This window comes from Bradyrhizobium sp. CER78, from assembly GCF_029846235.1.
In the GTDB taxonomy this organism is placed as follows: domain Bacteria; phylum Pseudomonadota; class Alphaproteobacteria; order Rhizobiales; family Xanthobacteraceae; genus Bradyrhizobium.
Window position 1 is genome coordinate 1 of the sequence record NZ_JARVWP010000016.1, and the last position, 55,188, is coordinate 55,188.

55 protein-coding genes (1 of these 55 only partly in view) are annotated in these 55,188 nt (G+C 64.9%); 29 read left to right on the plus strand and 26 right to left on the minus strand.

Going from position 1 to position 55,188, the window contains the following annotated elements; genetic code table 11:
- Window positions 1-19: 19 nt before the first annotated feature.
- The 9 genes from QDT69_RS28040 to QDT69_RS28080 form a co-directional block, all read right to left on the minus strand.
- Window positions 20-580 (minus strand): GNAT family N-acetyltransferase, encoded by a 561-nt coding sequence (locus QDT69_RS28040; RefSeq protein ID WP_279709699.1) that lies wholly within the window; start codon window positions 578-580, stop codon window positions 20-22.
- Window positions 581-598: 18 nt separating this feature from the next.
- Entirely contained in the window at window positions 599-2,956 is a 2,358-nt protein-coding gene (locus tag QDT69_RS28045) for an Orn/Lys/Arg decarboxylase N-terminal domain-containing protein (RefSeq protein WP_279709700.1), read from the minus strand.
- 104 nt (window positions 2,957-3,060) lie between these two features.
- Window positions 3,061-4,212, minus strand: a complete 1,152-nt coding sequence (locus QDT69_RS28050; protein WP_279709701.1) for a DJ-1/PfpI family protein — start codon at window positions 4,210-4,212, stop codon at window positions 3,061-3,063.
- A gap of 192 nt (window positions 4,213-4,404) precedes the next feature.
- Entirely contained in the window at window positions 4,405-5,061 is a 657-nt protein-coding gene (locus QDT69_RS28055; protein WP_279709702.1) for a tetratricopeptide repeat protein, read from the minus strand.
- Window positions 5,062-5,307: 246 nt separating this feature from the next.
- Entirely contained in the window at window positions 5,308-6,864 is a 1,557-nt protein-coding gene (locus QDT69_RS28060) for a sodium:solute symporter (RefSeq protein ID WP_279709703.1), read from the minus strand.
- 206 nt (window positions 6,865-7,070) lie between these two features.
- On the minus strand, window positions 7,071-7,274 hold the full coding sequence (locus tag QDT69_RS28065) for a DUF3311 domain-containing protein (RefSeq protein ID WP_279709704.1): 204 nt from the start codon (window positions 7,272-7,274) through the stop codon (window positions 7,071-7,073).
- Window positions 7,275-7,807: 533 nt separating this feature from the next.
- A complete protein-coding gene (locus QDT69_RS28070) occupies window positions 7,808-8,230 on the minus strand; it encodes a cupin domain-containing protein (protein ID WP_279709705.1) in 423 nt (140 codons plus the stop codon).
- A 63-nt stretch (window positions 8,231-8,293) separates the two neighbouring features.
- The gene (locus tag QDT69_RS28075; protein ID WP_279709706.1) at window positions 8,294-10,027 is read right to left on the minus strand and encodes an adenylate/guanylate cyclase domain-containing protein; all 1,734 of its coding nucleotides are present in this window, start codon (window positions 10,025-10,027) and stop codon (window positions 8,294-8,296) included.
- A gap of 129 nt (window positions 10,028-10,156) precedes the next feature.
- Window positions 10,157-10,711 (minus strand): PAS domain-containing protein, encoded by a 555-nt coding sequence (locus QDT69_RS28080; protein WP_279709707.1) that lies wholly within the window; start codon window positions 10,709-10,711, stop codon window positions 10,157-10,159.
- A 492-nt stretch (window positions 10,712-11,203) separates the two neighbouring features.
- On the opposite strand from QDT69_RS28080, the gene QDT69_RS28085 reads away from it, so the two are divergent.
- Window positions 11,204-12,004 carry a rhomboid family intramembrane serine protease gene (locus QDT69_RS28085; protein ID WP_279709708.1) on the plus strand — a complete coding sequence of 267 codons (801 nt, stop codon included), beginning with the start codon at window positions 11,204-11,206 and terminating at the stop codon, window positions 12,002-12,004.
- Window positions 12,005-12,195: 191 nt separating this feature from the next.
- On the plus strand, window positions 12,196-12,624 hold the full coding sequence (locus tag QDT69_RS28090) for a CBS domain-containing protein (protein ID WP_279709710.1): 429 nt from the start codon (window positions 12,196-12,198) through the stop codon (window positions 12,622-12,624).
- Between the two features lie 3 nt (window positions 12,625-12,627).
- On the opposite strand, the gene QDT69_RS28095 is transcribed toward QDT69_RS28090, so the two are convergent.
- On the minus strand, window positions 12,628-13,662 hold the full coding sequence (locus QDT69_RS28095; protein ID WP_279709874.1) for a patatin-like phospholipase family protein: 1,035 nt from the start codon (window positions 13,660-13,662) through the stop codon (window positions 12,628-12,630).
- 271 nt (window positions 13,663-13,933) lie between these two features.
- Here QDT69_RS28095 and QDT69_RS28100 point away from each other — a divergent pair, with 271 nt between their 5' ends.
- Window positions 13,934-15,004: a hypothetical protein gene (locus tag QDT69_RS28100; protein WP_279709711.1), complete on the plus strand. Its 1,071-nt coding sequence runs from the start codon at window positions 13,934-13,936 to the stop codon at window positions 15,002-15,004.
- 237 nt (window positions 15,005-15,241) lie between these two features.
- Window positions 15,242-17,725, plus strand: coding sequence for an EAL domain-containing protein (locus tag QDT69_RS28105; protein ID WP_279709712.1), 2,484 nt, complete (start codon window positions 15,242-15,244; stop codon window positions 17,723-17,725).
- 8 nt (window positions 17,726-17,733) lie between these two features.
- Here QDT69_RS28105 and QDT69_RS28110 read toward each other — a convergent pair whose 3' ends face one another.
- Window positions 17,734-19,389, minus strand: coding sequence for an EF-hand domain-containing protein (locus QDT69_RS28110; protein WP_279709713.1), 1,656 nt, complete (start codon window positions 19,387-19,389; stop codon window positions 17,734-17,736).
- Between the two features lie 218 nt (window positions 19,390-19,607).
- Between QDT69_RS28110 and QDT69_RS28115 the strand changes: the two genes are divergently transcribed.
- The gene (locus QDT69_RS28115) at window positions 19,608-20,438 is read left to right on the plus strand and encodes a hypothetical protein (protein WP_279709715.1); all 831 of its coding nucleotides are present in this window, start codon (window positions 19,608-19,610) and stop codon (window positions 20,436-20,438) included.
- Window positions 20,439-20,463: 25 nt separating this feature from the next.
- On the opposite strand, the gene QDT69_RS28120 is transcribed toward QDT69_RS28115, so the two are convergent.
- Together QDT69_RS28120 and thrS are read right to left on the minus strand one after the other, a co-directional pair.
- Window positions 20,464-21,027: a nitroreductase gene (locus QDT69_RS28120; protein ID WP_050425664.1), complete on the minus strand. Its 564-nt coding sequence runs from the start codon at window positions 21,025-21,027 to the stop codon at window positions 20,464-20,466.
- 84 nt (window positions 21,028-21,111) lie between these two features.
- The gene (gene thrS / locus QDT69_RS28125; RefSeq protein ID WP_279709718.1) at window positions 21,112-23,160 is read right to left on the minus strand and encodes a threonine--tRNA ligase; all 2,049 of its coding nucleotides are present in this window, start codon (window positions 23,158-23,160) and stop codon (window positions 21,112-21,114) included.
- Window positions 23,161-23,387: 227 nt separating this feature from the next.
- Here thrS and QDT69_RS28130 point away from each other — a divergent pair, with 227 nt between their 5' ends.
- Both QDT69_RS28130 and QDT69_RS28135 read left to right on the plus strand, forming a co-directional pair.
- Window positions 23,388-24,668, plus strand: coding sequence for an ATP-dependent Clp protease proteolytic subunit (locus QDT69_RS28130; RefSeq protein WP_279709719.1), 1,281 nt, complete (start codon window positions 23,388-23,390; stop codon window positions 24,666-24,668).
- 106 nt (window positions 24,669-24,774) lie between these two features.
- Window positions 24,775-25,911 (plus strand): MFS transporter, encoded by a 1,137-nt coding sequence (locus QDT69_RS28135; RefSeq protein ID WP_279709876.1) that lies wholly within the window; start codon window positions 24,775-24,777, stop codon window positions 25,909-25,911.
- Between the two features lie 9 nt (window positions 25,912-25,920).
- Here QDT69_RS28135 and QDT69_RS28140 read toward each other — a convergent pair whose 3' ends face one another.
- Both QDT69_RS28140 and yidD read right to left on the minus strand, forming a co-directional pair.
- Complete coding sequence (locus tag QDT69_RS28140) at window positions 25,921-26,088, minus strand: hypothetical protein (RefSeq protein ID WP_279709720.1); 168 nt, start codon at window positions 26,086-26,088, stop codon at window positions 25,921-25,923.
- A gap of 113 nt (window positions 26,089-26,201) precedes the next feature.
- Complete coding sequence (gene yidD, locus QDT69_RS28145) at window positions 26,202-26,513, minus strand: membrane protein insertion efficiency factor YidD (RefSeq protein WP_279709721.1); 312 nt, start codon at window positions 26,511-26,513, stop codon at window positions 26,202-26,204.
- Between the two features lie 282 nt (window positions 26,514-26,795).
- Between yidD and QDT69_RS28150 the strand changes: the two genes are divergently transcribed.
- A complete protein-coding gene (locus tag QDT69_RS28150) occupies window positions 26,796-27,713 on the plus strand; it encodes a hypothetical protein (RefSeq protein ID WP_279709722.1) in 918 nt (305 codons plus the stop codon).
- 26 nt (window positions 27,714-27,739) lie between these two features.
- Here QDT69_RS28150 and QDT69_RS28155 read toward each other — a convergent pair whose 3' ends face one another.
- Entirely contained in the window at window positions 27,740-28,186 is a 447-nt protein-coding gene (locus QDT69_RS28155; RefSeq protein ID WP_279709723.1) for an iron-sulfur cluster assembly scaffold protein, read from the minus strand.
- Between the two features lie 238 nt (window positions 28,187-28,424).
- On the opposite strand from QDT69_RS28155, the gene folE reads away from it, so the two are divergent.
- The 4 genes from folE (at window position 28,425) to QDT69_RS28175 (ending at window position 32,016) form a co-directional block, all read left to right on the plus strand.
- Window positions 28,425-29,105: a GTP cyclohydrolase I FolE gene (folE, locus tag QDT69_RS28160; protein ID WP_050425647.1), complete on the plus strand. Its 681-nt coding sequence runs from the start codon at window positions 28,425-28,427 to the stop codon at window positions 29,103-29,105.
- A gap of 28 nt (window positions 29,106-29,133) precedes the next feature.
- Entirely contained in the window at window positions 29,134-29,562 is a 429-nt protein-coding gene (gene hisI / locus QDT69_RS28165; RefSeq protein ID WP_279709724.1) for a phosphoribosyl-AMP cyclohydrolase, read from the plus strand.
- A gap of 103 nt (window positions 29,563-29,665) precedes the next feature.
- Window positions 29,666-30,670 (plus strand): transglycosylase SLT domain-containing protein, encoded by a 1,005-nt coding sequence (locus QDT69_RS28170; protein WP_279709725.1) that lies wholly within the window; start codon window positions 29,666-29,668, stop codon window positions 30,668-30,670.
- Between the two features lie 164 nt (window positions 30,671-30,834).
- On the plus strand, window positions 30,835-32,016 hold the full coding sequence (locus tag QDT69_RS28175; RefSeq protein ID WP_279709726.1) for a DUF2336 domain-containing protein: 1,182 nt from the start codon (window positions 30,835-30,837) through the stop codon (window positions 32,014-32,016).
- Between the two features lie 57 nt (window positions 32,017-32,073).
- On the opposite strand, the gene QDT69_RS28180 is transcribed toward QDT69_RS28175, so the two are convergent.
- The 3 genes from QDT69_RS28180 to QDT69_RS28190 all read right to left on the minus strand — a co-directional run bounded on the left by QDT69_RS28180 (window position 32,074) and on the right by QDT69_RS28190 (window position 34,093).
- Window positions 32,074-32,652: an Hpt domain-containing protein gene (locus QDT69_RS28180; RefSeq protein WP_279709727.1), complete on the minus strand. Its 579-nt coding sequence runs from the start codon at window positions 32,650-32,652 to the stop codon at window positions 32,074-32,076.
- A gap of 9 nt (window positions 32,653-32,661) precedes the next feature.
- Window positions 32,662-33,207, minus strand: a complete 546-nt coding sequence (locus QDT69_RS28185; RefSeq protein ID WP_279709728.1) for a response regulator — start codon at window positions 33,205-33,207, stop codon at window positions 32,662-32,664.
- A gap of 106 nt (window positions 33,208-33,313) precedes the next feature.
- A complete protein-coding gene (locus QDT69_RS28190; protein ID WP_050425637.1) occupies window positions 33,314-34,093 on the minus strand; it encodes an NAD kinase in 780 nt (259 codons plus the stop codon).
- Between the two features lie 254 nt (window positions 34,094-34,347).
- Here QDT69_RS28190 and QDT69_RS28195 point away from each other — a divergent pair, with 254 nt between their 5' ends.
- Complete coding sequence (locus tag QDT69_RS28195) at window positions 34,348-35,952, plus strand: peptidase S10 (RefSeq protein ID WP_279709729.1); 1,605 nt, start codon at window positions 34,348-34,350, stop codon at window positions 35,950-35,952.
- Window positions 35,953-36,277: 325 nt separating this feature from the next.
- Here QDT69_RS28195 and QDT69_RS28200 read toward each other — a convergent pair whose 3' ends face one another.
- Complete coding sequence (locus QDT69_RS28200; protein WP_279709730.1) at window positions 36,278-37,141, minus strand: LysR substrate-binding domain-containing protein; 864 nt, start codon at window positions 37,139-37,141, stop codon at window positions 36,278-36,280.
- Between the two features lie 198 nt (window positions 37,142-37,339).
- Between QDT69_RS28200 and QDT69_RS28205 the strand changes: the two genes are divergently transcribed.
- From QDT69_RS28205 to QDT69_RS28240, 8 genes are all read left to right on the plus strand, one after another.
- The gene (locus QDT69_RS28205; RefSeq protein ID WP_279709731.1) at window positions 37,340-37,801 is read left to right on the plus strand and encodes a 2Fe-2S iron-sulfur cluster-binding protein; all 462 of its coding nucleotides are present in this window, start codon (window positions 37,340-37,342) and stop codon (window positions 37,799-37,801) included.
- Between the two features lie 3 nt (window positions 37,802-37,804).
- On the plus strand, window positions 37,805-39,982 hold the full coding sequence (locus QDT69_RS28210; RefSeq protein ID WP_279709732.1) for a xanthine dehydrogenase family protein molybdopterin-binding subunit: 2,178 nt from the start codon (window positions 37,805-37,807) through the stop codon (window positions 39,980-39,982).
- Window positions 39,983-40,059: 77 nt separating this feature from the next.
- Window positions 40,060-40,518 (plus strand): hypothetical protein, encoded by a 459-nt coding sequence (locus tag QDT69_RS28215; RefSeq protein ID WP_279709733.1) that lies wholly within the window; start codon window positions 40,060-40,062, stop codon window positions 40,516-40,518.
- 102 nt (window positions 40,519-40,620) lie between these two features.
- Complete coding sequence (locus QDT69_RS28220; protein ID WP_279709734.1) at window positions 40,621-41,022, plus strand: FixH family protein; 402 nt, start codon at window positions 40,621-40,623, stop codon at window positions 41,020-41,022.
- Window positions 41,019-42,482, plus strand: coding sequence for an efflux RND transporter periplasmic adaptor subunit (locus tag QDT69_RS28225; RefSeq protein WP_279709735.1), 1,464 nt, complete (start codon window positions 41,019-41,021; stop codon window positions 42,480-42,482). Before QDT69_RS28220 ends, QDT69_RS28225 begins: the two co-directional genes overlap by 4 nt.
- The gene (locus QDT69_RS28230) at window positions 42,479-45,646 is read left to right on the plus strand and encodes a CusA/CzcA family heavy metal efflux RND transporter (RefSeq protein WP_279709736.1); all 3,168 of its coding nucleotides are present in this window, start codon (window positions 42,479-42,481) and stop codon (window positions 45,644-45,646) included. Before QDT69_RS28225 ends, QDT69_RS28230 begins: the two co-directional genes overlap by 4 nt.
- Window positions 45,647-45,680: 34 nt before the next feature.
- The gene (locus QDT69_RS28235; RefSeq protein WP_279709737.1) at window positions 45,681-46,142 is read left to right on the plus strand and encodes a cupredoxin family protein; all 462 of its coding nucleotides are present in this window, start codon (window positions 45,681-45,683) and stop codon (window positions 46,140-46,142) included.
- A gap of 29 nt (window positions 46,143-46,171) precedes the next feature.
- Entirely contained in the window at window positions 46,172-46,474 is a 303-nt protein-coding gene (locus QDT69_RS28240) for a copper-binding protein (protein ID WP_279709738.1), read from the plus strand.
- 60 nt (window positions 46,475-46,534) lie between these two features.
- Here QDT69_RS28240 and QDT69_RS28245 read toward each other — a convergent pair whose 3' ends face one another.
- Window positions 46,535-46,759 (minus strand): GDCCVxC domain-containing (seleno)protein, encoded by a 225-nt coding sequence (locus QDT69_RS28245; RefSeq protein ID WP_279709739.1) that lies wholly within the window; start codon window positions 46,757-46,759, stop codon window positions 46,535-46,537.
- A gap of 170 nt (window positions 46,760-46,929) precedes the next feature.
- Between QDT69_RS28245 and QDT69_RS28250 the strand changes: the two genes are divergently transcribed.
- Window positions 46,930-47,208: a hypothetical protein gene (locus QDT69_RS28250; protein WP_279709741.1), complete on the plus strand. Its 279-nt coding sequence runs from the start codon at window positions 46,930-46,932 to the stop codon at window positions 47,206-47,208.
- A 223-nt stretch (window positions 47,209-47,431) separates the two neighbouring features.
- Here QDT69_RS28250 and QDT69_RS28255 read toward each other — a convergent pair whose 3' ends face one another.
- Window positions 47,432-47,977, minus strand: a complete 546-nt coding sequence (locus QDT69_RS28255; protein WP_279709742.1) for a tetratricopeptide repeat protein — start codon at window positions 47,975-47,977, stop codon at window positions 47,432-47,434.
- 297 nt (window positions 47,978-48,274) lie between these two features.
- Here QDT69_RS28255 and QDT69_RS28260 point away from each other — a divergent pair, with 297 nt between their 5' ends.
- The 4 genes from QDT69_RS28260 (at window position 48,275) to QDT69_RS28275 (ending at window position 50,717) form a co-directional block, all read left to right on the plus strand.
- On the plus strand, window positions 48,275-48,610 hold the full coding sequence (locus QDT69_RS28260; RefSeq protein ID WP_279709744.1) for a hypothetical protein: 336 nt from the start codon (window positions 48,275-48,277) through the stop codon (window positions 48,608-48,610).
- Between the two features lie 244 nt (window positions 48,611-48,854).
- Complete coding sequence (locus QDT69_RS28265) at window positions 48,855-49,295, plus strand: hypothetical protein (RefSeq protein ID WP_279709745.1); 441 nt, start codon at window positions 48,855-48,857, stop codon at window positions 49,293-49,295.
- Between the two features lie 278 nt (window positions 49,296-49,573).
- Window positions 49,574-50,293 (plus strand): porin family protein, encoded by a 720-nt coding sequence (locus QDT69_RS28270; RefSeq protein WP_279709746.1) that lies wholly within the window; start codon window positions 49,574-49,576, stop codon window positions 50,291-50,293.
- A 184-nt stretch (window positions 50,294-50,477) separates the two neighbouring features.
- On the plus strand, window positions 50,478-50,717 hold the full coding sequence (locus tag QDT69_RS28275; RefSeq protein ID WP_279709747.1) for a hypothetical protein: 240 nt from the start codon (window positions 50,478-50,480) through the stop codon (window positions 50,715-50,717).
- A 64-nt stretch (window positions 50,718-50,781) separates the two neighbouring features.
- On the opposite strand, the gene QDT69_RS28280 is transcribed toward QDT69_RS28275, so the two are convergent.
- The gene (locus QDT69_RS28280; RefSeq protein WP_279709748.1) at window positions 50,782-51,033 is read right to left on the minus strand and encodes a hypothetical protein; all 252 of its coding nucleotides are present in this window, start codon (window positions 51,031-51,033) and stop codon (window positions 50,782-50,784) included.
- Window positions 51,034-51,542: 509 nt separating this feature from the next.
- Here QDT69_RS28280 and QDT69_RS28285 point away from each other — a divergent pair.
- Together QDT69_RS28285 and QDT69_RS28290 are read left to right on the plus strand one after the other, a co-directional pair.
- The gene (locus tag QDT69_RS28285; RefSeq protein ID WP_279709749.1) at window positions 51,543-51,911 is read left to right on the plus strand and encodes a hypothetical protein; all 369 of its coding nucleotides are present in this window, start codon (window positions 51,543-51,545) and stop codon (window positions 51,909-51,911) included.
- Entirely contained in the window at window positions 51,908-52,756 is an 849-nt protein-coding gene (locus QDT69_RS28290; RefSeq protein WP_279709750.1) for an alpha/beta hydrolase, read from the plus strand. Before QDT69_RS28285 ends, QDT69_RS28290 begins: the two co-directional genes overlap by 4 nt.
- Window positions 52,757-52,774: 18 nt before the next feature.
- Here QDT69_RS28290 and QDT69_RS28295 read toward each other — a convergent pair whose 3' ends face one another.
- Complete coding sequence (locus QDT69_RS28295) at window positions 52,775-53,176, minus strand: hypothetical protein (RefSeq protein WP_279709751.1); 402 nt, start codon at window positions 53,174-53,176, stop codon at window positions 52,775-52,777.
- A 76-nt stretch (window positions 53,177-53,252) separates the two neighbouring features.
- On the opposite strand from QDT69_RS28295, the gene QDT69_RS28300 reads away from it, so the two are divergent.
- Window positions 53,253-54,413 carry a DUF2652 domain-containing protein gene (locus tag QDT69_RS28300; RefSeq protein WP_279709752.1) on the plus strand — a complete coding sequence of 387 codons (1,161 nt, stop codon included), beginning with the start codon at window positions 53,253-53,255 and terminating at the stop codon, window positions 54,411-54,413.
- 33 nt (window positions 54,414-54,446) lie between these two features.
- Here QDT69_RS28300 and QDT69_RS28305 read toward each other — a convergent pair whose 3' ends face one another.
- Window positions 54,447-54,998 carry a hypothetical protein gene (locus tag QDT69_RS28305; RefSeq protein ID WP_279709754.1) on the minus strand — a complete coding sequence of 184 codons (552 nt, stop codon included), beginning with the start codon at window positions 54,996-54,998 and terminating at the stop codon, window positions 54,447-54,449.
- 134 nt (window positions 54,999-55,132) lie between these two features.
- Window positions 55,133-55,188 carry the 3' end of a hypothetical protein gene (locus QDT69_RS28310; protein ID WP_279709755.1) on the minus strand. It continues 163 nt past the right edge of the window, so 56 of the gene's 219 nt are visible here — the last part of the coding sequence; its start codon lies off the right edge, out of view; the stop codon is at window positions 55,133-55,135.

Consider the following 55,188-nt stretch of genomic DNA (forward strand, 5'->3'; position numbering starts at 1 on the left):
AATGGAAGGCGCCGGGCCATCACCGCCGCGACAGCGGCGCGGGCGGGGGCGGGGCGGTGGCGCCGGCGGCGAGCGAGCGCTGCACCATCACGGTGTCGGACCAACGGCCGTAGCGGTAGGCGACGCCGGGCAAATGGCCGACGCGAACGAAGCCGAAGCGGTCGTGCAGCGCGAGCGATGCGGCGTTGTCGCTGTCGATGTAGCCGATCATTTGGCGGAAGCCGGCCGCGGCGCAGGTGTCGACCAGCTCCTGCAGCAGCTTGCCGCCGACGCCCTTGCCGGTGAAGCGGTGGTGAATATAGATCGAGTGCTTCACCGTGTAGCGGTACGCCGGGCGCTTGCGGAACTGGACCACATAGGCGTAGCCGACCACCTCGCCGTCGCACACCGCGACCAGATGCGGCAGGCGGGTGCTGCGCAGGTTCTTGCGGCGGTCGCGCAGATCGTCGGGCTCCGGCGTGCCGCTATCGTCGACGCTCTCCTCGATGCCGTGGCGGATGTGGTGGCGGTAGATCGACAGCATCGCATCGACATCGCTGTCACGGGACGGACGGACGGTGATCTTCTGATCATTCTCCATTGCGTGTAGACCGTTGCCTTATTCGGAGACCACGTAGGTGTAGAAGCGGACGCGGCCGGATTCGTCAATCTCCTTGTAGATGCCCTGCACCTCGACCTCGAAGCCCGGGAACGCGTTGAAGCTCGCCTCGAACATCTTGAGGTAGTCGATCATCGGCTTGCTGCGTTCCGACAGCCGCTCGCCGGGCACGATGGTTGCGATGCCGGGCGGATAGACCACGAACGGCGTCGCAGCGACACGGCCGAAGATCTGGTCGATCGGCAGATAATCGACGTCGTTGCGGATCAGGTATTGCGCGGCCTGGCGCGGCGACATCGCGATCTCGGGCAGATGTTCGGGGAGGAATTGCCTGGCCTGCAGCGTGCTGACGCCGCCGTCGCGGAAGAAGCGATGCATGTCGCCGCAGAGGTCGCGCAGCCGCACCCCGCTGTAGCGTTGCGGGCGGCGGCGGAAGAATTCGGGGATGACGTCCTCGATCAGCGCGTTGTCGTCGTGCAGCTTCTTGAAGGCGACGAGCCCGGAGACCAGCGTGCCGGCCTTGCTGGCCTCGACGCCGGGCGTCAGCAGGAAGAGCAGGGAGTTGAGGTCGTTCTTCTCGGCGACGATCTGGTTCTCGCGCAGATATTGCGCCACGACCGGCGCGGGGATGCCGTGATCGGCATAGGCGCCGGTGGCGTGATCGAAGCCCGGCGTCAGCAAGGTGAGCTTGTTCGGGTCGGTCATGGCGAAGCCTTCCGTCAGCTCGGGGAAGCCATGCCAGGTTTGGCCCGGGCTGAGCTGCCAGTAGGACGGATTGGTCGCCAGTTGATCGGTCGAGATCGTCTCCCAGGCGACGTTGTGCACGCCGTTCTCGCGCGCGACGTCCGGGATCATGACGCGGTCCGGTACGAACGGCTCGAAGAACCAGCGCCGCTCGGGACGCGTTTCCTTCTCCTCGAACTCGCGCCTCACCGCGCGGATCTTCTTGCGCAGCTCGATGCCGAGCCGGATCGTGTCGTCCCACAGCACTTCGCCGGAGCGGCCCTTCATCATCTGCGCGCCGACGTCGAGCGAGGCGAAGATCGGATAGAACGGCGAGGTCGAGGCGTGCTGCATGAAGCTTTCGTTGAAGCGGCGGTGCTCGACCCGGCGCTTCTGGCCCTTGATGTGGCGGTCGCGGATATGGATCTGCGAGGCCTGCGAGAAACTCGCCAGCTGCTTGTGGGTCGATTGGGTGGCGATGATGCCGGGCGCCTCGGGGCCGAGATTGGCTAGCCCCATCGCGAAGCGGCCGGCATAGATCGGGTGGAATTTCATGAAGCCGGCCCAGGCCTCGTCGAACAGGATGTAGTCGCAGAGATGGCCGATCCGCTTCAGGATCATCTCGGCCGAGTGGATGGTGCCGTCATAGGTGCACTGCTCGACCACGGCGACGCGGAACGGGCGCTCCTTCTTCCAGGCGTTCTCGTCCTTGACTAGCGGATGCTTGCGGATGTGGTCGCGCAGCGTGCCCTCGTCGAGCAGGTCCCAGCGCATCGGGCCGATCAGGCCCCAGGCGTTGCGCACCGTCGGCACATAGACCGGGATGCCGCCGCCGATCAAAAGCGCGCCGTGATGCGCGGCCTTGTGGTTGTTGCGGTCGAACAGCACGAGGTCGCCGTCGGTCACCAGCGAGCCGAGCGCGACCTTGTTCGAGGTCGAGGTGCCGTTGAGCACGAAATAGGTCTTCTCGGCGCCGAAGATCCGAGCGGCCTCCTTCTGCGCCTTCAGCGCCGGCCCCTCATGGGTGAGGAGGTCGCCGAGGTCGAGCACGGAATTGTCGAGGTCGTCGCGGAACACGGCTTCGCCGAGATGTTCGACGAACACCCGGCCGATCGGGCTGCGGCTGTAGAACACGCCGCCATTGTGGCCCGGGCAGGTCCAGAGCTGGTTGCCTTCCTCGGCATAGTCGACCAGCGCCCCGAAGAACGGGGTCTTCAGGTTCTCGGCGTACTGCTTGAGCCTGGAGATCAGGTTCTTGGCGATGAAGGGCGGGGTTTCCTCGGACAAGAAGACGTAGCCGTCGATGAAGTCGAGCACCTCGACCGGGAGGTCCTCGAAGCGCTTGCGGCGGATCAGGAGGATGATCGGGAAGTCGAGACCGCGCCGGCGCATCAAATTGATCAGCGCCGCGGTCTTGCCTTCGAGTCCCTTCTTGCCCCAGTCGACCACCATGCAGCCGATCGCCGCATCGGTCTGCACCGCGATCTCGGCATCTTCCAGCTTGCGGGCGCGGACCACCTCGAAGCCGGAGCGCTCGATTTCGGTGATGATCTGGTTGAACCGGATGCCTTCGAGGTCGTCGGCCTCGAAAACCGGCGCGGCGAACAGGAAGTTGAAGCGTTTGAAATAGTCCATGCGTGTCCCCGAACTGTGCTGGCGCTGACGTGTCGGCACTATTCATGACAAACAGATGACAATGGGGATGGCAGACTATCAAATGCGAATGGAGGGGTCGCCTTTCAGCGCTCGGCGTAGCCTCTCGCATATTCCAGCTGCACGGCGACGAAGTCCGCTGTGCCCGAGCCATAGCGTGCCTCGATCCCGGCAAGCGCCTGGTCGAGCGCCTGTGCGGGCGGTGTCGTGCCGACCGCCGGCAGCAGGCGGTCGGCGGGCCAGCTGGCCGCCACGATTTGCGGATAGATGCGCAGGCCATTGCGGGTCGTCACGGGATCGGCGGTCGCGGCGAATGTCGCGGCATGCGAACGATAGGTGCGCGACCAGCTGTCCGCCACCAGCGCCAGCGAGACCTCATCGGCACCGGGGACGAGTGCAAGGCCGAACTGCTCCCGGTTCCAGAATGCCAGCGTGTTCCGGATCGCGGTCAGTGCGAAGGGGCGGGTGAACTTGAAGGCGCTGCTGTCATGCCGCGCATCCCAATCGGGCAGGCCGATCTCGCGGGCGACGGCCTCCGCCCTGGCGCGGCCGGCGATCGCCTCGATCAAGGTAAGCGACATCGGCATCGACGCCGAGATGCCGGTCGTCGTCGCGACGCCGCGGTCGACCACGATGCGGCGGTCGGCGACGTAGCGGATCGCGGGATGATTGTCGCGCCAGTCCTTCAGGTAGAACCAATGCGTCGTCGCGCGCCGTCCGTCGAGCAGGCCGGTCGCGGCGACGACCTTGCCGCCAGCGCAGATGCCGACGATCACGGCGCCTTGCTCCGCCTGCCGCCGGATCCATTGCATGACGGCCGGATCGTCGTCGCGGCTCATCGCCGGCACGATGACGTAGTCGGCGCCATCGGGGTGCGCAGCATCGAATGCGGCAATCGTGGCATCAGGCTCGACCTTCAGCACCGGGAACAGCGTGACCGGACCTGGCCCGGTCGCAAGCGTGACGACATCGGCGATATCGGCACGCTTGAGGATGCCGTAGGGCATCAGATAGTCGGTGGTCTCGGTCATGTCGTTGATGCCGATGATCGCGATCAACGGGCGGGCGCGCTTCGGCGGCTTCAGCGCAGCGAGCGTTGCATCATGCTCTTGCTGTGCGATCGGTGGCGGAACCCGGAACGCCGATGCCGCGGGCAGGATGAGGAGCCAGATGCCGCCGATGATTGGAGTCAGCGCGGCGACGGCGATGCCGCTCCACGCGAGAAGCCGCCAGGTCATGATGATCGATCTCGTATCCGCTTGCGTCGCACGGCGCGGAAGCTAGTCGGCGCGCATGCCGATCGGAATGGCGAAATTCCCGCAAAAACGGACACGCGGACAGCGCGCCTCAGGCGCGCTGTCCGGATGAGCGCCAGCGACATTCGGGGCCGATGTGTCCCCGCATGTTGCTCATGCGCGCTACGAGCTCGCTCAATAGACGAGACTTGTCCCCGGCGGTTTCTCGAGCGCGGCGGCCAGCGAGCGATATTCGTCGCAATCGGTGCCGCAGATCTCGGCGATCCGGCTCAGATGATACTCCGCAGCCTCGCGGTTGCCCTGTTCGATCTGCCACAAGCCGTAATAGTTCCACGTCAGCACGTGGTTCGGGTCGGCCTTCAGCGCGCGCTCGTACCAGACCTGCGACTGCTTGTAGTCGCCGAGCTTGCGATAGGAGTAGCCGATCAGATTGGCGACGTTCGGATGATCGTCGTTGCCGAGCGCGTGCAGCTGATCGATCGCGGCCGCGTAATCGTTACGCTCGTAGATCGTCGCATAAGCCGCGCGATAACCTTCGCGGAATGCCGGATCCTCGAAGCTCGACTGCTTGGCGGGCTTCTTCTTCTGTGTGGCCCTCCTGTCTTTCAGCTGAGGATAGGACGGTGCGGGGGTGCTGTAGTGCGACCCGTAGAAGTCTCCGTCATTTACGTCACCACCACCACCGCCGCCACCGCCACCACCACCACCACCACCGCCACCACCGCCACCACCGCCACCTCCCGCCGCAATGACGCTCTGTGGCGGGAACAGGATGAGCGGCGCTGCCAGGAGTGCCACATACGTTGCGAGCTTCATCGGTGACCGGATCATGCAAACCTCCCGATTCGAACAGGCCAGTCGTTGGCCTGAATCAACAACTCCGCGTGACGCGTGGCATTCCCCATTCTCCAAGAAAAATATTGCGGGAAAGAATCTGGCAATCGCGCTGCCCTTCTGGCGCGAGCGGCGCCGCGTGTCGCACACACGGTGGTGCGGTCCTGGCGTGGGCAGTCAGAATCTAACATCCGTGTTAGTTGCGGGGCGTGATGGTTTGCTCTTGCCCGGTGAGGCCGCGGATTACGCCGTCGGCGACGGCGCATGATATTCGGTTGCGACGGTTTCGTCGGTCGAACCGGCGCCCAGCGAGGTGAGCAGCAGGGTGAGGACAACTGTCAGACCGAGGTTGACGATCACCGCGTAAAGCGCCGCATAGCCTGGGAAGGTGAAGGTGCCGATCGCAAGCGCATAGGTCGGGGCAAGATTCGCGGCGATGAACATCGCGGTGCCGGTGGCGATTCCGGCGGCCCAACCGATCAGCAATGCCCAATCATTGAACCAGCGCGTATACACGCCCAGCAGCACCGAGGGCAGTGTCTGGATGATCCAGATGCCACCGAGGAGCTGCAGGTAAATCGCAAACTTGGACGGCAGGAAGAGGATAAAGACCAGCGCGCCAAACTTGACAATCAGCGATACCAACTTTGCGATCTGCGCTTCTTGCCTGTCGGTCGGCTGTCGATTGATGAACTCGCGATGAATGTTGCGGGTGTAGAGGTTGGCCGCGGCAATCGACATGATGGCCGCCGGGACGAGTGCTCCGATCCCGACGGCCGCGAATGCGATCCCCACGAACCAAGAGGGGAAGCTATGGAGGAACAGTGCCGGCACTGCAAAGTTGTTGCCGAACTGCCTGAAGCCGGCCGCATATTCGGGAAGTTCGCTGACGCCTGCGGCGATCGCGAAGAAGCCGATGAGCGCGAGCAGACCGAGCATGAACGAATAGCCCGGCAGCAGTGCGGCGTTGCGACGGATGGCTTGACCGCTGCTTGCGGCGAAGATCCCGGTGATGGAGTGCGGATAGAGGAAGAGCGCAAACGCCGATCCCAGCGCCAGTGTCGCGTAAGCCCCATATGCGCCGGTCGTGTTGGCGCCGGGAGGAGCCAGCAGCAGTTTCGAGGCCGGTACGGCCGCAAAGATCTTCTCAAAGCCGCCCAGCTGTATCGGCACGACGACGACCGCGGCGAATGCGGTCACATAGATGAGGATGTCCTTGACAATGGCGATCGAGGCGGGGGCTCGTAGCCCGCTCGAATAGGTGAAGGCCGCGAGGATGATGAAAGCGATGACGAGCGGCAGGTCGCCGGCGTAACCCTCTCCGGAAATGCCCAAGCCTCCGATCACGACCTGCAGCCCGACAAGTTGCAACGCGATGTATGGCATCGTCGCCACGATGCCAGTCACTGCGACTGCCAGCGCGAGCCAGCGGTTGCCGAAGCGCCCGCGCACGAAGTCGGCGGCGGTGATGTAGTTGTGCTTGTGACAGACGTACCACAGCCGCGGAAAAGCCAGGAAGAGAATGGGGTAGGCGACAATCGTGTAGGGGACGGCGAAAAACGCGATTGCGCCGGCCCCGAAGGCGAGTGCCGGAACGGCAACGAACGTGTAAGCCGTGTAGAGGTCGCCGCCGATCAGGAACCAGGTGACGACGGTGCCGAAACGACGTCCTCCGAGCCCCCATTCATGCAAGAGATCGAGGTCTCCCTGGCGCCAGCGGGCCGCGGCAAAGCCCAACCAGGTGATGAAGGCAAACAGCACCACGAAAATGATGAAGGCGGTCCAGTTCACGTCCTGCACGGCACCCTCCCGGTTAGCCCTCCTCGTTACCTCGTCGCTTTCTCCTCATCTCGGCAGTCCGGCCCGACGTTGTTTCGGTGCGCAGCACGATGAGATTGCGTTGAATCGTCCTAGCGCTGTAGCTCCTTGTTTGAGCGTGATCTCCGCGCAAATGCGTTCCGCGTTCGTCGCGAGGGAAAACGCTTCATGTTTTTCCGGATCATGCTCTAGTCCTCGGTTGCAACGTAGACAATCGCAGTCAGGACGGCTCCGATGATGATCCAAAGAAGTTGGTACCAGTAGAAGAATGGCATGCCGATCCAGGATGGCTCGATCCTGTTGTAGAATGGCGGCCAGAGCACTGCGATGAATTGAATGAGAAGGAGCAGATACCACCAGCTCCATTCTGTACGTCTGATATGTTGATTCACGTTTCCTCCTCGGAGGAAGCCAGGCTCCTGCTGATGTTGCGCTCGCCAGCGCGATCGCTGCGTGGTTCGAAAACTCGCTCGCGGCTCGGCGATCCATCACCAATGTCGTGCCTGATCCCGCGAGCGACGGGGCTCGTCCAAATTTGATGGCGAGCCGATCAACTCTCTTGCAGCATCAACGAGCTGAAAAGCGATCCACGGCAACGCGCCGCGGCCATCCAGTATATGACTTTCGCGGAACTTTGGTTCCCAATCCCTGTCATTCCGCTAGTCAGAACCGGGCTATAGGTTTGTTCGCAAGTGCAGCATCGTCCCGGCATTGTCGTGGACGGCGCGTCGCCGCACTCTTATGGGGTACCGGTTGACGGCACCCTCGGAGGAGAACGGAAACGCGGGCACGTCCATCAAACCCTCAATGTCGATCCGGATGCGCGGCGACGAGGACGATCGATGATGAAAACGGGTCTCTCCGATATCGACCGAACCGGCTGAGCCTGCCTGCACAATTCATGACATTGATGGCCTTGACGGCCTCAAGGCGCCACAGGCACCAGACCGTAGCGCAGCATGGTCTCCTTCATCTTCGCGGGATCGGGCGCGCCGCCGCTCAGCAGCGCTGCCATCTCCTTGAAGTATTGCGGGCCGAGTGCACCGGGGCTCAAGATGCAGAGACAGCTCGCGGGACCGTTCGAGCGGTTGGTGAAGCCGTGCACGATGCCGCGCTTGATGAACACCGTGTCGCCGGCGCCGAGGTCGATGTCCCTGCCGTCGACCCGCCAGGCCGAAACGCCCGACAGCCCGTAGATCGTCTCGTCCCAGCTCTCGTGATAATGCGGGATCGGCATCCGCGCGTTCGGCTGCAACGTCATCTCGAACAGGTCGATGCTACCGCCGGTGATCTCCTTGCTCTGCAGGAATTTCAATTGCAGGGCGCCAAGATTGATCAGTTCAGGCATGATGGTCTCGTGCATGGCTGTGTGCAGGATATGCGGCGCGCGACGTGACGCCGGTGGGTAACTCTACTTGGACTCAAGGTGCCACGCACCGTCCCAATCGGCTGCCGGCGGATTCTGCCGGAAACTCACGACCCGCGCCTTCAGCGCGGTCGATGGTCCATCGTTCGGCACAGCCGCGAGCGCAGCGGCAAAGGCCAGTTCGGCGTCGTCCCAGCGGCGCTCGCGATAGGCGGCGAGGCCGTCCGCGTAGTGCTGCCGCAGTTCGGTCTGCGCCGGCGACAACTCGTCCTTCTTGCCGATGATCTCGAACACGGCGACCGGCTGGGTCTGGCCGACCACGACCAGACAATCGATCTCGCGCAGCTCGATGGTGGTGGCGCAGGCCGCGGCGGTCGCCTCCGAGATCAGGCTGCGGCTGCCGTAGAACTTGTTGGCGCCTTCCAGCCGCGAGGCGAGGTTCACGGTGTCGCCGAGCACGGTGTAGCTCATCATGAATTCGGAGCCGATGCTGCCGACCAGCGCCTCGCCTGTGGCGATGCCGATCCTGATGTCGCAGTCGGCCGGGATCGCGCGCACGCCGAGCAGCTCGGGCAGATCCTTGCGCAGCTGATTGACCTGGCCGACCATGTCGATGGCGGCAAGTGCGGCGAGGTGGGTCTGCTCGGCTTCCTCGACGAAGGGCGCGCCCCAATAGGCCATGATGGCGTCGCCGATATATTTGTCGATGATGCCGCGATGCGCGTGGACCGGCGCCGACATCGTCGACAGATAGAGGTTCATGATCTTGACGAGGCCGCGCGGCGTCACGCCTTCGCTCAGGCTGGTGAAGCCCTTCATGTCGCAGAACATCACCGTCATGATGCGGCGCTGGCCTTCGGTGGCGGCGATCGCCGGCTGCTCGAGCAGGCCCTCGGCGATCCGCGGATTGATGTAGCGGCCGAATGTTTCACGGATGCGCTGGTTGTGGCGCAGCGTCTCGATCATGCGGTTGAAGGCCGCCGACAGCTGGCCGATCTCGTCCTGGGTCGTGATGGCGATGGTACCGTCGAGACGGCCGGCCTCGACCTCGCGGGTGCCCTCGAGCAGGCGCATCACCGGGCGGGTGATGCCGCTGCCGACCAGCATCGCGAACACGAAGCCGAGGATCGCGGCAATCGCAGTCACCACGCCCGAGATGATGATCGCGCGCTGTTGCGCGCCCATCACCTTCGCAGCGGCCGAGGCGACCTGCGCCAGCATGTCGGCTCGGATACCTTCGATTCGGTTGTTGAAGTCGTCGCGCAACGCGTCGGCGCGGAGTGTGGTCTGCCGGGCGGCCGCAAAGTCCTTCGCGTCGAGCTGCTCGAGCAGGGTCTTGTTCTCTGCGTTCAGGCGCATCAGGAGATCGTTGACGGCATTGTCGATGCGGTCGTCGAGACGTCCGAGCGCGGCATTGTCGGAGGGGGTCGAGCGATCGGCGATGATCGCGTCGATCAGCACGCGCGCGGCATCGGCCTCGCGCTTGAGCAGGGGCTCGATTTCGTCGAAGCTCTTGCGCGCCGTCGCATAGCCGCTGTCTTCGCCCGGCCCCTGCATCTTCGCCATCATCATCCGCCGCATCGCCAGCGAACGCTCGAGCGCGCGGATGTTGACGCGGGCGAGATGGCCGTAGGCGGGGATGTAGCGGTTGGTGAGCTCGTCCAGGAGATGGCCGACCTGGCCCGCCATCACCATGGACAGCAGCGAGGTGATCACCGCGAGGACGATCAGTCCCGCGGCAATGCCGACGATCTTCTGCCTGATCGAATTTCGAAACATGCCGAGCCCCGCCGCAGCTGCAACAAGCGGGTCACCCCCGCCGTGGCGGCGCACCAGCTAATAGAGTTCCACGGCCCGCGGTGCAAGCGACCGGTTCCTGCCATCCCGTGGTCAGGCGAGCAGGGGCGGCTAGCGGATGCCTTCGTAGACCATCAGGCCGCGCGCGATCGCGAGCTTGCGCAAGGTGCGCGGCACGAACCGCTCCTGGGGATGCAGGTAACGCCACGAGGTCAGGGCCAGGCCGTGCAGCCGGGTGACGTCGTCCTCGAACGGGGCGAGCAGGCCGGTCAGGCTCGCAGGCATATGGACGCGGGCGGTGAAGGGCAGCAGCAGCAATTCGAGATGCGCCTTGGACCCGGTTTCGGTCGTCGCGGTGATGCCGGCGATGGCCGGCAGGGTCTCTTCGACGACGCAGGTGATGATGTCTTCGATCTCGCCGCGGCTCTCGCCGGTGAACAGGGCGGAAAAGCTGCGGTTCTTGAGGTCGCAGCCGAGCAGGGCGGAGGTCCGGGTGCCGGCGACGCGGAAGGGAAAGCGGGTCTCGCCGTCATAGGACAGTACGAAGATGTCGGAGAGCAGCTCGCGCACCGCGGACGGCTCGAACTCACTCCGGTCGGGTGCACGCGCGGTGCCGCGCTTCGCATTCCAATAGGCGAAGAATTCGCGGCTGGAGCTGTGTTTCATCTAAAGAACCTTGCCCGGCGCCCTGGCTCGGCGGGACACATCTGTCCCGGTTTTGCTCAAGGCGCCTTCCCTTCTCTGTTGTGCAGGGAAGGCTGTGCAGCGTCCATGCCGCGGCCGCGGTTTGGGCGGCTTATCGGCAGCTTTGTGTTGTTAACGTAAATTTAACTATGTCCTTGGCGTCCCAGGAACTCCAACGTAGGGTCCGCGCGTTCTCGTTCGCCGGCTGCCCCAAGCGCCGGCGCGGTTGGTACACAGGTGGCGTCAAACAGTTTGGTCATCGTGCGGGGAGGGGTGGGGATGTTCTCCCTGATCCTCCAGGGGCGCGAGAAGACCAGCCGATAAGGGAGGGTGTTCTCAGCGCCCTCCCTTTTCTTTTGTCTCGATTCCGGCACCCTGCTGCACCCTGTGTCCGATTTCGGGATTGTGCACTTGCACAGGGGTGTGAAAGCCGCCTATCTCTGATTCACAGCCGCTTTCGAGGTCGCCGACCCCTTGGACTCCCATCCCGAATCCCCGCTCGAGCCGCCGCCGGAGGCGCCGCCGCGCGAGCCGATCCTGACCTTGCCGGCGGCGCTCATCGCCTACATCCTCCTGATCGCGGCGATCCATCTGCGGGTGCTGCTGCCGCCGGAGATGGAGAACTGGACCATCGATGTCTTCGGCTTCATCCCGAAGCGCTACGATACGACGCTGCTCGACATCACCTTCCCGGGCGGCGAGGGCGCCAAGGTCTGGACCTTCGTCACCTATTCGCTGCTCCATGCCAACCTCACCCATATCGGCTTCAACGTGCTGTGGCTGTTGCCGTTCGGCAGCGCGTTGGCGCGGCGCTTCGGCGCAGTGCGCTTCTTCGTCTTCATGGCGGTGACGGCGGCCGCCGGCGCGCTCGCGCATCTGCTGACCCATGAGCATGCGATCGCGCCGATGATCGGCGCCTCGGCGTCGGTTTCGGGGACGATGGCGGCGGCGATCCGCTTCGCCTTCGTGAAGGGCAGCTTCCTGTCGTTCAGCCGCGGCGATGCCGAGGCGGCCGCCAAGGTGTCCGCGCTGTCGCTGTGGCGGGCGCTGCGCGACGGACGGGTGCTCGCGTTCCTGGCGATCTGGTTCGGTGTCAATATCCTGTTCGGCGCCACCTCGCTGTCGCTTGGCGGCGAGGAGGCGAGCGTCGCCTGGCAGGCACATATCGGCGGCTTCCTCGCCGGGCTGTTGCTGTTCTCGCTGTTCGATCCGATCCCGCGCGCGCGAGACGATGCTGCAGATGCGTCATCGGCGGATCAGTCGAGGCGCGTCTGATCCCCGCTTGCGGCTCGGTTCGAATTCCTCCATCATCTTTGCGACGCAGAAACAAAGCGGGCCGACAAATCGAGCCCAGCTACCGACCGCGCCCCGGAACCGAAATCGGCGCGGAACTGTTGATTGAAGACTCTGGCGAACAGGCGCGGCCCCGCTCAAGCGAGGCGCGGACGGATTCAGGGAGGCCGACAATGACGGTACGTTCCATTCTCGATGCAAAGGGCCATCAGGTGATGAGCGTCGCACCCGGCGCGAAGCTCTCGGCCGCGATTAAGCTGCTTGGCGAGCGCAAGATCGGTGCGGTGCTGGTGATGGAGCAGGGCCGCATCGAGGGCATCCTGTCGGAGCGCGACATCGTGCGCGTGCTCTCGGAGCGCGGCGCGGGCGTGCTGGACGAGCCGGTGAGTACGGTCATGACCAGGAAGGTCGTGAGCTGCCGGGAGTCCGATACTGTCAGCGGCCTGATGGAGATGATGACGACAGGCAAATTCCGCCATCTCCCTGTTGTCGAGGACGGCAAGGTGGTCGGGCTGATCTCGATCGGCGACGTCGTCAAGCGTCGCGTGCAGGAATACGAGCACGAGCAGGAAGCGCTGCGCGACTACATCAAGACCGCCTGAGCGCTATTTTCCGGTCGTGCTCGCGCCGCTCGACGGCGGCACCAGGATATCGATCGCTTCCTCGATCGCGCCGATGGCGCGTTCGGCCGCGCGGATGCCGTGTGCGATCAGGTCGTCGGCGCGGTGGAAGTCGAACCAGCCGATCTGGCCGACCCGCGGCGAGATCAGCATGTCCGGCGGATCGCCGGCGAGGCGCGCACGGGTGATGCGGTCCTGCATGATGTTGAAGGCGTCGACCATGACGCTGGAGATCCCCGGCCGGCTGGCGCTTCCGAAAAATTCCCGCTTCACGGTGCGTTCGGCGGAGAAGAAGCGGCCGAACCGGCGCTTCGGCGGTTCCGGCTCGATCTCCGCCTCGGCGGTCACCGCGACCGTCACCTGGGGTGCAGGTGCCGTGGCGCCGTGGTTATAGATCGTGGTCGAGTGCGCGAACACGTCGCTGGACAGATTCGCCGCAATGACGATCTCGGCGCCGAGGGCGCGGGCGGCCGAAACCGGCACCGGATTGACCAGCGCGCCGTCGACCAGCCAGCGGTCGCCGATCAGCACCGGCGCGAAGATGCCGGGCAGGGCGTAAGAGGCGCGCATGGCGTCGACCACGCGGCCTTGGGTTATCCAGATCTCGTGCCCGGTGCGAACTTCGGTCGCGACGCTGGCGAACTTGACCGCGAGGTCCTCGATGTTGGACTGCCCCAGCGCTGCCTCGATCTCGGCGGCGAGCTTGGTGCCGCCGATCAGGCCCGAGCCGTTGAGGCGGATGTCGAGGTAGCCGAGCACGCTGCGCGGCTGCAGGCTGCGGGCCCATTGCTCCAGCGTGTCGATATGGCCGGCCGCATAGGCGCCGCCGACCACCGAGCCGATCGAGGTGCCGACCACGACGTTGGGGACGATGCCATGGGCGAGCAGGGTCTTGATGATGCCGATATGGGCAAAGCCGCGCGCTGCGCCGCCACCGAGCGCAAGCCCGATCACGGGCCGGCGAACCGTTCCCAGTCCCACCTTGTCGGGGCCGTCGGAGCTCTTGTGGCCGCGGCCCATCCAGCTATCCAACACGACAAATCTCCTGCCAGCGCGAGACTAGGCTGCGCGACACAACTGCGCCAGCGTCGTCCGTCTTCATGGTTATTCCTGCAGGCACGATTCATGCCCCGGGTGGACCGCGGTAGGCAGGGAATGTGACTGGACCGCGACGATAGGGCTAACATCGGCTTGATCGAGCGGTTCCAAATGGGGGGACAGCCCTGCCAGGACTGTGACGAAGCTTCGACGAAGGCTTGAATTTGCCGCGTTTTCGTTGAAAAGCATTGACATGACTACGAGGGGCAACGGCATCGGCGGATGCGGGCGGGGCATGCGGCTCCTTCCGCTATTGACGCTTGCGGCATTTTTGCTCGCCCTGATCCCCGGTTCCGGCTCGGCGCAGTTCTTCAGCGACCGGCCGCCGCCGATCCCGCCGGCCTCGGTGCCGGACGTGCCGTCCAGCCCGGCGCTCAATCTGGCGCCACCGTCCGGATCCGGTTCAGGCCCCGTGCTGCCCGGCCCGCTGAACCAGCCGACCATCGTCCAGCCGTCGATTGCGACCGTGCCTCCGGTCGCGCCGCCGGCCGGCTCGCCGACCGCGGGACAGGCGGTGCTGTCGCTGACGGCGCGGTACGGCAAGGACCTGCCGGTCATCAATGCCGGGCTGGTGTGGCGGGTGTTCGCCGACAAGCCTGACGACAATGGCACCTACAAGCTGATCCGCGAGGAACGCGGGGCGACGCCCAACGTGGTGCTGCCGCCCGGCAACTATGTCGTCCATGTCGCGCTCGGCCTCGTCAGCGCGGTGCGCGCCGTCAGCCTGAAGTCGGAGACCGACCGCGAGTCGTTCGTGCTGCCGGCCGGGGGCCTGCGGATCGAGGGCCGGGTCGGCTCGAGCAAGATCCCGGCCAACCAGATCTCGTTCGCGATCTACAAGGGCAGTCAGTTCGACGGCTCGGACCGCGGACCGCTGGTGCCCAACGTGTCGGCCGGAGACGTCGCGCTGCTGCCGGAGGGCACCTACTACATCGTCTCCAACTATGGTGACGCCAACTCGGTGGTGCGTTCCGACATTCGCGTCGCGGCGGGCAAGCTGACCGACGTCACCGTTACGCATCGCGCAGCCGTCATCACCCTCAAGCTGGTCAGCGAGAAGGGCGGCGAGGCGCTCGCCAACACCGCATGGTCGGTGATCACGCCGGGCGGCGACGTGATCAAGGAATCGATCGGCGCGTTCCCGCGCGTCGTGCTCTCCGAAGGCGAATATCGTGCGATCGCCAAGAACGAGGGCAAGGTGTTCGAGCGTCCCTTCAACGTCGTCAACGGCGTCGACGGCGAAGTCGAGGTCGTGGCGCGCTAACGCCCGACCGACCTGCATTTCATGCAACTGTCATAGTCTCTAATGCGAACTAACCATCGCGCCAATTTGTGCTGTCATAATCGCTGGTGGTGACGCACGGCACTGCCATTTTTACATGACGTTAAGCCGCGGCGTGACTTGGATGCCACGGGGATTTTGGTTTGAGCATGATCTTTCCCGAAAACCGCTTCGCACTTTTCCGGATCATGCTCGTCGTTCGCGTCAACGGGGCGTGCCATGGTCATGGCCAACAAGAAATCTGCAAAGACATCGGCCAAGTTCAGTTCCGAGATGTTCGCCGACGTTCCGGTGCTGCAGCGCAAGTGGCAGGCGGCGGTCCGTCCCGGTGAAAGGCTGCCGCACTATGAAGACGTGATGCTCGGCAGCCTCGGCCGGCTTGCGGACCATATCGTGTTGTTGCGCGACGTCGATGGCGTGCTGTGCGCTTCGCATACCGGCCGCTATGTGCAGACCTGGCTGAACGACGAGCGTTGGGACATTCCGCTCAGCGCGCTGCCTCCGGACTGCGCGACGGCGTTGACAGAAGCCGCCGCGAACGCGCGCGAGAACTGCCGGCCTTATCTGGCGTCGGCGCATTGCGTGCGCGATGGACTGGTGCGGACCTTCGACGTGCTGGCGCTGCCGACGCGGTCGCGCTGGGGCGGCATCCTGGTCGGCGTCTACGTCAACGAGCGCAACGACCAGTACAATCTGCTCGATACGATTTTCTCGGCCACCGACGAGGGCGTGCTGTCGCTCGCCGCGATTCGCGATGCCCGGGGTGAGGCAGCCGATTTCCAGATCGTTCATCTCAACCAGGGCGCAGCCAGGCTCCTGATGCAGCCCGCAACCGAATTGCTGTGGCGCCGGCTCAGCGCCGGCGGCAATCCGCTTGCGGCGCCACCCGTGATGAACCGCCTGCGCGGGTTCGTCGGAAGCGGCCCCGGCGGCCAGTTCGAGATCGACAGCGGCGATCGCTGCCTGCGGCTCGGCGTCACGGCGTTCGGCGACATGCTGTCGCTGACGGTTTCCGACGTCACCGCGTTGAAGCAGCGCGAGGTGTCGTTCCGCCTGCTGTTCGAGAACAACCCGATGCCGATGTGGGTGTTCGACGCCGGCACGATGGAATTCCTCAGCGTCAACGACGCCGCCGTTCAGCACTACGGGTACAGCCGCGAGCGGTTTCTCGGCATGACGCTGCGCGAGATCTGGCCGGAGGACGAGTGGGGCGCGCACAGCGCCGCCCTGCGCGAGATCGGCGACGTCTATCAATCGAGCCGCGACTGGCGCCACATCAGGGCCGACGGCACAGAAATCCATGTGCTGACCTTCGGACGCCGGGTGGCGTTCGAGGGCCGCGACGGCTATCTGGTCGCGGTGGTCGACATTACCGAGCGCCGCGCCGCCGAGGCACGGATCGCGCACATGGCGCACCATGACGGTCTCACTAACCTGCCGAACCGGGACTTCTACCAGGAGCGCCTGGGCGAGGCGCTGGAGCGCAGCCGCTCCGGCAACCGGCGCGTAGCGGTGATGTGCGTCGATCTCGACCTGTTCAAGAATGTCAACGACTCCTTCGGGCATCCGATGGGCGATCGCCTGCTCAAGCTGGTGGCGGAGCGGCTGCGCGAGGTGGTTCGCGACGACAACGTTGCGGCCCGCCTCGGCGGCGACGAGTTCGCGATCGTGCTTGCCGCCGATGTCTCGCCGAACGAGGCGAGCGCGTTCGCCGAGCGGCTGATCGAAGCCCTGAGCGCGCCCTACGAGATCGACGGGCTCGAAGTCGTGGTCGGCGCTAGCGTCGGGATTGCACTGTCGCCAGGCGACGGCACGACGTCGGAAGAATTGATGCGCAATGCCGACATGGCGCTGTATCGCGCCAAGTCCGAAGGCGGCGGCGTGCATCATTTCTTCGAACCGGAGATGGATCAGCAGGCGCAGAAGCGCCGCGACATGGAGCGCGATCTGCGCGCGGCCTTCAGCAACGGCGAGTTCGAGCTGCACTATCAGCCGCTGGTCGATATCGCAGCCGACCGCATCTCGGGTTTCGAGTCGCTGCTGCGCTGGCGGCACCCGCAGAAGGGCATGGTCTCGCCGGCGGAGTTCATCCCGGTTGCGGAAGACATCGGCCTGATCGTCGCGCTCGGCGAATGGGTGCTGCGTGAAGCCTGCGCCGAGGCGATGAAGTGGCCCGCCGACGTCAAGGTTGCGGTTAATCTGTCGCCGGTCCAGTTCCGCAGCCGCAATCTGGTGCAGGCCGTGATCTCGGCACTGGCGCATTCCGGCCTGCCGGCACGGCGACTCGAGCTCGAGATCACCGAGTCGGTGTTCCTGGCGGAGACCGAGGCCAACCTTGCGATCCTGCATCAGCTGCGCGAGCTCGGCGTCAGCATCTCGATGGACGATTTCGGCACCGGCTATTCCTCGCTGAGCTATCTGCGCAGCTTCCCGTTCGACAAGATCAAGATCGATCGCTCGTTCGTGAAGGACCTGGCGCGGCGCGCCGATTGCCTCGCGATCGTGCGCGCGATCTCCGGCCTCGGCCGCAGCCTCAAGATCACCACGACCGCGGAGGGGGTCGAGACGACAGATCAGCTCGACTGGCTGCGCGCCGAAGGCTGCAACGAGGTGCAGGGTTTCCTGTTTAGCGCGGCCAAACCCGGAAGTGAGATCGCGGGGTTGCTGAGCAAGTTTGCGGAACGCGCGTCGAAGGCGGCGTAGCCGACATTCTAGCGACGCTTCTCGATAGCCTCGCCGGTCTCTTCCGAGACGACCAGAGAGCCTCCGGCATCGCCTTCGGGCATCGGCACGCCGCGCAGCAACAGGAACCTTGCTGCGTGGCGTCCCACCAGCGCGGTCGGAAACCGCATCTGCTTGTGAATCAGGAACTCGCCGCGCTGATTTCGCGTCAGCGCGCCGCTCTGCATCAATTGAACCAAGCCTGCTTCCTGGGGTCTGACCTCGTAAGGCACAGCGGTCGTGCTTGTCACCACGGACACGGCGTCGATCTCGATCAGGCCGCCGGGGGTAAGTTGCCGGAAGTTGCGCTCGACATCGCCGGTCGCGGCCTTCTGGTCCGGATTTGGCGTATCGGGTCCCATCGTCGGAGCACCGACGGCTGGTTTCGCCAGCAAGGCGATGCGATAGCTCTCGGATGTATCCGCCTTGCCCGAGGGAATCTGGAATCCGGTGACCCTCTGAAGGCCCGCGGTGACGTCGACGTCTTTCTTGATCTGTTGCTTGATGGTCGCGGCCGCCTTGGCTGAATCGAGCGACGGCGCATCGGTGAAGTAGCCGAAGCATCCCGATTGGTGTGGAAAGGAGACGCGGTCTGCCGCGAGCCCCGTTACTCCGGCCCATGGCGGATCCTTGGCGGCGTATTTGTTGATACCGGTCTGCGTGGTGGTGATCACGACACGCTCAATCCGCTCGACCGCGCCTTCGAACCGCCAGATGATCGGCTGGTAGGACGCGATGAGGAGATAGAGCGGTTGATCGCCGGGTTCGACGACGATCGTGCCGGCGCCGGTCAGGCTGTCCTGCGAGCCGAGCGCGACGCTCGACAGTGCATTGGTCTCGTAGGTTCCGAGCAGGACCACCTTCGACCGCTCGGACGCCGCCGGCAGGCCGCAATCGATCACGGTCTTTTCCTCGCGGAGCGTGCGTTCAGCACGCGATCGCGCCTCGCTGAGCTCGTCCTGCGAGATCGTGCCGTTGTCGTCGCTATCGACTGCGGCGAAGACCGCGGCCGCGGCCGCTTCGATCTCGACCAGCGAGACCGATGTGCCGCCATTCGGAGCCAGTGGCAGCAATTGCCGGATCGACGTCGCCGCGGCGGACGTGGAATTCCGCGTGTAATTGTTCTGCCGCTTAGCGTAGTCGATGATCTCATTCCAGGTGACGCGTCCGTCGCCGTCGGTATCAGCCGCCATCAGCCGGCGAACCTCCTGGGAGATCTGCTCGTCGATGTCAGCCGGCGACCTCGGCGGGAAAGACAGGTTTGCCGGTCCACGCAGCCGCAGCTCATATCCGAGCTTCTGCCGCAACTCGCTCTCCGTCACCACGCCGTCGCCGTCGAGGTCGGCGTTGATGAACGGCGACGCGGCATTGCTGCGAAAGTTTGCGCCGGCAATGGCGTTCAGAAGATCGGCGTCGGCCGTATCGATTGCACCGTTGCCGTTGGCATCGAGCCGCAACAGCTCGGTGCGCAACGACTGCAGATACCGCGCGAGCGTCGCGCCGGCCTGAACGCGCGCGACAAGATATTGGTTGGGCGCGACAGATTGGTTTGGCGCGATCCGGCGATCGGCCGGCTGAGCATGGGCCTGTCCAATGAACAGCACTGAGCAAACGGTGGCGAGAGCGAAGCCGTGTTTTCTTGACATGAGTCCCCTGTGCGGATGGCGACAATGTAACGGCGCGCGTGTGTCGCAAGCGTTACTCCGTCGCGGCGTGCGAGAGTAGGCCTAACGCAACCGTAACGAGATCGATAAATTTAGCGCGGCGACGGTAGCCAAATGTGGGTGGCGTGAACCCTCGCTTGCAACTTTACCGAAAACTCACGGATGCCATTGCACGGTCGGGCCAAACAGGGATCGAGCCAATGCGACGAACGCTTGTCATCGTAGCTGCTGTCCTCATTGCCGTCGTCGTGCTGGGATCATCGTTGCTGTATGCGCTGGTCAAGGACGGATTTGCCCCTCACTCGAAGCTGACAGCATATTTCACCATCGGCCGGTGGAGCTTGTTCGACATGTCGCACCTCGATGAGTGGAACCGTGCCGCCAAGGAAAAGTACGGGCCGCGATCATCGACGGCGATTCGCGGCAAGAACTGGGAGGCCTATGTCGAGGGCAAGGTGGTCGAGACCAAGGCGTTCACGTCAAGGCCCGCGACCGCCTACGGGGTCTTCATGGTGCCGCACAGGAACAGCTTCCCGTTCGAGGTCTCGATCGATCCGAAGCATACCCTGGACCATGTTCTGGACCATGACAGCACGACCGAGAACATCAAGGAGAAGCTCGCCGGGACCGTCCCAGCAGAGGCGCTCGCGTTCGATGCCGGGGATTGGCGGGTCGCGCATTGTCATTCTCCCGCCGCGCCGGATTTCGGCATTCTCGATCCGGCGCTTCGGCTCGGTCCAACCGATGTCTGCCTGACCCGCTTGAGCGCCGCGGAATCCGGAACGTTCGTGATGGGTTATGCGGTGGTCTATGGCGAACTGTGGACACGTCCGATGTCGAAGCGGATTTGCCGCATTCTGTCGACGTCCTGGATCAAATCGATGATGTCGCGCCCCGGTGTCAAGCGGCCGGATTTCGTCGGCTGTCTGCTCGCCAACAGAGCGAGCGAGACGGCGGATCCGACCCTGGAAGTTCCATCGCCCCATTTCTTCGAGATTCGCGACGACCAGACCGTCGCCGCCATCGATTGAACGGACGACGACGGCGACGACAGGCTCAGAACCGCGTCACGATATCCGTCAGCGCCGGGCGCGGGCGGTCCTCGCTCGGCCTGGTCGGCGTGCCGATGTGGATCAGGCCGGCGAGCTTCTCGTCCGGCTTGAGGCCGAGGCCGTCGAGCACGTCGCGGTCGAAGGCGAACCAGCCGGTCAGCCAGCAGGCGCCGTAGCCGAGTGCGGTCGCCGCGGTGACGATGTTCATCGCGCTCGCGCCGGCCGACAATTCCTGCTCCCACGGCGGCACCTTCGGGTGCGGCTTGGTGAAGGAGACCACGCCGATCACCAGCGGCGCGTCGGTCAGGCGCTTTTTCTCGACCTCGATATCGGCGGCCGGCGCGCCGGGATTCTTGCGGGCAAACACCTTCGCGATCACGTCGCCGGCGCGCACCCTTGCATCACCCTCGAACACGATGAAGCGCCAGGGCGCCAGCTTGCCGTGGTCGGGCACCCGCGCGCCGATGGTCAGGATGGTCTCGAGCTCGGCCGCGGACGGGCCCGGGCCGGTCATCTCGCGCGGTTTCATCGAGCGGCGTGTCTTCAGGAGTTCAATGGCATCGGGCACGGAAATGTCCTTCAAGTGGAGTCGTGCCCCCAAGATGGGGGCACGACCAAGCCGACGAAAGCCAGTTTAGACCGATTGTGAAGATCAGGCGACGGATCGCGCCTGCTTCACGTCCGGCGGCGTCGCCTCATCGACCAGTGCGGCGATCGCCTCGTCGGTCGGCATCACGGTCTGGCGCTCACTGCCGAGGCGGCGGACCGAGACCGAATGGGTCTCGGCTTCCTTCTTGCCGACGACGAGCAGGGCCGGGATCTTGGCCAGCGAGTGCTCGCGGACCTTGTAGTTGATCTTCTCGTTGCGCAGATCGATCTCGACGCGCAGGCCAGCGCGGCGCGCCGCGGCCGCCACCACCTTGGCATACTCGTCGCCTTCGGAGGTGATGGTCGTGACCACGAGCTGCGTCGGCGCCAGCCAGAGCGGGAAGTTGCCGGCATAGTGCTCGATCAGGATGCCGATGAAGCGCTCCATCGAACCGCAGATCGCGCGATGCACCATGACCGGCGCCTTCTTCGAGCCGTCGTGATCGATGTAGAAGGCGCCGAACCGTTCCGGCAGGTTGAAGTCGACCTGGGTCGTGCCGCACTGCCAGTCGCGGCCGATGGCGTCGCGCAGCACGTATTCGAACTTCGGCCCGTAGAACGCGCCTTCGCCCGGATTGATCTCGGTGCGGATCCGGTTGCTGCCCTTGGCCTTGATCTCGGACAGCACGGTCGCCATCACGCGCTCGGCGTGATCCCACATCTCGTCGGTGCCGACCCGTTTCTCCGGCCGCGTCGAGAGTTTCACCGTGAGCTCGCCGTCGAAGCCGAAATCGGCATAGGTTGACAGGATCAGGTCGTTGATCTTGAGACACTCCTCGGCGAGCTGCTGTTCGGTGCAGAACACATGGGCGTCGTCCTGGGTGAAGCCGCGCACGCGCATCAGGCCGTGCATCGCGCCTGACGGCTCGTAGCGATGCACGACGCCGAACTCGGCGAGCCGCAAGGGCAGGTCGCGGTAGCTCTTCAGCCCGTGCTTGAAGATCTGCACATGGCCCGGGCAGTTCATCGGCTTCAGCGCGAACCAGCGCTTGTCCTCGGCCTCGTCGCCGGCGGATTGCGCCGCGAACATGTTCTCGCGGTACCAGTCCCAGTGACCCGAGGTCTCCCACAGCACCTTGTCGAGGATCTGCGGAGCATTGACCTCGTTGTAGTCGCCGAGCAGCCGGCGCCGCATATAGGCGATCAACTGCTGGAAGATGGTCCAGCCCTTGGGGTGCCAGAACACCACGCCGGGGCCTTCCTCCTGGAAATGGAACAGGTCGAGCTCGCGGCCGAGCTTGCGGTGGTCGCGCTTCTCGGCTTCCTCGATCTGCTTGAGGTAAGCGTCGAGGTCGTCCTGCTTGGCGAACGCCGTGCCGTAGATGCGGGTCAGCATCGGATTGTTGGAATCGCCGCGCCAGTAGGCGCCGGCCACCTTCATCAGCTTGAAGGCGTTGCCGACCTTGCCGGTCGAGGTCATGTGCGGGCCGCGGCAGAGATCGAACCAGTCGCCCTGGAAATAGATCTTGATCGGCTCGTTGCCGGGAATGGCGTCGACCAGCTCGACCTTGAAGGCCTCGCCCTTGTCGCGGAACACCTGTTTGGTCTTTTCGCGATCCCAAACCTCTTTCGTGAAGGGCTTGTCGCGCGCGATGATCTCGCGCATCCGCTTCTCGATCGCGGCAAAATCTTCCGGGGTGAACGGCTCGTTGCGGAAGAAGTCGTAGTAGAAGCCGTTCTCGATCACCGGGCCGATCGTGACCTGGGTGCCCGGCCACAGCGATTGCACAGCTTCGGCGAGCACATGCGCGGCATCGTGCCGGATCAGTTCCAGCGCGCGTGGGTCTTCGCGGCCGATCAACTCGATCTTGGCGTCGGCTTCGATGGGATCGTTGAGGTCGGCGAGCGTGCCGTCGAGTGCCATCGCGACGGTGCGCTTGGCGAGCGAGGGCGAAATGCCGCGGGCGATGTCGAGGCCGGTGGTCCCTTTCGGGAAATCGCGCCTCGCTCCATCAGGGAAGGTGAGGGCGATCTTGTTCACGGGTTCTGCGGGTTTGAGGTTCGAGAGGCTGTACTGGAATCCGGATTCGGATTTGGGCGGCGTGTCGGCCATGATGTCTCCTGTAGCTCACTCCTGCGAACGAGCGCAGGTAAGCGGAAAGCAGCGGTATAGCAGGGGATTTGACGCCTGCAATCCGGCAATATCAAGAAATTGGGCCTCCGGCCGCACCAAATCGAGGGAAGCTCGCCAGCGCCTGACGGCTGTGATCGTTGCGACGCTGGCGATCATCGTCTAACGTCAAATGCCCATTCCCCGACATCGCGCGCCCCGCAAGGTTCATGTTTTCCCGTCTCCTGCTTTTCGTGGCGTTGCTTCTGATCCCCGGCGTGTTGCGGGCGGAAGAAGCACCGGTCGAGAAGGTCGGATTCGCAAAAAAGCTGACCATCTATCTCGCCAAGGGACCGGCGAATGCCTGCGGCGCCGGTTGCGATCGCTGGATCGCGATCGAAGGCGAGATCGATCGGGATGCGGCGGCGCGGGTTCGCAGTTTCCTGCTTGCCGTCAAGGACCCGCAGCTTCCGATCTATCTTCATTCGCCGGGCGGCAATGTCGAGCAGTCCTATGCGATCGCGCGGTTCCTGCGCGCACGCAAGGCGACCGCGCGGGTCGGCCGTACCAGCGTGCCGGCCTGTTCCACGGGGCCGCAGATCGACGCCGCCTGCCTGAAGATCAAGGCTGCGAAGGGGGAGGTCGAGGCCGAACTCGCCACGCGCAACGCGATGTGCGTCTCGGCCTGCGCCTATCTGTTCCTGGGCGCAACCGACCGTGAAGTCGCGCCGGACTCGGTGCTCGCGGTGCATAACTCCAGGCTGATGTTCGTGGTCCACGGCCATCCGCCGCCGCAGGTCGTCGCGGACTTCAGGCGGCGCGAGATGGTGAGCGCCGATCGCGACCGCAACGTGTTCCTCGCCGCGATGGGAATCAGCCGTGAGCTCAGCGACCTGATCCGGACCGTGAAGTTCGAGAACCTGCACGTGTTGACGCGTCCGGAGCTCTATCGATTCGGAATCGACACGCGGCCGTTGCCGGACACGCTGTGGGCGGTAGAGAAGGAAACGCGGCCCTATGTCCGCAAGATCGTGCAGCAGAAGAAAGGCGACGGCAGCTCGTTCCGCATGATGGAGTGGCGGCTGTTCTGCGAGAGCAAGGATCGCGGGCGCCTGATGTTCGTGCGCGAGTTCGACGAGGGCGCCGCCGGCAAGAGCACGGTGGTGATGATGGCGGGCGTCACCAAGGCGATCGCATTCGGCAGGTTGCCGGCGCGGTTCGGCAAATACGAGGTCTGGAGCGATCCGGTGACCGCAGACATCGTCAAGGCGATGACCGCGGTCCCGCATCTGCAGATCGGCGAAAGCGCGCTGTCGTCCGACGGCAAGCCGGATCCCACGAGGCCCGGCGTCGCGACATTCGATATCGACACGACCGGGCTGGAGCAGGGATGGACGCAGCTTCTGGCGTCATGTCCCGCTGCGACCGCAGGTCCGAAGCCCGCAAGCCCGTGGCCGGCGGCCGCCACACCGAGCGTCAGCGCGGCGCCGGTGGCATCGCCGTCGCCATGAGCACAAGTGGCGCAAATCGATCACGTGCCATGCATTTAGATGCAGTTGCATTGAAATCGGGGTCTGCTATCAACGCGGCGTGAAACGCTTCGCTCCCACCGCATTGATGCTCGGCAACATCGTCACCGGTTGTTCGGTGCTGGCGCCTGCCGGCATGCTGGCGGAGCTGTCGAGCGGGCTCGGCGTCACGATCCACACCGCTGGCCTCCTGATCACCTTCGGCGCGATCGTGCTCTGCGTGGGCTCGCCGGTGACGGCGTGGCTGACCAGCCGGTTCGAACGGCGAGCCTTGCTGACGGCGACGCTGCTGGTGCTGACGCTGACCAACGCGGCATCGGCCTTTGCGCCGGACTACGACAGTCTCTTGATCATCCGCCTCGTGATGCTCGCGGTCGGCGTGCTCTACACGCCGCAGGCTGCCGGCACCGCGGCGCTGATCGTGCCGGTGGAAAAGCGCGGCAGCACGATCGCCTATATCTTCCTCGGCTGGTCGCTCGCCGCTGCGATCGGGCTGCCGCTGATCACCTTCATCGCAAGCCGTTACGGTTTTCGCGTGACCTATGGTGCGATCGCGCTGACCGGGCTCGTGAGCTGCGTTCTGCTGTGGTGGCGGCTGCCCGGCGGATTGCATGGCGCGCCGGTTGATCTGCGGACCTGGGCCGATCTCGGCCGCAACCCGACCGTCATCCTGCTGCTGTCGATCACGACGCTGCAGATGTCCGGGCAGTTCGTGGTGTTCACCTTCATGGGGCCGCTGCTCGCCAAGTTGACCGGCGCGAACGCGGACGCGGTCGGCATCGTGTTCGCGCTCTACGGCATCTTCGGGTTCGTCGGCATCGCGATCGCAACCCGCATCGTGGATTCCTGGGGCGCCTGGAAGACGTCGGTGCTGTTCACCGCGATGTTGCTCGCCGGCGTCGCCGGCTGGGCGCTGAGCGCCGGCGCCTATGCCTTGATGGCGGCTTCGGTGGCGGTGTGGGGCCTCGGCTTTGCATCGACCAATTCGATGCAGCAGGTGCGTCTGGTCGGCGCGGCGCCGGCGCTTGCATCGGCATCGGTCTCGCTCAACACCTCGGTGCTGTATATCGGCCAGGCCATCGGCTCGGCGATCGGCGGATTGCTGTTCGCGCGCGAATGGCTGCTTAGCGCGGGCTATGTGGCCACCGCTTTCGTTGCGGCGGCGCTCGTAGTGGTGGTCATCACGCGGCCGCGGCAGGCCGCGAGCACAGCCGCGGCCGAGTGAGCTTGCGCGTCACCAATTCACGCTCTGGCTCGGCACGATGAACGCCGTCGTGCTCGGCTGGGTCGCGTTGTGAGTGAAGTAGCCGTAGGCGGCGACGATCACGACGAGCAAGGCAAGGACGGCCAGCAAATCGATCTGCCGGGGATCGTGACCGTTGTGGCTGAGTTTCCAGCGCATTGTTGTTTCCTCCCCAAGGAACAATAAGGGGGCACTGAAACAATGCGCCAACTATCGCCACAGTTCCGCCCGGTAGCAATGCGCGCCGGGCTTGGGAGCGCTGCGGAAATCGATCAGTTGTCGTTGACGCCGCGCCAGCGGCCGTAGCGCCACGGCACGTACCAATGCGCGCCCGGCGGTTTGACCGGCGGCACATTGTCGATCCCGGAGGTGCCCCACGGCTGGCAGCGCAGCAGCCGCGCCAGCGTCATCCACCCGCCGGCCCACAACCCGAAGCGCTCGATCGCTTCATCGCCATAGACCGAGCAGGTCGGCAGATGGCGGCAGTTGTAGCCGACCAGCGGCGACAGCGTGTGCCGGTAGATCCAGATCAAGGCGCGGCCGAAGTTCCGCGGCAAGCGGCGTGCGGTGGTGGCACACTCCATGCATCGTGAATGGTGTGGCGTTGAATGATCGGTCGACGGCATACGCAAGTATGTACGTAGTCTTGCGGGGGTTCCAAGCCAAGGAACTGTTCTGTTGCAGATATTTACGCCACAGTTCGCTATTATCGCACGGCGCTGGTCGCGGTGCAGCAAGGGTCCTATGGACGGTCCAGGTCAGCAAGGCTACCGTTCCCATAACGCGCCGATGACAGAATCGTGGCGCATTGCCATGGGGCCATTGCCACCGCTCGCGTCACCAAGGGCTTTGGGGAAGGAACCAAATTGAGGCTCGTCAGGTCGCTCTCGTTGCGCAGTTGGGTGCTCACCGGCGCCGTTGCCGTTTGCTTTGCGATTTCCGGAACCGTCACGACGACGGGGAGTTCCGCGCAGGCCAGCTCGACCCTCGAAGAGCGCAAGCTGCCGATGAAGTTCAGCTGGATCGCCTGTCAGCCGAATTGCCGCGGCTGGGTGTCCGCGGTCGGCATCATCACGGCCGATAGTCCCAAGGAGTTCGACGAGTTCGCGCGCAGCCGCCAGCTCAACGGCGCCACCATCGTGCTCGACTCCAGCGGCGGCTCGGTCAACGACGCAATCGCGCTCGGCCGCCGCTTCCGCGGTCTCGGCGCGCTGACCACGGTCGGCACCAGCGTCGTCGGCCACGCCGCGCAGGGCGACCGCGCGAGCGTGCTGCCGGACGCCTATTGCGAGTCGATGTGCGTATTCCTGCTGCTGTCGGGCAAGACGCGCTATGTGCCGCCGGCGGCCCACGTCCGCGTGCATCAGATCTGGATGGGCGACCGCGCCGACGATGCCAAGGCCGCCAGCTACACCGCGCAGGACCTGATGATCGTCGAGCGCGACATCGGCCGTCTCGCCAAGTACACCTTCGATATGGGCGGTGCCGGCGAGCTGCTGTCGCTCGCACTCAGCGTGCCGCCGTGGGAAGACCTGCACGAATTGTCGGCGGCCGAATTGCGGCTGAGCAATCTCGTCACCACGGATGCCGTCGCCGACGTGCTGCCGCGGCAGGACAATTCAATTCCCATGGCCGAGGCGAAGCCGAAGAACAACGATCGCTTCGTGAGCACCGCCATGGAGGGTGAGGTGCAGCCGCAGGCCGCGAAGGCGACCAAGACCGCCGAGGCCGCCGTTCCGGTCGGCGCCAGCGCCGCGCCGCCGCCGGTCCAGCCGGCTCAGTAGGAGAGGGCTTGCGCCGGCAGTCAGGCTTACGCCGGCTGCTTTGCCTTGGCCTCGATCTGGCCGATCGCATCGACCACCGCATCGAACGTCAAGAGCGTCGAGGCATGACGGGCCTTGTAGTCGCGCACCGGCTCGAGCAGCGCGATGTCGGCCCATTTGCCGCCCTGCGGGGGCTGGCCATTTTCCTTCAGCATCTTGCGGACCGTCTCGCGCAAGCCGCGCAGCTCCTCTGCGGTCGACCCCACCACATGGCTTGCCATGATCGAGGAGGAGGCTTGGCCGAGCGCGCAGGCCTTCACGTCATGGGCGAAGTCCGTCACCACGGGGCCGTCCATCTTGAGGTCGACCTTGACGGTCGAACCGCACAGTTTGGAGTGCGCGGTGGCGCTGGCGTCCGGGTCGGACAGCCGTCCGAGGCGCGGAATATTGCCGGCCAACTCGATGATCCGCTTGTTGTAAATGTCGTTCAGCATGGGGACAGATGCCTGGTTCCGGCCGTGCCGGGCGCTCTTGGCGGCTGGGATTCACCGTCCTATATATGGACCGCAGCGCCGGAAACATAGCCCGGCCATGCGGCCACCGCGGACCACATCCGCCGTTGTGGTGCTACAAAAGGGGACTCAGGCGCCCGGCGGTTCGACAGCCCGCCCCGTCTGCCCGGTGACACATCCGGCCCGAGGGCAGTGCCAGGGCCGGTCGAACGGAGAAGACATGGACGCCTTGATCAAACCGATTCGCCCGAACAAGCCGGCCGACGCGAAGCCAGGCGAGCTCGACCCTTCAGAATTCTTGGCGGCGGCCGTCCGTGCCGACCAGCCGCGCCCGTCGCGGGCCGAGGCCGAGGACGCCGTGAAGACCCTGCTCGCCTATATCGGCGAGAACACCGGCCGCGAGGGCCTCCTCGACACGCCGCGCCGCGTCGTCGAAGCCTATGACGAGCTCTATCAGGGCTACCATCAGTGCCCGGCCGAAGTGCTGAACCGCACCTTCGGCGAGACCGCAGGCTACGACGATTTCGTCCTGGTCCGCGACATCGAATTCACCTCGCAGTGCGAGCATCATATGATGCCGTTCTACGGCAAGGCGCATATTGCCTACACGCCGGTGGAGCGCGTCGTCGGCCTCTCCAAGCTGGCGCGGCTGACCGACATCTTCGCCCGTCGCCTGCAGACCCAGGAGCATCTCACCGCGCAGGTTGCAGCCGCGATCGACGAGGTACTGAAGCCCCGCGGCGTTGCCGTGCTGATCGAGGCGGAGCATACCTGCATGTCGGTGCGCGGCGTCGCCAAGCATGGTGCGTCGACCTTCACCAGCCGCTTCACCGGCATGTTCCGCGACAATCCGGCGGAGCAGCAGCGTTTCCTGTCCCTGGTGCGAGGACCGAACCGGTAACCTCGCATTTTCCCGAGCGAGGTTTTCCGTGTCCGCATCGACCCACGATCACGACCGCGAAGAGGGGCTGGACTTCCAGCCCAAATTCGACGCGGCAGGTCTTGTGACCTGCGTCGCGACCGATGTCGCGACCGGCGACGTGCTGATGGTCGCGCACATGAACGACGAAGCCCTGCGCAAGACGATCGCGACCGGCGAGGGCTGGTACTTCAGCCGCTCGCGCAATGCGCTGTGGCGCAAGGGCGAGAGCTCGGGCCAGACCCAGCGCGTGGTCGAGATCCGGATGGATTGCGATCAGGACGCGGTGTGGATCAAGGTCGAGCAGATCGGCGCGGCCTGCCACACCGGACGGCGCTCCTGCTTCTATCGCGCGGTGAAGGGCGAGGGCGGTGACATCAGCCTGTCATTCGTCGACGCCGAGCGGATATTCGATCCGGCGCAGGTCTATCGCAAATAGCGGCATCCGCGCGTGTCGGGCCTTAACGTGCCGTTAACCATAATTACGGCAGGTTGACAGGACATGGGTGCCGATTGCCGGCGCCCGGCAAGGCACCGGATCAATGGTGGTCGACCTCTTCACTGCGACGGCTTCGGCGGGTGTCGATCCTTCGCGCCTGAAGGTCGCGAGCTCGATCAAGCAGGCGGCCGCGACCACCGGCACCAGCTTCGAATATCTGCTCACCACCGCGAAGATGGAATCCAATTTCAATCCGCGGGCCGGCGCGACCACCTCGTCGGCGCATGGACTTTATCAATTCATCGACCAGACCTGGCTCGGCACCGTCAAGGAAGCGGGGAGCCAGCTCGGCTACGGCCAGTATGCCGATGCCATCACCAAGAATTCCGACGGCAGCTATTCGGTCAGCGATCCCTCCGCACGGAGCGCGGTGATGAAGCTGCGCGACGATCCCGATGCGGCGTCGTCGATGGCGGCAGTGCTGACGCAGTCCAACAGCTTCAAGCTCACCGGCACGCTCGGCCGTCGCCCGACCGACGCCGAGCTGTACATGGCGCATTTCATGGGCGTTGGCGGCGCCGGCAAGCTGATCTCGAGCGCCGAGGACAGCCCGAGCGCCAGCGCGGCCGCGATGTTTCCGAAGGCGGCCGCGGCGAACCAGTCGATTTTCTACGACAAGTCGGGCAGCGCGCGCAGCGTCAGCCAGGTCTATTCGGTGTTGACCACGCGCTATGCCGCGGCTGCGAATTCCAAGGACACGCGCACCGCCTATGCCGCGGCGGGCGGCGACACCATGAGCCCTTACGCGATCGCCAGCGCCGCGCCGACGCAAGCGGTGTCGATGGACACCGCGTCGTATCTCTCGACCTTCCCGAATGCCGGTGCGGCCTCATCAGCCGGTGCGACCTCGACCGTCGCATCGGCGCAGCCGGCGCCGGCCTTCCGCTCGCTCTACCAGGGCGGCGAACGTTCCGAGCCGATTTCACCTGCCGTGCAGGAGCTGTGGGGCAATTCCTCCGCGCTGACCACGTCGGCGACGCCGAAGGTCCGTGCGCCCGGCCGGCTTGATCTGTTCAGCGATCCGAACGGCACCTACAGCAACGGCTAGTGCTGCCTTGCTGCGCGCGCGAAGCCGCGCGCCAGTGCCGTCTTAACGAAACGTCAATAATCCCAAATGTTTATGGTGAACCCTTTGTTAAGCGTCATGGTTTATTTTTCCTTGTAGTTGGTATCGTAAGTCGATGCCGTTTCGTTGCGTAAGCCGGAAGGACCATGATCGTTCGGCAGTTCATTAGTTGGATTAGGACCGCTCCGGCAGGCGAGCGGGCAGAGGCGACGCGGGCGTTGGCCCGAGCCTGGCTCATTTCAGATCTCACCGAGGACGACCGCATCGCAGCCGAAGGCGCGCTGCTGATGCTGCTCGACGACCCGTCGCCGCTGGTGCGACAGGCGATGGCCGAGGTGTTCGCACACAGCACGGAGGCGCCGGCTGCGATCGTGCAGGCGCTGTCGGCCGATCAGCCGGCGATCGCGCTGCCCGTGCTGGAGCATTCACCGCTCCTGATCGATGCCGATCTCGTCGACATCGTCGCGACCGGCTCCGACGAGATGCAGTGCGCGATCGCGCGCCGCGTCAACCTTCCGGCCTCCGTCGCTGCGGCGATCGCCGAGGTCGGCTCGGCCGCGGCCGCGCTCGAGCTGATCGAGAATCCCTATGCCGGGCTTGCGCCATTCTCCTGGGACCGCATCGTCGAGCGCCACGGCCATCTCGCGGCTATCAGGGAATCGATGCTGGCGCTGGATGACCTGCCGTCGGCGACGCGGCTGGCGCTGGTCGCAAAGCTCTCCGACACGCTGGCGCAATTCGTCGTGGCGCGAAACTGGCTCGGCGCCGATCGCGCCGACCGCATCGCCGGCGAGGCGAAGGAGCGCTCCACAGTGAACATCGCCGCGCGCGCTCTCGGCGACGACATGCAGAACCTGATCACGCATCTGCGCGCCACCGGGCAACTGACTGCCGGGCTGATCCTGCGCGCGCTGCTGTCGGGCAATCTCGATCTGTTCGGCGCTGCGCTGGCCGAATTGTCCGGACTGCCCTATGGCCGCGTCTCCGCGCTGTTGAACGACCGCGGCGGCAACGGCCTGCAGGCGCTGCTGCGGCGCGCCGGCCTGCCGGAATCGACCTATGCGGCGTTCCGCGTCGCGCTCGAGGCCAGCCACGAGGTCGGCTACGTCGACAGCGGCGACGGTGCGGCGCGGCTGCATCGCCGCATGGTCGAGCGGGTGCTGACCCATTGCGAGACTGACCGTTCGGCGGCCGAGCCGCTCTTGATCCTGCTGCGTCGCTTTGCGACCGAATCGGCCCGCGAGGATGCGCGCATGTTCTGCGAGGAGCTCGCCGCCGAAGACGCGGTCGCGGTGCTGCCCTACGACGACGATCTCATCGCGGCCTGACGGCCGCGTTTCCTTCCGATTTGACGATGATTGAAGCCGCGGCCTTGCGCCGCGGCGCTATTCGCCCGGCACGATGCTCGGCGCGAGGATGGCCTCGAGATGCTCGGGGCGGTCGCGATTGGCGTGGGTCAGGAATTCATCGGCGATGCCGCGGAGCTGCTTGCTCAGCACGCCGGCGACGACCGCGGTGTCGAGCTTGGTGCGGTTGCGCACGATTGCCTGCACGGCGTTGATGTGGTGGGCGATCAGCTGGGCAGGCACGGCGGCGAGGTCGGGCGCGTGCTCGATGATGCGGCACAGGCTCTCGGCGGCTGCGGCGGCCGACGGATAGCCGAATGTTGCGGCATCGCCCTTGATGTCGTGCGCGGCGCGGAACAGCTCCTCGCGGGTCTTGTCGTTGAAGCCCTCGCGCAGCGCGGTGGCGTGCGCGGCGGAGAGGCGGTCGGCCTCGATCGTCATCCATTCCTTGAACTCGCTCGACAGTCCGGCGAGCGCCTTTTCCGCGCGGCCGACCGGATCGTCGAGGTCGCTCTCGGGGACCCGCAGCAGCATCTTGCGCAGCGGGTTCGGCTGCGTGATCACATGATGCGTGCCGAAGCTCTTGACCTCGATCGTTCCGGGTTTGTCTTTCGCCATGGCGATATCCTAAATAGACGAGCGCGCCTTTTCGAGCAGCGACGGCTGTTGCAGCACCTCGACCTCGCCGCTGCCGCGGCGTTCGGGGCCGATATAGGTGTTGGTGGTGTTGCGGCGGCGGTCGGGGCCGAAATAGGTCTTGGTCTTGATGAACGGGCGCGGATTGGCGACCACGTTCATGATCCGCTGGTACAGCCCCTTGGCCGAGATCGGCTTGGCCAGGAATTCGGTGACGCCGGCATCGCGTGCCACCGTGACGCGGCGCTTCTCGGAATGCCCGGTCAGCATGATGATCGGCGCGTAGGGGTTGCCCTTGGATTCCGGCTGCCGGATCATCTGCGCGAGCTCGAGCCCGTCGAAGATCGGCATCGACCAGTCGGTGATGACGATGTCGGGCACATAGTGCGTATACATCTCGAGCGCGGTGGCGCCGTCCTCGGCCTCATAGACTTCGCGCGCGCCGAACGAATGCAGCAGCGTGCGCAGGATGCGGCGCATGTGCGGATTGTCGTCGCAAATTAAAAATCGCAGCTTGTTGAAATCGATGCGATACATGGTCCGGTCCCGAACGGGCATACCGGGCCAAACGCGGTATTACCCGACGTTAACCATATCCCGCCCGGGTTAATGATTGGTTGCCGGGCAGGGGCGAACGCGGCCGTCAGTAGCCGAACTGCTCGCGCAGGATGCGCTCCTCCAGCGAATGGCCGGGGTCGAACAGCATCCGCATCGCAATCGTCTTGTCAGAGAGCACCTCGACGCGGCGGACGTCGCGGACCTCGTCATGGTCGGCGACCGCCGCGACCGGGCGCTTCTCGCCCTCGATCACCTCGATCACCACGAAGGCGGAATTCGGCAGCAGCGCGCCGCGCCAGCGCCGCGGCCGGAACGCGCTGATCGGGGTCAGCGCCAGCAGCGCCGCGTTGATCGGCAGGATCGGGCCCTGGGCCGAGAGGTTGTAGGCGGTCGATCCGGCCGGCGTCGCCACCAGGATGCCGTCGGCCATCAGTTCGGGCATCCGCTCGTGCTCGTCGATCAGGATGCGCAGCTTGGCGACCTGATAGGTCTGCCGGAACAGCGCGACCTCGTTGATGGCGTGATGCAGGTGCACGGCGCCGTGGATGTCGGTCGCGCGCATCAGGAGCGGATTGATCAGCGACTCCCGCGACGCCGCAAGCCGCGTGCGCAGATCGTGCGTCGAATATTCGTTCATCAGGAAGCCGACGGTGCCGCGATGCATGCCGTAGATCGGCTTGCCGCTGCGCATGTTGGCGTGCAGCGTCTGCAACATCAATCCGTCGCCGCCGAGCGCAACCACGACGTCGGCGTCGGCGGCCGAATGGTTGCCGTACATCGCAGTCAGCTGCTCGAGCGCCGTCTGCGCTTCCGCACTCGCGCTGGCGACGAAGGCGATCTTGTCATACCGCTTGGGGCTAGCCATCGCTCACGAACTCTTTTGGCCCGGATTACGCCGCGCTCGTCTATACATCCCGGGCGGCCTTGTCGAGATGGTCCGGGAACGGACCGCACGCCACACCGGTGCCGCCAGGCTATCGTAGTTTATGGCGCGGAGCCCGGTTCTGACGACTCGGGCTCTAGATTTTGATTTTGACGCGTTTTCTTCACGCGAACCGGTATCCACTTCGCTCGAAAACGCTTTGATATGCGTAAACGTCGGCCCAGGGAGTGAACGGCATGGCTAACAGTTTTGCGACACGGCTCGCGGCAGCGCTGCTGGTCGCCTGCCTTGTAACCGCGGCGCGGGCCGAGGACGAGGCTCCGCAGCCATCGCCGTCGCCGAGCGCGCAGGCCCCAAACGGTCAGAATCCAGGCGGTCAGACCCCAAGCGGCCAAAAGGGCCGGGGAGGCCGCGGCGAGGCGGGCTCCGGCGCCAATGCCGCGGCCAATGCGGCGACCGCCGAGCAGCACCGTCTGCCGCCGGACTCCACCACAAAGCAGTCGGTGGCGCTGCCGGGCCGCACGTTGAATTTCAGCGCGACCGCGGGCTCGATCCGCGTGTTCGACGACAAGGGCGAGCCGCTCGCCGACATCGCCTACACCTCCTACCAGCTCGACGGCGCCGAGAAGGCGAACCGTCCGGTGACGTTCCTGTTCAATGGCGGGCCGGGGTCCGCGTCGGCCTGGCTGCAATTCGGCAATGTCGGGCCGTGGCGGCTGCCGTTCGACGGCGACGGCGCGGTGTCCTCGGCCTCGCCCGAGCTGCAGGCGAATGCCGACACTTGGCTCGATTTTACCGATCTGGTCTTCATCGATCCGGTCGGCACCGGCTACAGCCGTTTCGTCACGACGTCTGAGGATGCGCGCAAGCGCTTCTTCACCGTCGACGGCGATGCCAATTCGGTCGCGCTGGTGATCCGGCGCTGGCTGGAGAAATACGACCGGCTGACGTCGCCGAAATATGTCGTCGGCGAAAGCTATGGCGGCATCCGCGGGCCGAAGGTGGTGCGCAATCTGCAAATGCAGCAGGGCGTCGGCGTACGCGGCCTCGTGCTGATCTCGCCGGTGCTCGATTTCCGCGACTATGCCGGCTCGAGCATCCTGCAATATGTCGCGAGCCTGCCGACCATGGCGGCGGTCGCGCGACAGGCCAAGGGTCCGGTGACCCGCGAGGATCTCGCCGACGTCGAGAGCTATGCGCGCGGCGATTTCCTGCTCGATCTCGTCAAGGGGCAGGCCGACACTGAGGCTACCACGCGGCTCGCCGACAAGGTCGCAAGCCTGACCGGCATCGATCAGGCGGTGAGCCGCAGGCTCGCCGGCCGTTTCGACATCGGCGAATTCCGCCGCGAGTTCGATCGCAAGAACGGCAAGGTGACCGGCCGCTACGATGCCTCGATCGAAGGCTTCGATCCCTATCCGGACTCCAGCTACTTCCGCTTCAACGATCCCTCCGGCGATCCCCTGATGGCGCCCTTGACCAGCGCCGCCGTCGATCTCACCACGCGCAGGCTGAACTGGCGGCCGGACGGCTCGTATCATCTGCTCAGCGAGACCGTGAACAAGGCCTGGGAGTTCGGTCACGGCATCAATCCGGCAGAGTCAGTGACGCAGCTGCGCCAGATGCTGGCGCTCGATCCGAAGATGAGGCTCCTGGTCGGCCACGGCCTGTTCGATCTCGCAACGCCGTATTTCGCCTCCAGGATCATCCTCGACCAGCTGCCGGCCTTCGCCGGTCCAAGCCGCACCAAGCTTGCGGTCTATCCCGGCGGCCACATGTTCTACTCCCGTGACGGCTCGCGCCAGGCCTTCCGCAAAGAAGTCGAGGCGCTGGTGAAGTGAGGGGTGCGGCCGGTGCCGCATCGTCATTGCTAGCGGAGCGAAGCAATCCATGGCTCAGCATGTGCGGAGCTATGGATTGCTTCGCCGCTTCGCTCCTCGCAATGACGGGGTGAGAGCTGATCCAACTGTCACACAGCTTGTTCGGTGTCATCACCCGCGCGTGCGGGTGATCCAGTATTCCAGAGGCAGCAATGCTTGAGCCGAGAGGCCGCGGCGTACCGGATCGCCCGGTCGAGCCGGGCGATGACAGATGTGGAGAGGACGCGGCCTCGCGTCTCTCGCGACACATCTGCCCGAGCTGAGTTGCCCATCGGGACAATTTGCCTCACCCATACGTCTCCACGATGAAGTCGATCAAGGCGCGAAGCTTCGGGGTCATCTTGCGGTTCCTCGGCCACAGGATCTGGCGTGCGCGGGCCTGCGTCGTGTAGTTCGGCAGCAGCACCCGCAGCCGGCCCGCGGCGATATCGTCGGCGAGCAGCTCGTCGCGCATCAGCACGATGCCGGCGCCGGCGAGGGCTGCATAGCGGATGCCGAACGCGTTGTTGATGGTGAGGCGGCTCTCGACATCGACATGCACTTCGCCCTCCGGCCCGAAGAAGCTCCATCGCCGCGCATCCGACCAGCCGGGATAGCGCAGGCAATCATGATGGACGAGATCCCTTGGATGGATCGGCGTGCCGCGTTCGGCGAGATAGCTCGGCGCGGCGCAAACCACGCCGGTGTAGGGCGACAGCGAGCGCGACATCATGCTGGAGTCGGTCAGCGTGCCGACCCGGATCGCGGCATCCAGCCCTTCCTCGAGCAGGTCGGCCATCTTGTCACTGAGGACGAGGTCGACCGAGACCTCAGGATATCTCTTCCTGAAGCGGACCAGCGCCGGCGCCAGGCTGTACGACCCGAACGCGACCGAGGTCGCCACGCGGAGTTTGCCGCGCGGTGCGCTCAAGGCTTCCTCGACCAGCGCGTCGCCGGCCTCGGCCTCGACCAGCAGGTGCTTGCAGTGATCGAGATAGCTGCGGCCGAGCTCGGTGAGGCCCTGCCGGCGCGTGGAGCGGTTGATCAATTGTGAGCCGAGCCGGTCCTCGAGAAAACGGATATGCTTGCCGATCATGGTCGGCGACATCCGCAGCTCCTTGGCCGCCGCGGTGAATGAGCCGAGATCGGCGACGCGGGCGAACACTGACATGCTGGTCAGTCGGTCCATAATTATAAACCAATGGTTATTTCACTGTGGATCGAACCGGCGCTTCTAGGCCGTGGCAGTTCTATTTATTACCATAAGTGAGCAATTGGCGCGAGAATGCACGCGATTGCTTTGGAATGTGGCGGATCGCGCCCGGAGGGGCCGATCCGCGCGAGGCTCGAACCAGGACAGGAGTGTCAGATGCCTTTCCAGATCACGATCAATGGGACCAGTCATTCGGTCGATGCCGACGGCGATACGCCGCTGCTGTGGCTGCTGCGCGATGTGCTGGGCATGACCGGCACCAAGTTCGGCTGCGGCATGGCGCTGTGCGGTGCCTGCACGGTGCATCTCGATGACACCGCGGTGCGCTCCTGCATCACGACGATCGACAGCATCGGCGATTCCAAGATCACGACCATCGAGGCCGTCGGCAAGACGCCGGCCGGCAAGAAGATCCAGGACGCCTGGCTCACGCACGAGGTGCCGCAATGCGGCTACTGCCAGTCCGGGCAGATCATGTCGGCTTCCGCGCTGCTCGCCAGCAAGCCGAAGCCGACCGATGCCGATATCGACGAGGCGATGTCGGGCAACATCTGCCGCTGCGGCACCTATGTCCGCATTCGCGACGCCATCAAGCAAGCCGCGCAGTCGGGAGGTTGAGCCATGACGCTGATCGACAATCTGACTGAGCGCGCCGCCGATCTGTCGCGGCGCAACTTCCTCCGCTCCAGCGCGATCGCCGGCGGCGGCCTGCTGCTCAGCGTGAGCCTGCCGTTCGCGAGAAGCGAGAGCGAGGCCGCGGTTTCCGCTGATTTTGCGCCGAATGCCTTCATCAGGATCGGTGCCGACGGCAAGGTGGTGCTGACCATGCCCTATGTCGAGATGGGGCAGGGCACCTACACCTCGATCCCGATGCTGATCGCCGAGGAGCTCGAGATCGGCCTGAACCAGGTGCAGCTCGAACACGCGCCGCCGAGCGACAAGCTCTACGCCAACCCGCTGCTTGGCGTGCAGGCCACCGGCAATTCGAACGCGATGCGCGGCGCCTGGCAGCCGATGCGGAAGGCCGGCGCCACTGCGAAGGCGATGCTGGTCGCTGCCGCGGCGAAGCGCTGGAACGTCGAGCCGGCGTCGTGCCGCGCCGAGAGCGGCGAGGTGCATCACGCGGCCTCGGGACGCAAGCTGGGTTACGGCGAACTGGCGGCCGACGCGGCGCAGATCCCGGTTCCGGAGAATGTGACGCTGAAGAGCCCGGCCGAGTTCAAGCTGATCGGCACGCCGGCCAAGCGGCTCGATACGCCGTCCAAGGTCAACGGCACCGCGGTCTATGGCATCGACGCGCGGCCGCCCGGAGTGAGGGTCGCGACGCTGGCGCAGTCGCCGGTGTTCGGCGGGCGGGTCAAGCGCGTGGATGATGCGGCGGCAAAGGCCGTCAAGGGCGTGCGCCAGATCGTGACGCTCGATGACGCAGTCGCCGTGGTGGCCGATCACATGGGAGCAGCCAAGAAAGGCCTCGCGGCGCTCACGATCGAGTGGGACGAGGGGCCGCACGCCAAGCTCGCCACGGCCGATATCGCGCGCGAGCTCGAAGCCGCCACCACGAAGCCGGGCGCCGTCGCGCAGAACGTCGGCGACGCCGACAAGGCAATGGCGGGCGCAGCGACGAAGGTCGAGGCGACCTATCAACTGCCGTTCCTCGCCCATGCGACGATGGAGCCGATGAACTGCACCGTGCATGTGCGCCCCGATGGCTGCGAGATCTGGGTCGGCAATCAGGCGCTCTCGCGTGTGCAGGCGGTGGCCGCGAAGATGCTGAACCTGCCGCCGGAGAAGGTGGTGGTGCACAATCACCTGCTCGGCGGCGGCTTTGGCCGCAGGCTCGAGGTCGACGGCGTCGTTCGCGCCGTGCAGATCGCCAAGCAGGTCGACGCTCCCCTCAAGGTGGTGTGGACCCGCGAGGAGGACATCCAGCACGATATGTACCGTCCGTACTGGTTCGATCGGATCTCGGTCGGACTCGATGCGTCGGGCAAGCCGGTCGCCTGGAATAATCGCTTTGCCGGTTCGTCGGTCATCGCGCGCTGGGCGCCGCCGGCGTTCCGCAACGGTCTCGACGGCGACACCACCGAGGGCGCGATCGATCTCGTCTACGACATTCCAAACTTCCACGTCGAATATGTCCGGGTCGAACCACCAGGCATTCCGACCGCGTTCTGGCGCAGCGTCGGGCCCTCGCACAATGTGTTCGTCACCGAAAGCATGATCGACGAGATGGCGGCGGCCGCCAAACAGGATCCGGTCGAGTATCGCAAGGCGTTGCTCGGCAAGTCGCCGCGCGCCAAGGCGGCACTGGAACTCGCGGCGGCCAAGGCGGGCTGGGGTGGCAAGCTGCCTGCGGGACGCGGACGCGGCGTGTCGCTGCAGTTCGTATTCGGCAGCTACCTTGCGCAGATTGCCGAGGTCGAGGTCGCCAAGGACGGCTCGGTGCGTGTCCACCGCGTCGTCTGCGCGATGGACTGCGGCACCGTGGTCAATCCCGACACGGTGCAGGCGCAGCTGCAGAGCGGCATCAATTTCGGCGTCACCGCCGCGCTCTATGGCGAGATCACGCTGAAGGACGGTCGCGTCGAGCAGACCAATTTCGACACCTACCAGATGCTGCGCATCGATCAGTCCCCGGCGATCGAGGTCCATATCGTACCGAGCACCGAGCCGCCCGGCGGGATGGGCGAGACCGGGACATCGGGAATCGTGCCGGCGATCAGCAACGCGATCTTCGCGGCGACCGGTAAGCGGTTGCGCAAGATGCCGGTCGATCCGGCGATTTTGAAGCAGGCGTGAGGCGGCAGCCGCGCCACTGGCGCGATCGTGAAGTCGCACGGATTTGCAGGTTCCGCTGATCCGTGCGACAAGCGGGCATGCATGTGAGGCGGCTCGTCAATCTCTGGATTCTGCTGTTCGTCGCGGCCGGGCTGTTGCTCGCGCCCGTGGCGCCGGCGTTTGCCCGGATGATGCCGGATGCATCGGCCGCCACGAAGGCAATGTCTGACCATCAGGCTATGTCGGACCACGCGATGTCCGGCCACGCGATGTCCGACAAAACGATGTCCGACATGGCCATGCCCGGCGAAGCCATGTCGGGGCAGGCGATGGCGGACAACATGCCGTGCTGTCCGGACCAGACCAAGAGCAAGGGGTGCGACGATTGTCCGTTCCTTGCGCTGTGCATGCTCAGCGTCTCGCTGCCGGCGCCCGGCGGCGCGATGTCGCTGATCACGCGCCAGCCGTCGCAAAACGCCTTTGCGGCGGGCGACGACCGCCTGCTCGACGGGCTTGGCGCCAAGCCTCCGGATCATCCGCCTCGAACCAACGTCTGACAGGCGCTGAAAGCGCCTGATCGCTGACGCGTGCGCCCGATAGCGCGTGTGTCGCTGCATGCCGCTCACGCGGTTCATCAGACGTATCGAGGAATCATACCCATGAAGTCTTTCCACCTCGCGCGCGCCGCTGTGGCCGCGTTGATCGGCGTTGCCCTGACCCATGTGCCCGCCCATGCCGAGATCAAGAACTACGAGTTCCAGCTGGTGCAGCCAACCGTCAAGGCAGGCGCCGATCGTATCGTCACGGTGCGGCTGGTCGACAAGAGCACCGGAAAACCCGTCTCCGACGCGATCATCTTCTCGACCCGGCTCAACATGGCGCCGGACGGCATGCAGGAGATGGCCACCAAGGTGACGCCGATGCCGGGTACCGAGCCAGGGACCTACCGGTTCAAGGCGACCTTCGGCATGGCCGGCCGCTGGCAATTGTCGCTCGGCGCCAAGGTGCAGGGCGAGACCGGCTCGGTCGAGAACAAGCTCGTCGTCACGGCCGAGCAATGAGCCGCCGAGCAACGAGGCCCTTGATATGGGCTGGCACTGCTGCTGCGATCGCGGCAGCGGCAGGCGTCGCATGGACCGCCCGCGGCCTGCCGACGCGGCCGGTGTCCGCTGCCATCGTCTCCGCCGCGCGGGCGGCGGAGAGCGCTGCGCCGATCTATTACCGCGATCCTGACGGCAAGCCGCTCTACTCGGCGACGCCGAAGCAGACGCCCGACGGGCGCGACTATCTGCCGGTGTTCCCGGAGGGCGATGCGCAATCCGGCGAGCCCGAACCGCCGGCGAATGCGAGGTCCGCGCCTGCGAACAGCGAGCGCAAGGTCAAATATTATCGCAACCCGATGGGGCTTGCCGACACCTCGCCGGTGCCGAAGAAGGACTCGATGGGGATGGATTACATTCCCGTCTATGACGGCGACGACAGCGACGACGGTTCGATCACGCTGTCACCCGGCAAGATCCAGCGCAGCGGCGTGAAGTCCGAAGCCGCGCAGATGCGCCGCATCCGCACCCTGGTCCGCGCGCCCGGCACGATCCAGCTCGACGAACGCCGCGTTTCCGTCATCGCGATGCGCGCCGAGAGCTATGTGCAGAAGGTCGCCGACGTCACGACCGGCAGCCGGGTGACAAAAGGTCAGCCGCTGATGGAGGTCTATAGCCCGGCGATATCGTCCGCCGCGGCCGAATATGTCGCGACCATCACGTCGAAGGCGATCGCAGGCATCGAACCCTACGGGCGAGGCTCCAAGCAGCGGCTGACCAATCTCGACGTCCCCGAGGCCGTCATCGTCGACATGGAGAAGAGCCGCACCGTTCCGATCGCCATTCCGTGGTCGTCGCCGCGCGACGGCATTGTGCTGCAGCGGGCCGCGATCGAGGGCATGCGCGCGCAGCCGGGCGACGTGCTGTTCCGGATCGCCGACGTCTCCGTGGTGTGGGCGCTGGTCGATGTCGCCGAACGCGATCTCGGCAACATCGTGGTCGGGCAGACGGTCACGGTGCGGGCGCGCAGCTATCCCGGCCGCAATTTCGCAGGACAGATCAGCGTGATCTATCCGCAGGTCAACAAGGAAACGCGCACCGCGCGGGTGCGGATCGACCTGGCGAATGCCGATCTTGCGCTGCTGCCCGACATGTATGTCGACGCCGAGATCGACACCGGCAGTGCGGCGCCGGTGCTGTCAGTGGCCGACAACTCCATCCTCGACACCGGCAGCCGGCAGACCGTGCTGCTCGACCGGGGCAACGGACGGTTCGAGCCGCGCGAGGTCAAGCTCGGACGGCACGGCGAAGGCTATGTCGAGATCCGCGATGGGATCGCCGAGGGTGATGCGGTCGTCACCTCAGCCACTTTCCTGATCGATGCCGAGAGCAATCTGAAGGCCGCGATCAAGGGCTTTGCCGAGGCGGGCGAGAAGCAGGCGGCGGGCGGAAGCGAGATGATGGATGGAGGCAAGCCATGATTGCCCGCGTCATCGCCTGGTCGGCGCGCAATCTGCTGCTGGTGCTGTTCGGCACCGGCTTCGCGGCGGCCGCAGGCCTCTATGCGTTGCTGCATTTGCCGCTGGATGCGATCCCCGATCTCTCGGACACCCAAGTCATCGTCTACACCGAATATCCGGGGCAAGCGCCGCAGGTGATCGAGGACCAGGTCACGTATCCCCTGACCACGGCGATGCTGACGGTGCCGAAATCGAAGGTCGTGCGTGGCTTCTCGTTCTTCGGCGTGTCCTTCGTCTATGTCATCTTCGAGGACGGCACCGACATCTACTGGGCGCGCTCCCGCGTGCTCGAATTCCTCAACAGCGCGGCGTCGCGGCTGCCGGCCGGCGTGTCGCCGACGATCGGTCCCGACGCGACCGGCGTCGGCTGGGTCTACCAATATGCCGTGATGTCGAAGCAGCTCAATCTCGCCGACACCAGAACGATCCAGGACTGGAATCTGAAGTTCGCGCTGGCCAAGGCCGAAGGCGTCGCCGAGGTCGCGAGCGTCGGCGGCTTCGTCAAGCAGTACAACGTGATCCTCGATCCGCAGCGGATGCGCGACCGCGGCATCACCATGCAGCGGATGCGCGACGCGATCCGCGCCAGCAATGCCGATGTCGGCGGCCGCACCGTCGAGCTCTCCGAGTTCGAATATGTCATCCGCGGCAAGGGCTATCTCAGGGATGTCAACGACCTCGGCAATGTCGTGCTGAAGACCGACAACGGCACGCCGGTGTTGTTGCGCGACGTCGCCCGCGTCGAGCTCGGCCCCGACGAGCGGCGCGGCATCGCCGAGCTGAACGGCGAGGGCGAGGTGGCAAGCGGCATCGTGCTGCAGCGCTTCGGCATGAATGCGCTCGACGTGATCGAGAACGTCAAGAAGCGGTTCAGGGAGATCGCGACCAGCCTGCCGAAATCGGTCGAGATCGTGCCGGTCTATGACCGCTCCAATCTGATCTATGCGGCGGTCGCGACGCTGAAGCGCACGCTGTTCGAGGAAAGCGTCGTGGTCGCGCTGGTTTGCATCGTGTTCCTGCTGCATGTGCGCAGCGCGCTGGTCGCGATCCTGATGCTGCCGGTCGGCGTGCTGATGGCGTTCGGCGCGATGAAGTTTTTCGGGATCGGCTCCAACATCATGAGCCTCGGCGGGATCGCGATTGCGATCGGCGCCATGATCGATGCGGCGATCGTGATGATCGAGAACGCGCACAAGCATCTGGAGCGCGCCAAGCCCGGCCAGTCGCGTATCGCGATCCTGATCGAGGCAGCATCGGAGGTTGGGCCGGCGCTGTTCTTCAGCCTGCTGATCATCACCGTATCGTTCATGCCGATCTTCACGCTGGAATCGCAGGAGGGTCGGCTGTTCTCGCCGCTCGCCTTCACCAAGACGTTTGCGATGGCGGCGGCCGCGCTGCTGTCGGTGACACTGGTGCCGGCGCTGATGGTGATCTTCGTGCGCGGCAAGATCGTTCCCGAACACAAGAACCCGATCAATCGATTGCTGATCTGGATCTACCGTCCGGTCATCAACGGCGTGCTCCGAGCCAAAACGCTGGTGATCCTGCTGGCGCTCGGTGCGCTCGCCGTGACGGTCTGGCCGGCGCGGCAGCTCGGCACCGAGTTCATGCCTGATCTCAACGAGGGCACGCTGCTCTATATGCCGACCACGTTGCCGGGCATCTCGGTGACCAAGGCATCCGAACTGATGCAGACCCAGAACCGCATCATCAAGAGCTTTCCGGAGGTCGCCTCGGTCTATGGCAAAGCCGGCCGTGCCGCGACCGCGACCGATCCGGCGCCGTCGGAGATGTTCGAGACCGTCGTCAACCTCAAGCCGAAGCAGGAATGGCGCAAGGGCGTCAGCCTCGACGGCCTGATCGCCGAGATGGACAAGGCCCTGCAATTCCCCGGCGTCTCCAACGCCTGGACGATGCCGATCAAGGCGCGCATCGACATGCTCTCGACCGGCATCCGCACGCCTGTTGGCGTCAAGGTGATCGGCCCGGATCTCGCCGTGATCGACAAGCTCGCGCGCCAGGTCGAGCAGGTGCTCAGGACCGTGCAGGGGACTTCGTCGGCCTATGCCGAACGCAGTCTCGGCGGCTATTATCTCGAGATCACGCCGAACCGCGAGGCGCTGGCGCGTTATGGTATCGCGGTGCAGGACGTGCAGGACACGATCGCCACCGCGCTCGGCGGCCAGAGCGTGACCACGACGGTGGAGGGGCGGCAGCGATTCACCGTCAACATGCGCTATCCGCGCGATTTGCGCGACAATCCCAGCGCGATCGCCAGCGACATCCTGGTGGCGATGCCGGCCGGCGGCGCGGTGCCGCTCGGCGAGGTCGCCAATGTCGTGCCGGCGCGCGGACCGAGCTCGATCCGGACCGAGAACGGGCAGCTTGCTACCTACATCTATGTCGACATCCGCGAGCGCGATCTCGGCGGCTACGTCGCGGATGCGCAGCGCGCGGTGCAGGCGAGCGTGTCGTTTCCGCCGGGCACTTACCTGGTCTGGAGCGGCCAATACGAATATCTCGAGCGCGCCGCCGCGCGGCTCAGGATCGTGGTGCCGGTGACGCTCTCGATCATCTTCCTGTTGCTCTACCTCAACTTCCGCTCGGTGGCGGAGACCATGATCGTGATGCTGTCGCTGCCGTTCGCGCTGGTCGGCGGGCTCTGGCTGATGTGGGCGCTGGGCTTCAACCTGTCGGTTGCGGTCGCGGTCGGCTTCATCGCATTGGCCGGCGTCGCCGCCGAGACCGGCGTCGTGATGCTGATCTATCTCAACCACGCGTTAGACGAGGCGAAAGCGCGCTGTGCCGCCGAACGGCGGACGGTCGGCCGCGACGATTTGCATCGCGCGATCATCGAGGGCGCAGTCGAGCGCGTCCGGCCGAAGATGATGACGGTGGTCGCGATCATGGCCGGCCTGCTGCCGATCCTATGGAGCACCGGCACCGGCTCCGAGATCATGCAGCGCATCGCAGTGCCGATGATCGGCGGCATGATCTCCTCGACCTTGCTGACGCTGATCGTGATCCCCGCGATCTTCGCCATCGTGAAGGGAATCGAGATCAGGGCGAAGGCGCCGGAACGAGAGATCGGCGCAACCGCCGCGCGCCAGCAGCCGCAGCTGTGACCGGGACAACGCATTTTTTGAAATGGAGAATCCAATGAAGAACGTCACCAGAACCTGCATCGTGCTCGTTGCACTGTCGGTCACCGCCGCGCCGTCGCGTGCGCACGACAAGCACGGTCACCAATCCTATTCGGCCGGCGAGCCCGGCGATCCCAGCAAGCCGTCGCGCACCGTCGAGGTCGAGATGAAGGAGATGGAATTCACGCCGTTCCGCATCGAGGTCAAGCGCGGCGAACAGATCCGCTTCGTGATCAGGAATGCCGGCACCGAGGATCATGAGTTCCTGCTCGCCACCACCGCGGAGAATTTGAAGCATGCCGAGGTGATGAAGAAGCATCCGCATATGGAGCATGACGATCCGAACGGCGTCCGTCTCGCGCCGAAGAAGAGCGCCGAGATCGTCTGGAAGTTCACCAAGCCCGGAACGTTCGAATATTCCTGCCTGATCCCCGATCACCGCGACTATGGGATGACCGGCCGCGTGATCGTGAAATGAAATCAACGACGAATGAAAGGACAAACACGATGAACGGGATCACCAGGACCGCAGGCGCGGTCATACTCGCCTTGGCGCTGACATTTGGCGCGGCGTTCGCGCAGGCTGCTGTCATCAATGGCGAGGTCAAGAAGATCGACGAGAGCGCGGGCAAGATCACGCTCAAGCATGGGCCGGCCAAGAGCCTCGGCATGGAGGAGCCGATGACGATGGTCTACCGGGTCAAGGACCCCGCGCTGCTCAAGCAGGTGAAGGTCGGCGACAAGGTCAGGTTCGAAGCCCAGGAGGGCGACGGCGGCTACACCGTGACGGCGATCCAGAAGGCGAAGTGAGACGATCGCCGGCGTCGCGGCGCGCGCGATGCCGGCTGGTCGCACCGCATGGTCAGGTCCTCATTGGCTGCCGCATGCGGCATCGCCGCAGCATTTTCCGTCCGCCTGGACCGGAGGGCAGGGCACCGAGCCGTAGGAGCAGAACACGCAGCAGTCGCCTGCCTTCGGCTTGAGGCGGGTGCCGCAGCCCGCGCAGTCGTAGAAGAACCGGCAGGCGTCGGTCGGCATGGTCTCGGCCTTGGCGAAGCCGCAAGCCGGGCAGGTCAGGGTGGAGCCGAGTTGCATGTTACCTTCGTAAGCTCTGCGCTTGGCGACCACAAGGACCCGAAAGGCCGCCGGCGGAAGCGGCTGCCTTCGATGATGTTAACTCCACTGCATCGGCGATCGGCGGCATTGGAACGCGATCGGCCCTGGCGCGTTGCCGTGCATCATTCGTGTGCAGAAGGCCCCCTCCAATGACAGTCAACGCGGCAATACTGATGGTGGCATTGGCGCTGTCGGGAACCGTGTTGGCGCAGAGCTCCGGCCCGTCGGCCGGCTCAGCGGGGGCCGGGCAGGCCGCCAATGTGACCACCACCGGCCAGGCGCTGAACACCAGCAAGAAGACCGGCGACAGCGGCCCGCCGATCGAGAGGGCTGCGCGCCCGGCGAAGCCGGGGGAAGCTGCGGCCGGCAACACGGTCGGCGCCAGCCGTCCGCAAAAGCCCGACCGGCGCCTCGAGCACTACCCGTGAGGTTGAGGTCGCCGCGACGTCGTAACGATCCGTAGATCCTAGGATGGGTAGAGCGAAGCGAAACCCATCAACTGTGCCAGCCCGGCGAATGATGGGTATCGCGGAGTTTATCATCGGGCCGCGCGATGCGCGGACCCGTTGGCTCCACCCATCCTACAGGGCGACAAAAAGCCGGCGCGTCACGATGACTGCGCCGGCTTAATGTTATGAACGGGTGGCTTGCTCAGTAAACCAGGCCGGTGCCCGGAGGCTTCTCCAGCGCTGCGGCGAGCGAGCGATATTCATCGCTGTTGGTGCCGGCAAGCTGCGCAATGCGGTTCAGATGGTACTGCGCCTGGTCGCGGTTGCCCTGTTCGACCTGCCAGAGGCCGTAATACTGCCAGGTGCGCACATGGGCCGGATCAGCCTTCAGCGCGCGCTCGTACCAGATCTGCGAGACCTTGTAGTTGCCGAGCTTGCGATAGGAGTAGCCGATCAAATTGGCGACGTCGGCGCGGTCGTCCTGGCCGAGCGCCTTCAGCTGCTCGATCGCGGCGGTATAGTCGTGCTTGTCGTAGATCGTGGCATAGGCGGCGTGGTAGCCGGCGAGGAACTTCTGATCGTCGATCGCGGAGCTCTTGTCCTTCTTCGCCTTCTTGCCCTTGCTGCCGCTGTCGGACGCCGGCGGCGAAGGATTGTCACCGCCTGCGGCGTAGGCCGAGATAACCGGCCCGGCGGCGAGCGTCATCGAGAGCACTGCGAGGCCTAGAAACTTCGTCGTCTTGCTCATTCCTGGTTGCTCCTGATCGTTCCTGATCGTGCTTGGTAATCCTACACCCAAGCCTGCTGACTTGAACACCCAAGGGTGCAGAACATTCCCGGCCGATCCCACGATTGCGTGAGGCCTGAGGCCCGGCAAGGGCGGGCAACAAGGGCGGGCAACATGACCAAGATGTCATTCACATGAATGAATTCCGTCCATGTCCTTCAGAACGGGTTCAGTGCGCGGCCCCTAAGGTCACGTGCATTGATCGGTGAGGCCGACCATCCGGCCGGAGACCTCTCGATCCCGAAGAGGAGGACCACCATGTTGAAGACGATTTCCGCCGCGCTGCTCGCCGTGTCCGTGATCGCAGCGCCCGCGTTCGCCGCCGAAACCGGTAAGACCGCAACCCCCGCGCCGGCGACCACCACCGCCCCGGCGACGACTGCCCCGGCGACCAAGGCCGCCCCTGTCATCAAGAGCGAGCAGGTCCCGTCGAAGGTGCGCAACGCCAACGCGAAGATGCACCACAAGCACTATCGCCATCACAGCCACCACAAGCACATGGGCATGCTGAAGGTGAAGTCGCCGAAGCACGCGACCAAGCACGTTCACGCCAAGGTCGCGACCAAGCACGTCGTGCCGGCCAAGCGCGGCTGATCGAGGCAGAGCTGATCTCGAGTCTGATCCTGGGGGCGTAGTTCGCTCCACATTGCCCCGCTACGCCCTCCGCGACAAAGGCGAAGCCTTTGCGCAGGGATGCAGAACCGGCCCGTCCGTCCATTGCTTCCCCAATGGTGGCGGGCCGGAGTGCGTTTGGGCTTCCGGTCGCCTCGCGCGGAAATAACCCTGTTGCGAATTCCCTTCCGCCGCCCGGCGGTCTATGAGACGCAACCGGGGCCACATGAAACAGCTGACTTTGCGGACTTCATTACAACTGGCGGCGATCCTGCTGCTCTCGATGCCGCTCGCCGGCTGTCTCACCAGTGATGACGGCGGCGGTTCGACCACGTTCACCGACGATCGCGGCGTCGCCAACCAGCCGTTTCCGGACCGCTACCGCGAACAGATCGTCGCCTTCATGCGGACCTATCTGAACAATCCGGTCGGGGTCCGCGAGGCCGGGATCGCCGAGCCGGTGCAGCGCACGGTCGGCGGCCGGCTGCGCTACGTGGTCTGCCTGCGCTACAGCGCCAAAGATACCGACGGCAATTACCGCCCGGCGCGGGAGCGCGGCGTCATGTTCGTCGACGGCCGGCTCGACCGCATCCTCGACAACGCCGTCGAGCCCTGCGCCGGCGCGTCCTACGCGGCCTTTCCGGATCTGGAAAAAATGTCGCGCTGAAGCGCGCGGCGGCTTGTCGCAGCCCTGATCGAAACGTTAGCGAACTCCGATCACTTTTCGGGGAGCGCTGAACTTCACCTTAGCCGTTTACGACTTACATACAGCCGAAATACGGCTGCTTAACCGGTGAAGAAACCTTCTGTGCCAAGGAACAAACGGGCGTTGTTGCGACCCCGTTACAGCTCAGAAACATCACGGGTCCGGCATTGCCCCAAAGCAACCTAATTGGCGTCACGTTGTTTGGCTTAACAGCGCAGCGTTAGTAACGGGGATCAGAAATGAAGAAGTTTTTGCTCGGCACAGTCGCGCTGGCTGCCCTTGCGGGCCCGGCATTTGCGGCTGACATGCCAGCTCGCACCTATACCAAGGCCCCGCCGCCCTATACCGCTCCGGCGCTCGTCTATAATTGGACCGGTTTCTACATCGGCGGCCATGTCGGCGGAGCGTTCACCGACGGCACCAACCTGATGGGCAGCGATGCGCGCTTCATGGGTGGCGTGCAGGGCGGCTTCGACTATCAGTTCGCGCCCAACTGGGTGATGGGCGTCGAGGCGCAGTACTCCTGGCTGCCCAGCTCCTCGAACAACAATGGCGTGCTGCTCCCGGGCGGGACGCTGGTGACCGGAAACACCGACCAGCTCGGTTCAGTGACTGGCCGCTTTGGCTACACCTGGGGTCCGGCGCTGCTCTACGCCAAGGGCGGTTATGCCTGGCGCGACAACAACAACATCACAGCGACGGTCGGCGGCGTGCCGGCGGCCTTCACCACCGATGGCGGCCACAAGGACGGCTATACCGTCGGTGCCGGCCTCGAATACATGTTCGCCCCGAACTGGTCGGCGAAGGCCGAATACCAGTACTACAATTTCGGCAAGACCAACTTCACCAGCGGCCCGGCCGACCTCGTCGGCACAAGCTTCCGGAACGACGAGCATACCGTCAAGGTCGGGGTCAACTACCGCTTCGGCTGGGGCGGTCCGGTGGGCTCCCGCTACTGATCGCGGTTTTGTTGCAGCGAGATCAAAGGCCGGCCTTCGGGTCGGCCTTTTTTGTTGCCCCACGCCTGTCCATTCAGCCGGTGTTCACGCCTGATCGTGCAATGCAAAAAATAATTCCTGCATTGCACGGAACTTTCATCGTGATCCGTTATTATGCGATCGCCGGGCTGGTGGACAAACAAACATGCGTAGCTTTGCGTTAGGGCTGATCCTCTCTGCGGTCTCCGTGCAGTGCTTTGCCCAGACCATCCTCAAATCCGAACCCTTGGCGCTCGCGCCTTACGAGGTCGTGTTCGTGCAGGATTCGTCTTGCTCGGCCGGCAAGGTGCTCAAGGTGACGGGCGCGATCCGGGGCCTGCATCGGCGGAAGATCTGCGTGTCGCTCGCAGCCGAACAGGCCTCGCTGGCAACGGCGACGCCGTAGGGGCAACGCGACGATCGCACCAACCAGCCGGTTCGCTCATGCGCACCGGGCGATCCGCCATCCCTTAGTTCAGCCGCGGCTCCTGCCGCGCCTCGCGATCGGCATCGGCCTTGTTCTTGACCGGGTCCTCGTTCGGCTCAAGCTGGCAGGGCTTGATCTCGTAGTCATTGTCCAGCAGCGGGCGCGGCGAAGACGTCTCCTCCTCGGTGACGGAATCCACCACCAGGCCCGACTTCCGGGCCAGCTTCCAGACGTCAGCCTCGGTCGGATACGCCTTGCTCAGCTTGGCGTCCTGATAGAACAGCGCGTACGGCATTTGTCGTTCCCCCAATCAGCGACAACGCCAGTGGCCGTCCCGGGTTTCGGGGAGGATCACCCGTTCCAATCACGGAACCGTGAGCAGGCATGCGCAGCAAGCATCTGAAAATATGAGTCATTTCGGCCCTTTCGCCCGAGGGCCTTGAGTCCTTAACGGGGCGTAAACCCCGGAAAAAAGAATCCCCGGGACTCTCCGGGTAGAATCGCCGGATGCTCCGGCCCATGAGAGCGATCCACCAGCCCCCCTACGAACGCGTGCAGCTCGCGCTTGCGGTTGCGCTGCTCGCGGCCTGCGCCGCGAACGTGGCGCTGGTCTGGTCCTGGCTCTAGCTTCCTCCTCACGCGGACCGGGTGCCGGCCTTACCGGACGGCGCACCCGGCGAAAACGCCGTGGCCCCGCCACGCCTGTAGCGATTGACGGTTCGGCCGTTCCTTCCATCATTGCCGGCAGAACGAGTGCCCGCTGCGGTCTGCGCGGACGGGCCGCCAAGCGGGGTGGAGATGGACATGATCGAGATGCTGAAGGAACGGGTCAACGGCGACGCCGGCCTGGTGCGGCGCGGCCGCTATCTCACCACGACATTCCTGCTCGAGATCGGCAAGACCTCCTGGCTGATCGCGATCCATGAGGGCCGGATCGTGTCGGTGACCAAGGGGCCATTCGTGATGCCGTCGTCGTCCTTTGCGCTGCGCACCTCGGACGAGGAATGGGACAGGTTCTGCGAGCTGAGGCCGCCGCCTGGCTCGAACGACCTGATGGCGCTGATCAAGCGCCGCGTGCTGAAGTCCGAGGGCGACCTGCAGATCTTCATGGCGAACCTGCGTTACTTCAAGGAAGCGTTCGGCAAGCTGCGCCGCGAGGGAGTGGCCGCATGAGCGCCAAATTCGAACCGATCATCGGCCGCTACATGCAGCTCGAACTGTCCGGCCGGGCGCACCGCGTCTACGTCGAAGAGGCGGGCGAGGGCACGCCGCTGCTCTGCCTGCACACCGCGGGCGCCGACGGGCGGCAATATCGCGGGCTGATGAATGATCCGCGCGTCACCCGCAACCATCGTGTCATCGCCTTCGACATGCCCTGGCACGGCAAGTCGTCGCCGCCGCAAGGCTGGCACGACGAGGAGTACCAGCTCACCTCGACGCAATACACAGCGATGATCCTCGCCGTGATGGATGCCCTCGACCTCGACAAGCCGATCGTGATCGGCTGCTCGATCGGCGGCCGGATCGCGCTGCACCTCGCGCTCGAGCATCCCGAACGCTTCCGCGCCATCATCGGCCTGCAGGCCGGCGCGCATGTCGATCCCTATTACGACCTGAATTTCCTGCACCGGCCGGACGTCCATGGCGGCGAGGTCGCGGCCGCCATCGTCTCCGGCCTCGTCGGGCCCGACGCGCCCGACAAGGAGAAATGGGAGACGCTGTGGCACTACATGCAAAGCGGGCCTGGCGTGTTCAAGGGCGACCTCTATTTCTACAAGATCGACGGTGACATCCGCGCCCGCGTCGCCGAGATCGACACCAAGCGCTGCCCGCTGTTCCTGCTGTCAGGCGAGTACGATTATTCCTGCACGCCGGCGGAGACGCTGGCGGTGGCCGGCAGCATTGCCGGCAGCGAGGCCACCATCATGAAGGGCCTCGGCCATTTCCCGATGAGCGAAAATCCCGGCGAGTTCTTGCAGCATCTGCTGCCGGTGCTGGAGAAGATCGGCGGACGCTAGAGCGCTGGCGCCGCCTAATCATGGTTTCGGCTGCATGCCCTGCAAAAAGCGAAGTGGGTTGAGCGGGCCAATCGGGATCAGTTCGAAGCTCATCATATGGGCTTTGCCCAAAGGCAGCTTTTCGAGCATCTCGTGCGCGACAGCCGGATCGGTGACGTTGATGATGAAGGCGACGCCCGGCTTTCCCTGGAGCGAGTACCACTGCTCGATCTTGCCATCGAGATAGAGCTCGACGGTTTCGCGAACTTCCTCCGGCAGGACAGCACGCACCTGCGATTGCTCAAAACCGGGATTGATGGTCCCTATCGCGAGGATTTTTGTCGTCGGCGTCGTTTTCATGGCGGCGCCTTGTGCGTTTGCGGCATTGAAGCCCGCAAGCCAGCCCACAAGTGCCAATGCGGCAGCAGCAACGAATTTCATGTTATCTTCCCTCTGTGTAGTATGACAAACTGCATATCCAAGTGGATGGCGTGAAGCGGCTGCGCTAGAGGTCTCGATGCTTCCGAAAGCTGAAGCGGCATATTTCGCGATTGCCGACATCTCCGGCTACACGAACTTCCTCGCAGCGGTCGAACTCGACCATGCGCAGGACATCATCGCCGATTTCATGGACGCGGTGGTGAAGGCGCTGCGCCCGCCATTTCGCCTCGCCAAGTTCGAGGGCGACGCCGCGTTCGTCTATGCGACCGGCGGGAACATCGACGGCTCGCTGCTGCAGGACGCGATCGAAGGCGCCTATTTCAAATTCCGCCGGCGGCTGCGCAGCGTCCGCCAGGCCTCATCCTGCGAGTGCCGGGCCTGTGTCGCGATGGGCGATCTCGATTTCAAATTCGTCATCCATCATGGCGAGATGGTGAAGCAGAGGATGGGCGGCCGGGAAGAGCTCGCCGGGCGCGACGTCATTCTGGTCCACCGGTTGCTCAAGAACACGGTGAGCGAGAAGGTCGGCGGGCGCGCCTACGCGCTCTATAGCGACGGCGCGATCCGCGCCATGGGCGTCGATCCGGTGGCGCAGGGTCTGATCGCCCATCACGAAACCATCGACATCATCGGCGACGTGACATTGTGGGCGCGCGATCTCGAGGCGGCGTGGCAGCAGGACGACGCGCAAACGCGGATGGAGGTGACGCGCGACGACGCGCACACTACGTTGGCGTTCGACATCGCCGCGCCGCGGCAGACGGTGTGGGAGTTTATCAGCGTGCCCGGGCAGTGGCGGAAATGGTGGGACGCTGACGACATCGTCGAGCATTCGGGCAAGGGACGGCGCGGTGTCGGCACCAAAAATCACTGCATGCACGGCAAGAATACCAACGTCGAGGAGACGCTCGACTGGCGTCCGGGCGATTACTTCACGGTCGCCATCACGCTTCCAGTCCCCGGCGCGCCGCGGATCGTGATGACCCGCGCGGTACTCGATGGCCCGGACGGAACGACCCGCTTGGAGCTGCGGATCGCTAAGCCGAAGCCGAAGGACAAAGCGTTCGTCGACGGCGCCGCGGCCAAATACGCCGAACGCATGACCCAGGCGATCGCCGGCTTGCGATCGATGCTGGAAGGCAAGCAGCCTGCATCTGGAACGATGGAAGAGCCGGCGCTGATGCAGTCGAGCGGACGCTTCCTGACCGAGCCGGTGAAGTCGGGCGCGCGAGGCTGATAGTCGACAAACGGTCCGGAGAAGGAGCGCCGGTTACTTACCGGAGCGCGGCAGTTCGCTGTTGTCGCGGATCGCGGCACGGACCTTGGCCATGGTCGTGGTGCAGTATTCCTCGCGCTCTTTCAGGAAGCGCTGCTGCTGCGCGCGGAAATTGGCAACCCGTTCCCGCACCTCGGACCCGAAGTCGCCGCGGATGTCGAGTTTCGGGAAATGCGGCGGCTGCGCCGCCGGTGGGACCTCGACGACCGTCACCGCCAGGGGCGGCGGAGCGGGGGGCAGGCCCTCGAGCACGGTCGGCACCGGGAGCGGGGGCGGCATGACGACCCTTGGGGTCTCCCTTGGGGCCTCGGCCGCAGGCTCGAACTCCGGCGCGACCTTTGTTTCCAAGGCGGCCTCTGTCTCCAGAGCGACCTTCTCCAAGACTGTCTCGGTCGCGGCCGCCGGGGCGGCCGGCTGCGGGGCGGGCGTCGCGGCGGGCCGCTGGGCGGGCGCCGGCAGCTCGGCGTCGGGCAGCTTGCCCTTCACCGACTGTACGAAGGCCATTGTCTGCGCGATCAGGAGATCGCGTTCTTTCATCCACTTCATGGCGCACCTTGAGCGCGCGGATTCCAGCAAAGCAACCGCGCGGAATCAAGCGTCGGCCATCATGATGGTTGACGAAGACGTCTGTTTCACAGGTGCGGTGACATAATTGTGACATTCCCGGGGCGGGAGGACCGTCAGCGCTGGCGTGGATTGGTGTTCGGGACGAACGGGGTACCGACGATCCGGACTG

What these genes read in the sequence shown, in the direction of transcription:
- QDT69_RS28040 (WP_279709699.1), bottom strand. Translation starts at nt 580, where the DNA reads ATGGAGAATGATCAGAAGATCACCGTCCGTCCGTCCCGTGACAGCGAT.
- QDT69_RS28045 (WP_279709700.1), bottom strand. Translation starts at nt 2,956, where the DNA reads ATGGACTATTTCAAACGCTTCAACTTCCTGTTCGCCGCGCCGGTTTTC.
- QDT69_RS28050 (WP_279709701.1), bottom strand. Translation starts at nt 4,212, where the DNA reads ATGACCTGGCGGCTTCTCGCGTGGAGCGGCATCGCCGTCGCCGCGCTG.
- QDT69_RS28055 (WP_279709702.1), bottom strand. Translation starts at nt 5,061, where the DNA reads ATGATCCGGTCACCGATGAAGCTCGCAACGTATGTGGCACTCCTGGCA.
- QDT69_RS28070 (WP_279709705.1), bottom strand. Translation starts at nt 8,230, where the DNA reads ATGCCTGAACTGATCAATCTTGGCGCCCTGCAATTGAAATTCCTGCAG.
- QDT69_RS28075 (WP_279709706.1), bottom strand. Translation starts at nt 10,027, where the DNA reads ATGTTTCGAAATTCGATCAGGCAGAAGATCGTCGGCATTGCCGCGGGA.
- QDT69_RS28080 (WP_279709707.1), bottom strand. Translation starts at nt 10,711, where the DNA reads ATGAAACACAGCTCCAGCCGCGAATTCTTCGCCTATTGGAATGCGAAG.
- QDT69_RS28090 (WP_279709710.1), top strand. Translation starts at nt 12,196, where the DNA reads ATGACGGTACGTTCCATTCTCGATGCAAAGGGCCATCAGGTGATGAGC.
- QDT69_RS28095 (WP_279709874.1), bottom strand. Translation starts at nt 13,662, where the DNA reads ATGGGCCGCGGCCACAAGAGCTCCGACGGCCCCGACAAGGTGGGACTG.
- QDT69_RS28100 (WP_279709711.1), top strand. Translation starts at nt 13,934, where the DNA reads ATGACTACGAGGGGCAACGGCATCGGCGGATGCGGGCGGGGCATGCGG.
- QDT69_RS28105 (WP_279709712.1), top strand. Translation starts at nt 15,242, where the DNA reads ATGGTCATGGCCAACAAGAAATCTGCAAAGACATCGGCCAAGTTCAGT.
- QDT69_RS28110 (WP_279709713.1), bottom strand. Translation starts at nt 19,389, where the DNA reads ATGTCAAGAAAACACGGCTTCGCTCTCGCCACCGTTTGCTCAGTGCTG.
- QDT69_RS28115 (WP_279709715.1), top strand. Translation starts at nt 19,608, where the DNA reads ATGCGACGAACGCTTGTCATCGTAGCTGCTGTCCTCATTGCCGTCGTC.
- thrS (WP_279709718.1), bottom strand. Translation starts at nt 23,160, where the DNA reads ATGGCCGACACGCCGCCCAAATCCGAATCCGGATTCCAGTACAGCCTC.
- QDT69_RS28130 (WP_279709719.1), top strand. Translation starts at nt 23,388, where the DNA reads ATGTTTTCCCGTCTCCTGCTTTTCGTGGCGTTGCTTCTGATCCCCGGC.
- QDT69_RS28135 (WP_279709876.1), top strand. Translation starts at nt 24,775, where the DNA reads ATGCTCGGCAACATCGTCACCGGTTGTTCGGTGCTGGCGCCTGCCGGC.
- QDT69_RS28140 (WP_279709720.1), bottom strand. Translation starts at nt 26,088, where the DNA reads ATGCGCTGGAAACTCAGCCACAACGGTCACGATCCCCGGCAGATCGAT.
- yidD (WP_279709721.1), bottom strand. Translation starts at nt 26,513, where the DNA reads ATGGAGTGTGCCACCACCGCACGCCGCTTGCCGCGGAACTTCGGCCGC.
- QDT69_RS28155 (WP_279709723.1), bottom strand. Translation starts at nt 28,186, where the DNA reads ATGCTGAACGACATTTACAACAAGCGGATCATCGAGTTGGCCGGCAAT.
- folE (WP_050425647.1), top strand. Translation starts at nt 28,425, where the DNA reads ATGGACGCCTTGATCAAACCGATTCGCCCGAACAAGCCGGCCGACGCG.
- QDT69_RS28170 (WP_279709725.1), top strand. Translation starts at nt 29,666, where the DNA reads ATGGTGGTCGACCTCTTCACTGCGACGGCTTCGGCGGGTGTCGATCCT.
- QDT69_RS28175 (WP_279709726.1), top strand. Translation starts at nt 30,835, where the DNA reads ATGATCGTTCGGCAGTTCATTAGTTGGATTAGGACCGCTCCGGCAGGC.
- QDT69_RS28180 (WP_279709727.1), bottom strand. Translation starts at nt 32,652, where the DNA reads ATGGCGAAAGACAAACCCGGAACGATCGAGGTCAAGAGCTTCGGCACG.
- QDT69_RS28185 (WP_279709728.1), bottom strand. Translation starts at nt 33,207, where the DNA reads ATGTATCGCATCGATTTCAACAAGCTGCGATTTTTAATTTGCGACGAC.
- QDT69_RS28190 (WP_050425637.1), bottom strand. Translation starts at nt 34,093, where the DNA reads ATGGCTAGCCCCAAGCGGTATGACAAGATCGCCTTCGTCGCCAGCGCG.
- QDT69_RS28195 (WP_279709729.1), top strand. Translation starts at nt 34,348, where the DNA reads ATGGCTAACAGTTTTGCGACACGGCTCGCGGCAGCGCTGCTGGTCGCC.
- QDT69_RS28200 (WP_279709730.1), bottom strand. Translation starts at nt 37,141, where the DNA reads ATGTCAGTGTTCGCCCGCGTCGCCGATCTCGGCTCATTCACCGCGGCG.
- QDT69_RS28205 (WP_279709731.1), top strand. Translation starts at nt 37,340, where the DNA reads ATGCCTTTCCAGATCACGATCAATGGGACCAGTCATTCGGTCGATGCC.
- QDT69_RS28210 (WP_279709732.1), top strand. Translation starts at nt 37,805, where the DNA reads ATGACGCTGATCGACAATCTGACTGAGCGCGCCGCCGATCTGTCGCGG.
- QDT69_RS28215 (WP_279709733.1), top strand. Translation starts at nt 40,060, where the DNA reads ATGCATGTGAGGCGGCTCGTCAATCTCTGGATTCTGCTGTTCGTCGCG.
- QDT69_RS28220 (WP_279709734.1), top strand. Translation starts at nt 40,621, where the DNA reads ATGAAGTCTTTCCACCTCGCGCGCGCCGCTGTGGCCGCGTTGATCGGC.
- QDT69_RS28225 (WP_279709735.1), top strand. Translation starts at nt 41,019, where the DNA reads ATGAGCCGCCGAGCAACGAGGCCCTTGATATGGGCTGGCACTGCTGCT.
- QDT69_RS28230 (WP_279709736.1), top strand. Translation starts at nt 42,479, where the DNA reads ATGATTGCCCGCGTCATCGCCTGGTCGGCGCGCAATCTGCTGCTGGTG.
- QDT69_RS28235 (WP_279709737.1), top strand. Translation starts at nt 45,681, where the DNA reads ATGAAGAACGTCACCAGAACCTGCATCGTGCTCGTTGCACTGTCGGTC.
- QDT69_RS28240 (WP_279709738.1), top strand. Translation starts at nt 46,172, where the DNA reads ATGAACGGGATCACCAGGACCGCAGGCGCGGTCATACTCGCCTTGGCG.
- QDT69_RS28245 (WP_279709739.1), bottom strand. Translation starts at nt 46,759, where the DNA reads ATGCAACTCGGCTCCACCCTGACCTGCCCGGCTTGCGGCTTCGCCAAG.
- QDT69_RS28250 (WP_279709741.1), top strand. Translation starts at nt 46,930, where the DNA reads ATGACAGTCAACGCGGCAATACTGATGGTGGCATTGGCGCTGTCGGGA.
- QDT69_RS28255 (WP_279709742.1), bottom strand. Translation starts at nt 47,977, where the DNA reads ATGAGCAAGACGACGAAGTTTCTAGGCCTCGCAGTGCTCTCGATGACG.
- QDT69_RS28260 (WP_279709744.1), top strand. Translation starts at nt 48,275, where the DNA reads ATGTTGAAGACGATTTCCGCCGCGCTGCTCGCCGTGTCCGTGATCGCA.
- QDT69_RS28265 (WP_279709745.1), top strand. Translation starts at nt 48,855, where the DNA reads ATGAAACAGCTGACTTTGCGGACTTCATTACAACTGGCGGCGATCCTG.
- QDT69_RS28270 (WP_279709746.1), top strand. Translation starts at nt 49,574, where the DNA reads ATGAAGAAGTTTTTGCTCGGCACAGTCGCGCTGGCTGCCCTTGCGGGC.
- QDT69_RS28275 (WP_279709747.1), top strand. Translation starts at nt 50,478, where the DNA reads ATGCGTAGCTTTGCGTTAGGGCTGATCCTCTCTGCGGTCTCCGTGCAG.
- QDT69_RS28280 (WP_279709748.1), bottom strand. Translation starts at nt 51,033, where the DNA reads ATGCCGTACGCGCTGTTCTATCAGGACGCCAAGCTGAGCAAGGCGTAT.
- QDT69_RS28285 (WP_279709749.1), top strand. Translation starts at nt 51,543, where the DNA reads ATGATCGAGATGCTGAAGGAACGGGTCAACGGCGACGCCGGCCTGGTG.
- QDT69_RS28290 (WP_279709750.1), top strand. Translation starts at nt 51,908, where the DNA reads ATGAGCGCCAAATTCGAACCGATCATCGGCCGCTACATGCAGCTCGAA.
- QDT69_RS28295 (WP_279709751.1), bottom strand. Translation starts at nt 53,176, where the DNA reads ATGAAATTCGTTGCTGCTGCCGCATTGGCACTTGTGGGCTGGCTTGCG.
- QDT69_RS28300 (WP_279709752.1), top strand. Translation starts at nt 53,253, where the DNA reads ATGCTTCCGAAAGCTGAAGCGGCATATTTCGCGATTGCCGACATCTCC.
- QDT69_RS28305 (WP_279709754.1), bottom strand. Translation starts at nt 54,998, where the DNA reads ATGAAGTGGATGAAAGAACGCGATCTCCTGATCGCGCAGACAATGGCC.